The organism is Streptomyces sp. NPDC055749, assembly GCF_053617235.1.
Window position 1 is genome coordinate 1 of the sequence record NZ_JBSHFH010000012.1, and the last position, 57,671, is coordinate 57,671.

A 57,671-nucleotide genomic window follows, 5' to 3' on the forward strand; every position below is an offset into this window, starting at 1 on the left:
GGATCGCATACGCGATCCGGGGCCCACTTATTTTCGCCGTCGAATCATGAATCCCGGGTGCGGCCAGAAAGCTGCACGAGAAAACCGACTGCACGCAGTTTCCCGTTCACTACCTGATCGTTACTCCTTGTGAAAGCGGCAGAAGTCACAGCTAAAGAAGGCTGGTGCGGCGCGGGAACGCGACCGAAACAGATGCCGCTGCAGAAGGGAACCTGAAAGTGAAGTACGCGAAGACCGCTGCGTTCGTTGCCGGTTCCGTGGTTGCTCTCGGAACGGCTGCTCCCGCCTTCGCCGTTACTGAAGCCACGGCCCCCAACTTCAGCCTCGACAGCGGCCTGAACCAGGTCATGGCCGCCGCCCCGCAGGCCGTCGACCCGCTGGTCGACACGGTCGGCGGCGCCGCCGAGTCGGTGCAGGAGGACGGCGCCGTCGGCAAGCTGGCCGGCGAGGCCACCGGTGCGGCCCAGGGCGCAGCCCCGCTGCTCGGCGGCGTGCCCCTCGGCGGCTGATCCGTCGGCGCGACGGCATTTCCCTCACGGCCCCGCAATTTCTCCGGTGTGCCGGTGCCCCGCATTAAGCGGCGGCCCGGAAGTAAATAAGCACCGTTCGAGTGAATGAGCACAACCAATCCCGTCGGAACGAGTTGTTCAGGACGCTCCGGATAGGCGGGCAAGAGAATACCTCGGAAGGGTTATTTCATGATCAAGAAGATTCTGGCCTCGGCGGCTGTCGCTGCTTCGGTCGTCGGTGTCTCCGCGGCTGCGGCCCCCTCGGCCATGGCGATCGGCAACGACGGCGGCACCACGTCGATCAACGGCAACGGCGCCTCGCAGGCTTTCGGTAACTCCGCCACGCACGGCGACTGGAGCCCGCAGTTCGCGCTCATCCAGGGTTCGCTGAACAAGCCCTGCATCGGACTGCCGGCCAAGGCCAACGTCGGTTCGCTCATCGGAGTCGTTCCGATCGCGGTCCAGGACATCAACGTCCTGTCCTCGCCGCAGAACCAGCAGTGCACCGAGAACTCCACCCAGGCCAAGGGTGACGAGGCTCTGTCGCACATCCTGGACGACATCCCGGTGCTCTCCGGCAATGGCGTCGGCAACAACTGAGGTCGCGTAGTTCCGGTCCCTCGCCGCTGAATTCCTCGAGCTCATCGGGGACGGCCCGGATTCTGCCTGTTCGAAGTGCGTGAAACGTGGGGCCAGTTCATCCATGCGGCCACCGGTCATCGGTGGCCCGGACGGACTGGCCCCTTGTCGTGTGTCAGTGCCGACGGGTCAGAGCGGCAGGCCGCCGATGACCGGAACCGCGGGTACGCCCGGAACCTTGGGCATCTCGGGGAGGCCCGCCAGGTCGGCGGCGGGCAGACCGCCGCCGAGCACCACGCTCAGGACGACGTTGAGGCTGCCCGTGATGGTCGCCTGGACCGCTGCGGCCACCTCGGCGGGCTTGCCCGACACCGCGGCCTTGACGAGCGCGTCCACCTTCGCCTGGAGGTCCGCCGCGGCCTCGGCCTTCAGGACGGCACCCGGGTCGGGCTCGGCCCGCGGGCCCGGAGTGGGGACGTCCGGAGTGGAGATGCCCGGAGCCGGGACATCCGGAACCGGGACGTCCGGCGCGGGGACGTCGGGAGCGGGCAGGGTGGTTGCCGCCTTTTCCTTGAACGGCGCCAGGGAGGCGGTCACGGGTTCGGCCAGCTTCGCGGCGTCCGCCTCCGGCAACGTGCCGTCGGGGGCCTTGAGTACGGCGTCGATCAGATCGGTCACCGGGGCGAGAACGCCCGAGGTGTCCTTCAGTAGACCGGCCTGGGCGCCGAGTTGCTCGGCCCCGGGGATGGCGGGTTCGGCGGCGGGGACGCCGGCGGAGTGGGCGGGCGACGCGGTCGCTGCCACCGCCTGCGCGCCGGCCGACCCGAGGGTGAGGGCACAGCAGGCGGCCGTCGAGACGAGGAGACCGGTCTTCCGGGAAATGCGCATGAAGCTTGTCCTTCCAGAAATGCTCGGATTGCATGCCCTCTTCGTGGGAGGGCCACCGCCACCGTGTAAAGGCCAGCTACTCCACGCAATCCGACAGGTACCGGCGGTGACCGGTGTTCGGGTGAGGTTGTGCCTCTGAGCAGGCATTTAGGCGCGCACCAGCCCTGCCGCCATCAGGGGGACCCGCCGGAGTGTCATCCGGCGGGAGGTGCCGTCGGTGTGCATGTGCGGCGCGGGGTCACGGGGTTGGGCCGGATGGCCGAGGCGCAGGCTGCGCGGATTCGCCGCACGGGGTAAGGGCTCTTCATGGACCAGTACGACAGTCAACGCCCCCCGGGCGGCCGGCAGCCCGCGGAGGACAGCACACCGATCTACGACCGCCTGTTCGCGGAGTGGTGCGCGGCCGGCCGCGGCGCCGATCCGGCAACGAACCCTCACCCCGTGGGCCGCCTCGTTCCGGCGGCCCGCACATCCGGCGAGAGCGCCCGCGAGTGAACCCGATGCGTCCACCTTGCGCAGGATCGAACCCATTTGAGTGGTACTGCGGAACTGAATCCTCCGAATGGGGTTGTTCAGTACGTTCCACAACGGGACGCTCCGAAAGGTGAAGCTTGATGAAGAAGATGATGGCCGGCGCGGCAGTGGCCGTGTCCCTGGTCGGTCTGTCCGCCGCTGCGGCCCCCTCGGCCATGGCGATCGGCAACGACGGGGGCACCACGTCGGTCAACGGCAACGGCGCCTCCCAGGCGTTCGGCAACGCCGTCACGCACGGCGACTGGAGCCCGAACACCCACCTGGTCCAGGGCACGCTGAACAAGGCGTGCATCGGCCTGCCGGCCAAGGTCAACGCCGGTTCGCTCATCGGCGTGCTCGTGCCGGTCGCGGTTCAGGACATCAACGTCCTGCACTCGCCGCAGAACCAGCAGTGCACCGAGAACTCCACCCAGGCCAAGGGTGACGAGGCTCTGTCGCACATCCTGGACGACATCCCGGTGCTCTCGGGCAACGGCGTCGGCAACAACTGACGTTCCATGTTGTGCGGGCGGTCCGGGAATCTCCGGGCCGCCCGCACTCCCTTGTGCGGCAGCGCCCATGACGATGCCCACCACTCCACGGGGGGTGGTGGGCATCGTCAATGGCCGACGGGGGAGGGGCGGTCAGCCCAGGCTGCGTACCGGCAGGAGGCAGAGCGCGGACGTCTTGACGACCTCTTCGTCCGCCGCGAACGAACGCAGGAGCTCCTCGCTCACCGGCTGCCCCGGTACGCCCTCCGGCCACGGGCGCGTGGCGAACATCCCGTAGACCTCGCCCTGGGCCTCCGCCGCGGCCAGCCACTCCGGGGGCACCTGGTACTGCGCCTTGAAGTGGGGCATCGTCAGGACGGCCTGGCCCGCCTGGACGAGAAGCTTCACCGGGAGGCCCGGCGTCTCGGACGCCCTGGTGAGGCCGCCGCCGACCGGCAGGCCGCAGCGCTCCAGCGCGATGCGCATGGCGCTCTCGCCGGCCTCCGGGCCGTCCTGCCCGTCGCCGAGCGAGTAGGTGAGCAGGAAGGCGACGTCGTGGTCGCCCTCGGGGTGCCGGCCGCTCCAGCCGATGAGGATCTGAGTGCCCAACTGGGCCTGTGTGAACGTGCCGGTGGCGGTCTGGGGTGTGGTCATGCTCGGCACCATAACGGCCTGAGACCGGTCGATGTGCACGCGTATCACCCGATCGGGGAAGCCTTCGGGATAACTCAGACGAACGCGTCTCGTCCCGGTCCTGCGGCGCTCACCGCAGGAGTGTCCGCGGATATTCCGTTGACGGTGACCGGTGACCCCGGGCTATGGTTGATCTCGTCCGCACACAGGGCCGGGAACAACCGGCCGTGTGCGTGAGCCGTGAGGAACCAGGAGGTGAGGACATTGATGACTGTCGTTGCGGTGGGCGCTGCCCACGACCAGATGAGCATCGTTCTCACCCCCGTGGCCACCGGCTGACCTTCACTTACCTTTTCCGCGCCCGAGTGCGCGGTGCCGGGGCCGCCCTTCGAAGGGTTTCCCTTGTCTTTCTCTTCTCTTCCGGTTCCGACTTCTCCTTCGGTTCCGACCTCTTCGCACGCGCTGTCCCCGTACGGCTGGGACGAGGACTGGGCCGACGCGTTCGCCCCGTACGCCGAACAGGGTCTGCTCCCCGGACGTGTGGTGCGGGTGGACCGCGGTCAGTGCGACCTCGTCACTCCGAACGGCCCGCTGCGCGCGGACACCGCTTTCGTGGTGCCCCGCGACCCGATGCGTGTCGTCTGCACCGGGGACTGGGTGGCCGTCGACCCCGACGGTGACCCACAGTTCGTACGGACGCTGCTGCCGCGGCGTACGGCCTTCGTCCGCTCGACGTCGTCGCAGCGTTCCGAGGGTCAGGTGCTCGCCACCAACATCGACCACATCGTCATCTGTGTCTCGCTCGCGGTCGAACTCGACCTCGGGCGTCTGGAGCGCTTCCTCGCGCTCGCCATGTCCAGCTCCAGCGGTGACGCGCTCCTCGGCGACGGGCACACGGCCGGCCGGCCCGACCCCCGGCCGCTCGTGCTGCTGACCAAGGCCGATCTCGTACCGGACGCCGCCACGCTCTCCTACCTCGTCCAGGACATCGAGGCGATCGCGCCCGGCGTGCAGGTGCTACCCGTCAGCTCCGCCACCGGTGAGGGCATCGACGTGTTCCGCGCCGTCGTCTCGAACGGTACGAGTGTGCTGCTCGGGGTCTCCGGCGCGGGCAAGTCCACCCTCGCCAACACCCTGCTCGGCGAGGACGTGATGGACGTCAAGGCGGCCCGTGACGTCGACGGCAAGGGCCGGCACACCACCACGACCCGTAACCTCCTCGTCCTGCCCGACGGTGGCGTGCTCATCGACACCCCCGGTCTGCGCGGGGTCGGGCTCTGGGACGCGGAGGCCGGTGTCGGCCAGGTCTTCTCCGAGATCGAGCAGCTGGCACAGCAGTGCCGCTTCCACGACTGCGCCCACGAGGCGGAACCTGGCTGCGCGGTCCGGGGCGCGGTCGAGGACGGGACGCTGCCCGAGCGGCGCCTCGACAGCTATCGCAAGCTGCTCCGGGAGAACCACCGGATCGCGGCCAAGACCGACGCCCGGCTGCGCTCGGAGACCATGCGCGAATGGAAGCGCAAGGGCGCCGAGGGGCGGGCCGCGGCGGACTTCAAGCGGGGTCGGATGCGGTAGCGGGAGTGGTACGGGTTCGACGTCCGAAAACCGCGAGTGCGGCACCGGAAGGTGCCGCACACTGGACGGTGTGATGGACGAACAGACCAGGTACGAGGCGGTGAGCAGCCGCGACGCAAGGTTCGACGGACAGTTCTTCTTCGCCGTCGCGACCACCGGCATCTACTGCCGGCCGAGCTGCCCCGCCGTCACCCCCAAACGGAAGAACGTGCGGTTCTACCCCACCGCTGCCGCGGCGCAGGGCAACGGATTCAGGGCGTGCAGACGCTGCCGCCCCGACGCCGTGCCCGGCTCCGCCGAGTGGGACGTGCGCGCCGACGTCGTCGGCCGCGCCATGCGGATGATCGGCGACGGTGTCGTGGACCGGGAGGGCGTCCCCGGTCTCGCCGGACGGCTCGGCTACAGCGCCAGGCAGGTGCAGCGCCAGCTCAACGCCGAGCTGGGCGCCGGTCCCGTCGCGCTCGCCCGGGCCCAGCGCTCCCATACCGCGCGAGTCCTCCTCCAGACCACGGATCTGCCCGTCACCGAGATCGCCTTCGCCGCCGGTTTCGCCAGCCTTCGGCAGTTCAACGACACGATCCGGCAGATCTACGCCCGGACCCCCAGCGCCCTGCGCGCCGAGTCCGGCACCGGTCTGGGCGGCGGCGTACGTGAGGGGAACCGGGCCGGGATCCCGCTCCGGCTCGCCCACCGGGGACCGTACGCGTCCCGGGAGGTCTTCGACCTGCTCGCCGCCGGGACCGTCGACCGGATCGAGGAGATCGGCGGGGTGCCGGGCCGTCGGACGTACCGGCGCACCCTGACCCTGCCGTACGGCGCCGGCATCGTCGCCGTGGACGAGCAGTCGGCGGGGCCGTGGCTGGAGGCCCGGATCCACCTCACCGATCTGCGCGACCTGACGACCGCCGTGCAGCGGCTGCGCCGTCTGCTCGACCTGGACGCCGATCCCTGCGCCGTCGCCGAGACACTCGGAGCCGATCCCCTGCTGGCGCCGCTGGTCGCCGCCCGCCCCGGGCTGCGCTCGCCGGGCGCAGCGGACCCGGACGAGTTCGCCGTACGGACACTGGTGGGCCGTGCGGCGGCCCGTGAGCTGGTCGAGCGGTACGGAAAGGTCCTCGACGTGCCCTGTGGCGGGCTCACCCATCTCTTCCCTGAGCCGGGCGTCCTGGCCGGCGGCGCGCAGGACCCCGCCCTGCGGGCCCTCGCCGCCGCACTGGCGGACGGCGAGGTACGGCTCGACGCGGGCGCGGACCGGGACGAGGCCGAGCGGGCGCTGCTGCGGCTGCCGGGAATCGGCCCCCGGGCGGCGGCGCTGATCAGGATGCGGGCACTGGGCGACCCCGATGTGGACCCGGACGGGACACCGGGCAGCGAGGCGTGGCGGCCGTGGCGCTCGTACGCCGTACGCCATCTGGAACTCGCGCGCTCCTAGGGCCTGCCCGACCCTGATCCGCCGGACAGGCCCCAGCTCTCCCGGGGGCGCGGGCCCCGCTCAGGCGGGCAGCCCCCAGCGTGGCGCTTCCGCGGTCGCGGGGACCGGGCGGATCGTCAGGTCGGGGCGGTCGCCCGCCGCTGTGATCAGGGCGGATTCTCCCTTGGCCAGGGTGATCCGGACCGTAGCGGACGCGGTCTCCTCGTACGGCAAGGGGTGTCCGCTCCGGTCCCGGATCTCGACGGGGCCCTCGATGCCGTGGTGTACGAGACAGGGCGCCCCGGCCTCGCTGGTCAGCCGGACCCACCGGGTCCGGCCCTCTTCCCGTACCGCACTGAGCAGGAACGCGCCCTGGGTGCGGAAGTCGTGCACGGTCATTTCCCGCCAGGCGGCCGGCAGCGCGGGGAAGACCCTGATCGTGTCGCCCCAGGACTGGCAGACCATGTCGTGCAGCGACTGGGCGGCGGCCAGTGGGGTCTCGATGACCGGGCCCGACTCCTTGTACATGGTGTTGGCCTGGATGAACTGCCTCATCAGGGTGGAGAGGTACGTCAGCGCGTCCTCGCCCTTCCCGAGGAGCGCGGAGATCGAGGCGGCGCCGGTGAACGTGTAGCCCTGGAGCGCTCCGGTGAAGCCGACCCAGTGCGCCAGGGACCTCTCGATCAGGGCGCGTTCCTCGGCGGTGCGCCCCGTGACCTCGTAGAGCGGATAGACGGCGAGCAGGTGGGAGAAGTGCCGGTGCGACTTCGCGAAGGGGATGTCCGCGCCGATCATGTAGCCGTTCGCGTCGACCGGGTAAGGGGCGAGCCGGGTGAGGACCTCGCTCCAGCGGCCCGACATTTCGTCGTCCACGCCGAGGATCTTCGCCGATTCGATGAGGGTCGCGCAGCCCCAGCGGAGCAGCATCAGGTCGTAGTTGCAGTCCCGGGTGGTTCCGCCGTACTCGGGGGAGTAGGTGGCGGGCAGATGCAGTTTCCCGTCCGGGCCGGGGGTCAGGAAGTGCAGGTAGTAGGCGACGGCCCTGCGCAGGATCGGGAACAGGGTGTCGCGCAGGACCGACTCGTCCATGGAGTGCCGGTAGGAGAGCCAGACGTTGTGCAGGGCCCAGGTGAGGTTGCCGACCTCCGGGGTCGGCGTCGCCTGCCCGGGGATACCGACCGGGAACGTGGCGTTGAGGGCGACGTCACCGCTGCGCAGCTTCATGTCGGTGGTGCGCGCGATGCCCGCCGAGTCCGGGCGGTAGGGCGCCGGGACCTGCTGGGAGAGGCTGTCGCGGAACTCGCTCAGCGCCCTGCTGACCGCGTCCATCTCCAGGTGGTTGGAGCCGTGGAGCAGCCAGTACTCCAGCTGCACGTTGAGATTCCACCAGGTGGCGGGCCAGGGGGTGGGCTCCAGCCACGGGCCGCAGGTCGCCATGACCGGGGCGTCCTTCCGGGCGGCTGCGGCGAATTTGTACAGCTGGATCCAGTAGAAGCGCTGGAGCCGGGCGTCGGGCAGGGAGAGGAAGCTCTTGCGGTAGTAGCGGAGCCACCAGGAGCGGTGGGCCGAGGCGTGGATGTCGTACGGGACCGGGCTCGCCGCCCGCACGGTCCGCACCGCCCGGTCGCGCGCGGTGGTACCGGGGAAGGAGTGGGCGACGCTCATATACAGCGTGCGACGGTCCCCGCCCTCCCGTACCCGCTCCTGCCACGCGGTGACGTGCTGACCGCCCGCGAGCAGGGGCTGTACGGCGGCGTGGACCCCGTCCAGCTCCTCAAGGGCGGCGGGCGGGTTGGGACCGTACCCGGGCGGGCGCGTCATGAACGCGACGCGCGGGCTGACCGCCTGCGCGGGATGGAAGGTCCAGCGGAAGTCCCGCTCGTCCCCGTCCGGGGTGATCTCGACGGCCATCAGCGCGGAGGAGGTGTGGACGAACGCGCGCAGCGCGAGGGTGCCCCGGTCGGTGGTGATGGTGCCGGTCAGTTCCGCGTTGCGGAGGCTGAGCCGCCAGTCGACCCCGGTGATGGTGCCGACGGGCTCCAGCGTGAAGTGACCGATCGGGAGGCGGGCGAGCCCGAAGAGCGATCCGAACTCCGGGCGGTGGTCCTGCACCTCGGAGTGCTGGACGTTGAACCGGACCGCTTTGCCGCCGGGCTCCGCGTAGATACCGGAGCCGAGGAATCCGTTGCCGAGGAACGGGCCCTCGTACCAGGTCTTCGGCATCCGCTGCCAGACCAGGTCGGCATCGTCGAGGACGGTGCGCCAGCTGTCGGCGGGGGAGTGGACGACGGGTGCGCGGGGCGAGAGCTCGTCGGTGGCGGCCCGGGCGGGGATGGCGGAGCCGGCGAGCACGGCGGTGCCGATGGCGGTGCCGGTGGCGAGAACGGATCTGCGGGACGGGGCGTGGGACGGGCGAGGTTCCGAAGCTGTGGGCAAGGCGTCTCCTCGAAACTCAAAAATGGGCGCAGGCACATGGATTCATCCGAGCTATACCTTCAGGGAAGGTAGGCATGGGGTGTGCGGGCGTCAATAGGGAGGAAGAGATCCGATGTGTACGAGCTATTTGCTCCGGGGGTGCGTCAGCCCCAGATGACAGCGACCAGCCACGCGCCCGCCACCAGCAGGCAGGCGAACAGCTCCACCAGCACCGAGTAGCCGGTCGCCCGCATCACGGAGCGCACCGACGTCCAGCCCGCGCCCCGGCTGCCCAGCCTCAGCCGCTCCGCCCCGTAGATCGCCCCGACGTACCCCACGACCGCGCCCACAACCGGCAGCACGAAGAACCCCGCGATCGCCGCGATCCCCCCGAGCATCAGGGTCTTGCGCGGTGCTCCCGACGCGGCGGGCCGGCGTGGCGGCAGCAGCGGTTTGAGCGCCTGGTTCAGCAGGAGCAGGGCCGTTGCTCCGATCAGTACGACCCAGGCGTCCCGGCCCACGTCCGTCAGGGCCCACCACAGCACAGCGGCCCAGACCATCGCCGGCCCCGGCACGCCCGGCACGAGTACGCCGACCAGCCCGACCAGCATGACCACGCCGACGGCGACGAGCTGCCACACACCCATCCCACCAGCCTGCCGGAATCCGTGCACTCCCGCCCGTCAGCGCAGGTCCGAGGGGGTCTGCGGCAATCCCGTCAGGCCCGTGGCGTACGAGCCACCCAGCCCCGTTCGTACGCGTGCCAGCCCAATTGCAGCCGCGTCGACACCCCGGTCAGCTCCATCAGGCCCTTGACCCGTCGCTGGACGGTCCGCAGCCCCAGATCCAGCTGCTTCGCCACGCTCGCGTCCGTCAGCCCGGCCAGCAGCAGCGACAGGATCTCCAGATCCGTCGGATCGGGCCCCGTCGCCTCCTCCCGCACCCAGCCGTTCTCGCCGAGCCGCAGCGGCATCGCGTCCCGCCACACCGCCTCGAACAGGCCCATGAGCGACTCCAGCAGCCCGCTCGCATGGACGACCAGAGCGGCAGGTTCCGCCCCGCGTCCCGTCAGCGGCACCATGGCCAGACTGCCGTCGGCCACGACCAGCTTGGTCGGCACCCGGTCGACCACCCGGCACTGCTCGTCACGGCTGAGGGCGGCCGACAGCTCCAGGATTCCCGAAGGCAGTGACAGGACCTCGCGCTCGACGACGACCCGGTAGGACACCCCGCGGTTCGCCGCGCGTTCCTCGGACTCGTTCTCCATGCCGCTCACCGCGATCGGCTTCCCCGTGACCAGGGCGCAGACCTCCGACACCGCACCGAGCTGCAACTGATGGAAACGGTGGGTCACCGCGCTCGCGCCGGTCACCACCTCCACCAGATCGTGCACGGCGGGCTCGCTCGCCTCCGCCCGGTACTCCTCGGCGAGCAGCACCGCCGCCAGCTCCGCCTGCTCCAGCTCGTGCCGCTGCTGGATGAGGAGGGCGCCCAGTGCCACGCCTGGCGGGGCGGCGACCCAGCGTCCCGGCCTCGCCGACGACTGGGCCGCGAGGCCCTGGTGCTCAAGGCGGCGCAGCGCCCGCTCGGTGTCCGCCTGTGGGAGCGCAAGCCGGTGCGCGAGATCGGAGACCTCCGCCGCACCTGCCGCGACCAGCGCGCGGTACGTCGCTTCCTGTCTCTCGTCGAGACCTATCGCACCCAGCATCCTCGACCCTCCCCGGGCGTGGTTGTTCGCACAACGTGCGCTCCGGCCGACCGGCCGTGGCGGGAAAAGGCCACGGCGTAAACCCGCCGCAGACATCATCCCCCGTACCGGTGGCCACTCTGCCAATGTGGCGCCACCGCAGCACCAACAACCTCCGGAACGCGGCACCTTGTGCTGCTTCGAAATGAAATGACATGGGGAGAGCGATGCGCCCGATATCGCGCACGGCACTGGGAGTGGCCACCGCCACCGTCCTGGCCGTCACCGCGATCGCACCGTCCGTGGCGGCGCCACAGGACGATGCGACCACCGGCAGACCGCTGACCGGCAGCGCGGCAGCAGCCGCCAAGGACGACAAGCCCGTCACCGTCACCCTCGTCACGGGCGACAAGATCCTGGTGACCACCGACGGTTCGGGCACCACCTCCGCCACCGCTCTGCCCCGCGAGGACGGCACCGTCCCCCTCGTACAGACCCGGCAGTCCGGCAAGGACCTGTACGTCTACCCCGAAGCCGCCACCGGCGCCCTCGCCGCAGGCACGGTCGACGAGGAACTCTTCAACGTCACCGGTCTCATCCGCCAGGGTTACGACGACGCCCACTCCGCGTCCGTCCCGCTCATCGCCACGTACACCCGGAGCGCCGCGCGCAACACTCCCGTCACCCCGCGCGGCGCCGAGCGCGGACTCGACCTCGCGGCCATCGACGGCGTCGCGCTCAAGGCCGACAAGAAGCAGACCGCCGCGTTCTGGGCCGACGTCACCGGCCCCCGGTCGCGCTCGGCCGCCGGGCTCGAGAAGCTCTGGCTGGACCGCCAGGTCGAGGCCAGCCTCGACAAGTCGGCCAAGCAGGTCGGCGCCGACCTCGCCTGGGCCGCCGGTTACGACGGCAAGGGCACCAAGGTCGCCGTCCTGGACACCGGCGCGGACGCCGAGCACCCCGACCTCAAGGGCCGGATCGCCGCGGCCCAGAACTTCACCGACTCCACCACCACGGGCGACCGCCGGGGCCACGGTACCCACGTCGCCTCCACGGTCGGCGGCAGCGGCGCGGCGAGCGACGGCAGGAACAAGGGCGTCGCCCCCGGCGCCGACCTCCTCGTCGGCAAGGTCCTCAACGACTCCGGCTCCGGCGCGTCCTCCTGGATCATCGCCGGTATGCAGTGGGCCGTGGACAACAAGGCCGATGTCGTCTCGATGAGCCTCGGCAGCGCCGTACCCACCGACTGCACCGACCCGATGAGCCTCGCCGCCGAAGAGCTCGGACAGAGCAAGGACACCCTGTTCGTGATCGCGGCCGGCAACGCCGGCCCCACGCTGAACACCGTCTCCTCGCCGGGCTGCGCCCCCAGCGTCCTGACCGTCGGCGCCGTCGACCGTGACGACTCCACCGCGCAGTTCTCCAGCCGCGGACCCGCGATCGTCTCGCACACCCTCAAGCCCGAGATCGCCGCCCCCGGCGTCGCCATCTCGGCCGCCGCGGCAGGCGGCCGTGGCCCTTACGCCTACCGGTCGATGTCCGGTACGTCGATGGCCACCCCGCATGTCTCGGGCGCCGCGGCCATCGTGAAGCAGCGTCACCCCGACTGGACGGCGCAGCAGATCAAGGCCGCGCTCGTCTCCTCGGCGAAGAGCGACATCCCCGGTGACGTACGGGAGACCGGCGGCGGCCGGCTCGACGTCAAGGCCGCCATCGACACCCAGGTCACGGGCGCCCCCGCGGTCCAGGGCGGCACCTTCAACTGGCCGCAGGACGCGAGCGACCGCACCACCGTCGAGGTCCCCTACACCAACGCCGGTTCCGCACCCGTCAAGCTCTCCCTGAGCGTCGCGGGTGTCACCGGCAACGACGGCTCCGCCGTACGCTCCGCCGTCGCCCGGCTCGGTGAGCGCAACGTCACCGTCCCGGCCGGAGCCACCGTCAAGGTCCCCCTGACGATCGACCCGACCGCGCACCTCGCCCGCAGTCAGTACGGCGATGTCACCGGACGCGTCCTGGCCACGGGCCCGGGCGGCGTCAAGGTCTCCACCCCGTTCTCGCTGTACGTCGGCGCCGAGACCGTCACCCTGCGCGTCAAGCTGATCGACCGCAACGGCAAGCCCGCCGACGGTCAGTCCTCGCTCGACGTCATCGGCACCGACACCGCCAGCGGTGAGCGACGCTTCAACGACGGCGCCTCCGACCAGGTGTACCAGCTGCGCCCCGGCGCGTACTTCGTCTCCAGCTTCGTCACCTCGCCCGACCCGGGGGACGCCACCGGACGGATGGTCGGCTCGCTCGGCTACCTGGCCCGCCCTCAGCTGGACCTCACCAAGGACACCACCCTGGTGCTTGACGCCCGCAAGGCGGACCGGCTCCGGATCAGGACCGAGGACCGCGTGACGGAGTCCCGCAGCACCACCCTCGGCTTCGGCCGCACGTGGGACGACGTCTGGCAGCACGCCGGTTCGATGACCGGCGGCCGGATGATCGGGGAGTACGTCGCCGACATCCAGGGCCGGGCCACGGACGGCGACTTCGAGTTCGGCAGCTACTGGCGGGCGTATGCGCCGCAGATCAGCGAGCTGCGTGCGAGTGGGGGTGTGGCTGGGGGTGCGGCTGGGGGTGCAACTGGGGATGTGACATTGCACCCTGTAGTTGCAAGTACCGGCTCCGTCAACCTCGACGGTACGGGCGAGGCGGCGCTCGTCGCCGCGGGCACCGGCACCGCGGCCGACCTCAAGGCCGCCGGCGTCGAAGGCAAGATCGCACTGATCAAGGTCGGCGACACCGAGACCTCCCTCTTCACCAAGGCCCGTGACGCCAAGGCCGCAGGCGCTGTGGCGCTGATCGCCCACCGGCCCTCCGCGGGCCGCTGGCTGCCGAGTGTCGGCTTCGGCGCCGCACCGCTGCCCACGCTCGCCGTCGAGGCGGGCGAGGCGGCGACGCTCGCCGCCGCCCTCGCGCAGGGCCCGGTGAAGCTGAACTGGAAGGCCACCGCCACCAGTCCGTACGTCTACAACCTGGACTTCCAGGAGACCGGCCCCGTCACATCGGACCGGACCTACCGGGTCCGTGACGCGAAGCTCGGCAAGTCCGACGCCACCTACGAGGCGATGGGCGTGGCCGCCGACTACGTGGATGTCCTGCTGGCGAAGCGGCCGTACGGTGCGACGTTCTCCGCAGGTCGCGACACGGTCGCTGTGCCCTCCACCCGTACCGAGTACTACACGGCCGGCGACACCGGCTACCAGCGGTTCCTCTCCTCCAGCTTCCCCTGGGGCGAGTTCATGTTCGACAAGTCACGCACCTTCGAGCCGGGCTCGCAGGGTACGGAGAGCTGGTACCGGGGCATCCTGCGCCCGGCGGCTCCGGTCGATGCGAACGGCAAGCCGGCGCTCGCCGGGGAACGCCAGGACAACCGGATCGGGGTCGCGCCCGCGTTCTGGGCCGATGCCGAACACGTGGGCGAGCAGGGGTCCTTCGGTGACCTGGGCGGCATGACGCTGACCAGCGAGGGACAGGAGATCGGGCGGAGCCCCTACCCGTTCGGAGTCTTCACCGTCCCGTCCGGTGACACCCCGTACGAACTGACCCTGAGGACCACCAAGATCGGTGCGCCCGCACAGGTCTGGAAGCGGTCCACGGCCACGACCACCACCTGGAAGTTCCGCTCGCACCGTGAAGAGAACACCTACTCGCAGGGCATTCCGCTGCTCTTCCCGGACTACGACCTGCCGTCGGACGGCCTGAAGACGCTGCCCGCACAGGACGGCGTACGGATCGGCCTGAGCGCGACCGGTCACGCGGGCTACACCCCCGGCGAGCTGACCACGGCCAAGGTCTCCTACTCGTACGACGGTGGTACGACGTGGACCGAGGCCGCCACGGCACAGAAGGACGGCCGTTGGTCGGCGACCGTCAACCACGCGGGCGCCGCGGGCAAGCCCGTCACTCTGAAGACTGAACTGACGGACGCCAACGGCAACTCCGTCATCCAGACCGTGGTCGCGGCGTACGCAGTGCGCTGACCACGTCCCGAACGGTCCGCCGGGCGTCCCTCCCGTGGGGGGTGGGGTTGCCCGGCGGACCTCTTTTTCCGGATGACCCGTTTTCGTGCGCCTCTCGCGGTGGACAATAAGGGCATGAGTCAGCAGGGGGAGAGGCCCGCCGCCCACGAGGACGACTGGTGGCGCAGGCTGTACGACGAGACCGCGCCGGACGCCGGGCCGAGCAGCGCGGCCGACAGTCTCGACGACCGCTTCGACTCCGCGTCGGATGCGGTGGGTTCGGCGGTGGACCGTACGGACACCGACCCGGAGCCGGGGACGGAGCGGGGGCCGGAGCCAGCCCCGGCCCCGGCCCCGGCCCCGGAGCCGTCGCTGGAGCCCGAGCCGTCGCCGTCGCCGGTGACACCCGACATGTCACCGCCCGTCATGCGTGTTCGGGCACCCTGGGAGCCCCCGTCCGGATTCTCCCCGCCGCGCACCTTCGCCGCGCCTTCTCCGCCCCCGCCACCTCCACCCCCGGCCGCCGAGGCCAGGGCCGAGGCGACGGCCGACACGGGAGACCGGGAGCCCACCACCCGTACCGACACAGGCGCCGACGCAGGCACCGACTCGGGCACCGACACCGTGCCGGACCCCGTCGCCCTTCCCGCTGCCCGTCTCCCTCTCGACTACCTCGGCGACCGGCCGCCCACCTACGACGCCGAACCCACCGCCCTGCCCGCCTCCAGCTCGATGGACCTCCAGGGGCTCGTTCCCGACACCGTGCTCGACGGTGCCCGGTACGGCACGTACACCCTGCGCGCCGCCTCCGTCCGGGGGGACTCCGCCCGCTTCCGGGGCGAACCGCGCCGCGACGCCCTGCTCACCGCGCGCTTCGGCGCCGCCGAAAGCGCGCTCGTCCTCGTCGCGATCGCCGGCGGCGCGCGGGCATCGGAAGGGGCGCACTTCGCGGCGGCCGACGCCGTCCACTGGATCGGCGGCGCCGTCGGCCGCAGCCACGCCCGGCTCTCCGAAGACATAAGGGCGGGCCGCCGCGGCGACCTCAAATCCGGACTGCACCGCCTCACGGACCGGACCTACGGCAAGCTGCGCGCCCGCGCGGCCGAGCTCGGCCTCGAACCCGGCGACTACACCGCGAGTCTGCGCTGCCTCCTCCTGTCGGCCGACCCCCGGTGCCGCACCAGAGTCTTCTTCGGTGTCGGCGCCGGTGGCCTCTTCCGGCTCCGCGACGGCGTGTGGCAGGACCTGGAACCCCTCGTTCCGGACGCCGGGGCACTCATGGGCGAGGCCGTCGTCGGATTCGGCTCCGCGCCGGCCGGAGGAACGGAGGGTGAGGAGGGACCCGACGGGGACCGGCTCACCATGGACCTGCAGATCACGACACCCCCGTCCCCGTACGTCGAGAGTCCTGTCCCAGCGCCGTCCGAACCCTTCCGCTTCCGGGCCTCGATCGCCTGTCCGGGCGACACCCTGCTGCTGTGCAGCAACGGCCTCGCCGACCCGATGCGTGGCGAACCCGCCCTCGCCAAGGAACTCGCCGAGCGCTGGTCGGACGCCGGACCGCCGGGACTGGCGGGCTACCTCTCGGACACCCAGCTCCGTATCAAGGGGTACGCCGACGACCGTACGAGCGCGGCCGTCTGGGAGGCGTGATCGCACCGGCCATGGGTTGATGGACTCCACGAGAGCACGGAGCACAGTGGAGAGGGTCCGCACCCATGGCCAAGCAGAACGTGTCGGAGCAGTTCGTCGACATCCTCGTGCGGGCGGGGGTGAAGCGGATGTACGGCGTCGTGGGCGACAGCCTCAACCCTGTCGTGGACGCCATCCGGCGTAACGCGGCCATCGACTGGATCCAGGTCAGGCACGAGGAGACCGCCGCGTTCGCCGCCGGTGCGGAAGCCCAGATCACCGGCAGTCTGGCTGCCTGCGCCGGCTCCTGCGGCCCAGGGAACCTGCACCTCATCAACGGCCTCTACGACGCCCACCGCTCCATGGCCCCGGTGCTCGCTCTCGCCTCGCACATCCCGTCGAGCGAGATCGGCCTCGGCTACTTCCAGGAGACCCATCCGGAGCTGCTCTTCCAGGAGTGCAGCCATTACAACGAGATGATCTCCCACCCGCAGCAGATGCCGAGACTGCTCCAGACGGCCATTCAGCATGCGATCGGCCAGGGCGGCGTCAGCGTCGTGTCGATGCCAGGTGACATTGCATCGCAGCCGGCCCCGGAGAAGTCGATCGAGCACGCCCTCGTCACCTCCCGGCCGACGGTCCGGCCCGGCGACGGGGAGATCGAGAAGCTCTGCCGGATGGTCGACGAGGCGAAACGGGTGACTCTGTTCTGCGGCAGCGGAACGGCGGGCGCGCACGCCGAGGTCATGGAGTTCGCGGTACGGGTCAAGTCCCCGGTCGGGCACGCGCTGCGGGGCAAGGAGTGGATTCAGTACGACAACCCGTACGACGTCGGCATGAGCGGGCTGCTCGGGTACGGGGCCGCCTACGAGGCGACCAACGAATGCGATCTCCTCATCCTGCTCGGCACCGACTTCCCGTACAACGCGTTCCTCCCGGACGACGTGAAGATCGTCCAGGTCGATGTGCGCCCCGAGCGCCTGGGCCGGCGGTCCAAGCTCGATCTGGCGGTCTGGGGCGATGTCCGCGAGACGCTGCGCTGTCTGATCCCGCGGGTGAAGGCCAAGAGCGACCGCAAGTTCCTGGACCGGATGCTGAAGAAGCACGCCGACGCTCTGGAGGGGGTGGTCAAGGCATACACCCGCAAGGTCGAGAAGCATGTGCCGATCCACCCGGAGTACGTCGCCTCGGTCCTCGACGAACTTGCCGACGAAGACGCCGTGTTCACCGTCGATACCGGTATGTGCAATGTGTGGGCCGCGCGCTATCTGACGCCCAACGGCAAGCGCAGGGTGATCGGTTCGTTCAGTCACGGTTCGATGGCCAACGCACTGCCGCAGGCGATCGGCGCGCAGTTCGTCGACCGCAACCGGCAGGTCGTCTCGATGTCGGGCGATGGCGGATTCAGCATGCTCATGGGCGACTTCCTCACCCTGGTCCAGTACAACCTGCCGGTGAAGGTGGTCCTCTTCAACAACTCGTCGCTCGGAATGGTCGAGTTGGAGATGCTGGTGGCGGGGCTGCCCTCGTTCGGTACGACGAACAAGAACCCGGACTTCGCGGCCGTCGCTCGGGCCTGCGGGGCCTATGGGGTCCGGGTGGAGAAGCCCAAGCAGCTCGAGGGCGCGCTCAAGGATGCCTTCAAGCACAAGGGACCCGCCCTCATCGACGTGGTCACTGACCCGAACGCGCTGTCCATCCCGCCGAAGATCAGCGCCGAAATGGTGTCCGGCTTCGCGCTGTCCGCCAGCAAGATCGTGCTGGACGGGGGAGTGGGCCGAATGCTCCAGATGGCCCGCTCCAACCTCCGGAACGTGCCGCGTCCCTAGCCTTCGTAGCGGTTCTGAAGAGGTGACGGACAGTCAATAGTAGCTGTTGTGCGCACCCTTGGCGGTCACAGAGCAATGTGACATATTACTGCCGTGCTCACGAGACAGCCATTGGATGTCGTCATCGTCGGTGCCGGAGTGGTCGGTGCCGCATGCGCCTACTACGCCACCCGGGCCGGGCTTCGCGTCGCTGTGATCGACCGAGGGCCGGTCGCGGGCGGCACCACGGGAGCCGGCGAGGGAAACCTCCTGGTCTCCGACAAAGTGCCCGGCCCGGAGCTGGATCTCGCTCTGCTCTCCCTCGGCCTCTGGCAGGAGCTGGCCGACGAACTGCCTGCGGACATCGAGTTCGAGCGCAAGGGCGGGCTGGTCGTTGCGGCGAGCGAGGAGTCCCTCGCCACGCTCACGGCCACGGCGCGAGGACAGGGCGCCGCAGGAATTACGGCGTACCCGGTGACATCACACGGTCTCAACGACCTCGAACCGCACCTGGCCCCTGGACTGGCGGGCGGCTTCCACTACCCGCAGGACGCCCAGGTGCAGCCCGCCGTGGCCGCCGCGCACCTGCTGCGCGCGGCACGCGACGAGGGGGCGCGACTGTACGTGGGTGAGGAGGTCACCGCGGTGCTCACCGGCCCTGCGGGCGAGGTTCGCGGAGTCCGCACCGGCCGGAGGGACCTGCACGCCCCCGCCGTGGTCAACGCCGCCGGTACCTGGGGCGGCGAACTGGCGGCCCTGGCCGGGGTGGAACTGCCGGTGCTGCCGCGCAGGGGATTCGTCCTCGTCACGGAACCGCTGCCCCGGCTGATCCGGCACAAGGTGTACGCCGCGGAGTACGTGGCCGACGTGTCCAGCGGCTCGGCCGCACTCCAGACCTCACCCGTGGTGGAAGGGACGCCGTCCGGCCCCGTACTGATCGGCGCGAGTCGCGAACGGGTGGGCTACGACCGCTCGTTGTCCGTACCCGTCATCAGCAGGCTGGCCGCGCAGGCTGCCGCGCTCTTCCCGGTGCTGGCCGATGTCCGGCTGCTGCGCGCCTACCACGGGTTCCGCCCGTACCTGCCCGACCACCTTCCCGCGATCGGGCCCGACCCTCGGGTCCCGGGGCTGTTCCATGCCTGCGGACACGAAGGTGCGGGGATCGGGCTGGCCCCCGGGACGGGAAGGCTGATCGCCGACGCGCTCAGGGGCGAGGCCCCCGTACTTGATCCGGCGCCGTTCAGGCCCGAACGTTTCGACCGTTCCCAGGAGGCGGCTTGAACTCCGCCCGTGGAAATCCGTACCGCGACTTGATGGATCTGGAGCGCCTGTGACACTCACGCCCCGCCCGCCCGGCCGCGTACCCGGCCGGATATCCCGCCGCAGGCCCGCACGCGATGCTGCCGAACTGGTCGGGTCGGCGCCCGGGCCGGAGTTCGAGCTCTTCTTCGACGGGCGCCCGATCCGAGCCCTCCCCGGTCAGAGCATCGCCGCAGCGCTCTGGGCGGCCGGCCATCTGGCCTGGCGCACGACCAGGGTGAACGGTAATCCGCGAGGCGCCTTCTGCGGCATCGGGTCCTGCTTCGACTGCCTGGCCACCGTCAACGGCCGCCCCAACCAGCGGGCGTGCCTGCTGCCCGCCCGCCCAGGCGACACGATCACGACACAGGAGGGCGACGGGCATGGCGAACTCCTCCGGTGAATCAGGTGTCGAGCGAGCGATGGACGATGAACTCCACCCCGGCGGACGGGGGTTCGCCGATCTGGCCGTCGTGGGTGCCGGACCCGCCGGTATGACAGCCGCGGTCACCGCGGCCGATCACGGGCTCGATGTGACCGTGCTGGATGCTGCGGCGGCGACGGGCGGCCAGTACTACCGCTCGCCGGCACCCGAACTCGGTGCCACCCGGCCGGAGGCCCTGCACCACGACTGGGCCGTGTACCGGAAGCTCGCGGGGCGGTTCGAGCGGCATTGTCGGGCCGGGCGGATCCGCCATTTCACATGGCACCAGGTGTGGGCCGTCGAACGTACGGAAGGCGACGCCTGGATGCTCCACGCGGTCACCGGGCCCGAGGAGACCGGTCGAGCGGCCATCGGGGCGCGGAATCTGCTGGTGGCGACGGGATCCCATGAGCGTCAACTTCCCTTCCCCGGCTGGACCCTGCCTGGTGTCGTGGGTGCGGCCGGGGCGCAGGCCATGCTCAAGTCCGGCCTGGTCATGCCGGGCCGGCGCATGGTCGTCGCGGGCAGCGGACCGCTCCTCCAGGTGGTCGCAGCCTCCTTGGTGAAGGCGGGTGCCGACGTTCCGCTGCTGGTCGAGGCGGCCGGATACGGGGCGTACGCGAAGGCGCCTCGCGCGCTGGCATCCAACCCCGGCAAGCTGGCGGAGGGCGCACGCCACGGGGCTGCCCTCCTCCGTCACGGCGTGCGCGTCCTGACCCACAGCGCGGTGACGGCCGTTCATGGAAGGGGCCGGGTTCAGGGTGTCACCGTCAGCCGCCTGGACGGTGACTGGCGACCGGTCCCGGGTTCCGGCCGGTATTACGACTGTGATGCCCTCGCCGTCGGACACGGCCTCGTACCCCAGCTGGAACTCGCCACGGCCCTGGGCTGTGCAACTCGCGACGGCACCGACGGCACGCATGCCCTGCTCCTGGACGAACAGCTGCGGACCACGGTGCCCGGTGTGTGGGCCGCCGGGGAGGTCGGTGGCATCGGTGGCGTACAACTCGCACTTTTGGAGGGTGAGTTGGCCGCACTCTCGGTGGTTCGGCACGCGAGGGGTGGCGGGGCCTCGGCAGGCCGGGGCCGGTACGGCAGGGAACATGCGCTGCGCCGGGCCCGGGGCAGAATGCGGGCCTTCGCCGATGTGATGGGCGCCGTGCACCGGCCGCGATCCGGCTGGCGCGGATGGCTGGCCGACGAGACCGAGGTCTGCCGGTGCGAGGAGGTCACCGCGGGGCAGATTCGCCGGGCGGTGGACGAACTCGGCGCAGGAGACGCCCGTACCGTCAAGCTCCTCACCAGGTCCGGAATGGGCTGGTGCCAGGGGCGCACCTGTGGCTTCGCAGTACGTGAACTCGTCTGCCCCGAAGGTGATTCCGCCGCCGGCGCGACCGCCGACCGTCGCCCCTTCGCCTGCCCTGTGCCGCTGTCCGCACTCGCTGAGGCGGATCGGGTGGCCGAGGGCGGGGGCGGAGGTAGCCGCCCGTAGGGACGGGCAATTCTGCTGTCACACCTACTACTACACAGTGACATGTCACACCTCACAAGGAGTCTCCATGCAGACAGACACCGTCCACGCCCCCCGCACCCGCCCCTGGCACGGCGTCATGGTGGCCACGCCCCTTACGCTGCGCGCCGACCATTCCGTCGACTTCGATGCCTACGGTGAGCATGTCCGCGATCTCGTCGAAGCCGGCTGCGACGGCGTGGTGCCCAACGGCTCACTGGGGGAGTATCAGACCCTCACCGACGAGGAGCGTGACCAGGTCGTCCGCGTCGCCGTCGAAGCGGCGGGCAACGGAGCCAGGGTCATGCCCGGCGTATCCGCCTACGGCAGCGACGAGTCACGGCGCTGGGCCGAGCGGGCCGCGGAGGCGGGCGCGGAATCGGTGCTCCTGCTGCCCCCCAACGGCTACAAGTGCGACGAGACCGACGTCCGTGCGCACTACGCCGCGGTCGCGGAAGTAGGGGTACCTGTCGTCGCGTACAACAATCCGTACGACACCAAGGTCGATCTGACCCCCGGTCTGCTGGCGCGGCTCCATCAGGAGAACAGCATCGTCGCGGTCAAGGAGTTCAGCGGCGATGTCCGCAGGGGCTACGAGATCGCCGAACAGGCCCCGGGTCTGGACGTACTGATCGGCGCCGATGACGTGCTGCTGGAACTGGCACTCGCCGGTGCCGTCGGCTGGATCGCCGGGTGCCCCAATATGCTGCCCGCCAGCTGCGTCGAGCTGTACCGGTCCGCCGTGACAGGTGACATTGCAACGGCCCTGCCCCTCTACCGACAGCTCCACCCGCTGTTGCGCTGGGACTCCAAGCCGGAGTTCGTGCAGGCGATCAAGGCGTCCATGGACGTCGTCGGGCGCCACGGCGGACCCACACGGCCGCCGCGTTTCCCGCTGCCGCCGGAGTCCGCTGCCGCTGTGCGCGCAGCGACCGAGAAGGCGCTCGCCGAGGGCATGAACTGACCAACGGGCCTGCGGCGCAGGCGATGCGCAGTATCCAGGTCCAACGGAACACCAAGGGGGAACCTTGCGGACACGTCACATTTTCCATGCGGTCGACTCACATACCGAAGGCATGCCCACCCGCGTCATCACCGGTGGCATCGGAACGATTCCGGGCGCCACCATGGCGGAGCGGCGCCGTCACTTCCAGAACAACCGGGACGCGGTACGCACCCTGCTGATGTACGAGCCGCGCGGGCACGCCGCCATGAGCGGTGCGATCCTTCAGCCGCCCACCCGCCCCGACGCCGACTTCGGCGTCCTCTATATAGAGGTCTCCGGTTTCCTGCCGATGTGCGGCCACGGCACCATCGGCGTCGCCACCGTCCTGGTGGAGACCGGCATGGTCGAAGTCACCGAGCCCGTCACCACGGTCCGGCTCGACACCCCGGCCGGGCTCGTCACGGCAGACGTGCGCGTACAGGAGGGCGCGGCCACATCCGTCACCCTCACCAATGTGCCCGCCTTCTGCGCCGGGCTCGACCGGAAGGCGGACGTACCCGGCTACGGCACTCTGCACTACGACCTCGCCTACGGCGGCAACTTCTACGCGATGCTGCCGCTCTCCGACTTCGGGCTCCCCTTCGAGCGCGGGCGCAAGGACGACATCCTGGCGGCCGGACTCGCCCTGATGGACGCGGTGAACGCCACCGACCGCCCCGTGCACCCGGAGGACTCCGACATCAACGGGCTGAAGCACGTCCAGTTGATCGCACCCGGATCGGACGCCGCGCACTCCCGGCACGCCATGGCCATCCACCCCGGATGGTTCGACCGGTCGCCCTGCGGCACGGGTACGTCGGCGCGGATGGCACAACTCCATGCCCGGGGCGAACTCCCCCTGAACACCGACTTCGTCAACGAATCGTTCATCGGCACCTCGTTCACGGGGCGGCTTGTCGAGGAGACCACTGTCGCGGGTCTTCCCGCAGTCGTACCGACCGTGACGGGCCGCGCCTGGATCACCGGGACCGCGCAATTCTTCCTGGACCCGACCGATCCCTTCCCCGAAGGATTCCTGCTGTGACTGCGCCCCTGGAGCACGATATCCACAGGCCGGAAGGGGCAGACCCGTTAGGCAACGCCAGCTTGTATTCTGCGACTCCGCACTGCGCTGGAGGAACACATGGCCCGCCTGACGTCGCTCAACGTGATCTCCGCGCAGGAGCACCTGCGTGACCGTGTGGCGCATGCGCTGAGAGCGGCGCTCATCGCCGGTGAGCTTCGTCCGGGTTCGATCTATTCCGCTCCCGCGCTCGCCTCCCAGTTCGGGGTGTCGGCCACCCCTGTACGTGAGGCCATGCTCGACCTGGCCCGGGAGGGCCTGGTCGAGGCGGTACGCAACAAGGGTTTCCGTGTCACCGAGCTGACCGAGCAGGATCTCGACGACTTCACCGAGCTCCGCGCCATGATCGAGGCTCCGACGGTCGGCCGCATCGCCCGGATGGACAAGGCGTGGCAGCTGGAGGAACTGCGGCCACTCGCCGTGGAGATCGTAGAAGCCGCCCGGGCGAACGACATCCTGGCCTACCTGGAGGCCGACCGGCGCTTCCATCTCGAACTGCTCGGTCTGGCGGGGAACCGCCGGCTCGTGGAAGAGGTCGGAAACCTGCGCAAGCGTTCGCGGCTCTTCGGTCTCAACAGGCTGGCCGAGACCGGGCAGTTGACGATTTCGGCGGAGGAGCATCTTCAGCTGCTCGACCTGATGGTCGCCGGAGACGGGGTGCGCGCCGAGGCATTCATGCTCACTCATATGTCACATGTCCGAAAGCTCTGGGCAGCCCCCGGAACGGAAGCGTCAGAGGGCGGCGCGATCAAGCAGGTATGGCTCGACCTCGACGGGGTCTGAGCCTGTTCGCCGCCGGCGCCACGCCGGCTGATCCACGCAACGCGCCCCAGGGGTAGAGCCCTTCCGTGATGTCCCGGATTGCGGCCCGATGGGAGTCGCGGGTTCATTCACCCTGTCGCGGTGCGCTCTCTCAATGTGCGTGCATGTCTTCCATGGCCATGTGACATGTGCAATTGTACAGCCCGCAGGAGATGAGGTCGTGCTCATGTCATGACGTGGGCGTAGTCGGGCGGCCCTGTCCGTCTTGACCTCCCGCTCCACCCCCCTCGGCCGCGCAACCGCCGTGCGGCCAACACACCGCTGGGAGGCGGCACGTGAAGAACCGAATGGTTCGACAGAGATTCACCGGCTTATCCACCGTGGCTCTGGCAGCTTGCCTGGGCGTCGGGTTGCTCTCCGCACCGAGCCGGGCCGCAGAGCCGCGCCCCCTCGTGGCATCGGCGGCCGAGACCAGGACCGAGGCCCGTGCGGAGGAGCCGGGTGGCCCCGTCGCCGAGGCACTCACCGCACCTTCCGGCGAGGCCGACCATACCGACCGCGCACCCCTGACGCCCGCCGACCGCGCCCCCCTGTCCGCGTCGAAGGACGCGCTGAAGCGGGACTACGACCAGCCCGGAAGCGCCGACCCGAGCCACCCGGCCCCCTCCATGAAGGCCGCGGCGCGGGCCAAGGCCAGGTCGGCCGGAATCGGTGACATTGCTGCGTGCAATGTCACCGACTTCACCAGCCGTACCGGCAGCGCGCTCGTCCAGCAGGTCAGGTCGTCGACCACCGACTGTGTCAACACGCTGTTCGGTGTGAAGGGCAACGACGGCTATCTCGCCTTCCGCGAGGCACAGATGGTCACCATCGCCGACGCGCTTTGCGACGGCTCAGCGGCCTACCCCGGCGACAGCAGCACCGGCATGCCGCAGCTCGTTCTCTTCCTCAGGGCGGGCTACTACGTCCAGTACTACGACCCGTCGACGGTGGGCAGTTACGGCCCCGCGCTGCGCACCGCAATTCGCGCCGGGCTGGACGCCTTCTTCGCCTCCTCGCGCTCCTCCGACGTCACCGACGCCAACGGGGAGACGCTGGCCGAAGCCGTCACGCTGATCGACAGCTCCGAGCAGAACGCCCGCTATCTGTACGTCGTCAAGCGCCTGCTCGCGGGCTACAACTCCTCGTACAACAGCTCCTGGTACATGCTGAACGCGGTCAACAACGTGTACACGGTGACATTCCGCGGCCATCAGCTGCCCGAGTTCGTCCAGGCGGTGGATGCCGACCCCAGTCTGCTGGGCGCACTCCACGACTTCGCCTCGGTTCATCTGGACCTGCTGGGCACGGACCAGTCGTACCTGGTCTCCAACGCGGGCCGGGAACTCGGCCGCTTCCTCCAGGAGGCGTCGCTGCGGGACAGGACCGCGCCGCTGGCCTCGGCACTGCTCAAGAAGAGCTCCATCACCGGCCGCACAGCACCGCTCTGGGTCGGCGTCGCCGAGATGACGGACTACTACGACAGGGCCAACTGCGCCTACTACGACACCTGCAACCTGGCCGCACGCCTCAAGGCTGCCGTCCTGCCCGTCGATTACACGTGCAGCGACAGCATCCGGATGCGGGCCCAGGAAGTGTCCACGACCGACCTCGCCGCCAGTTGTACGAGTCTGCGCAACCAGGACGCGTACTTCCATGACATCTCCAGGGACGCCGGCCCGGTCGCGGACGACCTCAACAGCACCATCGAGGTGATCGTCTTCGACTCGAGTACCGACTACCAGACCTACGCCGGAGCGATCTTCGGGATCGACACCAACAACGGCGGGATGTACCTGGAGGGAGATCCCGCCGCGGCGGGCAACCAGCCCCGCTTCATCGCCTACGAGGCCGAGTGGGTCCGGCCCGCGTTCCAGATCTGGAACCTCAACCACGAGTACACGCACTACCTCGACGGTCGGTTCAACATGTACGGGGACTTCGGGGCCGGCCTGACCACACCGACCATCTGGTGGGTCGAGGGTTTCGCGGAGTACGTCTCGTACTCATACCGCAATGTCACCTATGACGCCGCAATCGCACAGGCCGCCAAGCGCACCCACACCCTGCGCACCCTCTTCGACACCACCTACGAGAACGCCGACCAGACCCGGATCTACAACTGGGGGTACCTGGCAGTCCGGTACATGCTCCAGTCGCACCGCGCGGATGTCGACAGACTGCTCGGGTTCTACCGCAGCGGCGACTGGAACGTCGCCCGCACCCTGCTCACCTCCACCATAGGCAACCGGTACGACGCCGACTGGAACTCCTGGCTGACGGCCTGCGGGGCAGGGGACTGCGGCAGCATCGGTACCCCGCCCGTCGATCAGGGGCCGGAGTGCACGGCAGGCGATACCCGGCAGCTGGACAAGGACTGCAAGCGGAGCGGTCTGACGGCGACCACGGGCAACTACGCCTATCTGTACATCTACGTTCCGGTGGGCACGACGCAGCTGAAGATCACCAGTGCGGGCGGAACCGGCGACGCCGACCTCTACTACAACTCCAATAGCTGGGCGACAGTGACCGGTCACACCTCACGGGCGACCGGCGCGGGGAACGAACACACTCTGACCGTGTCGAACCCGAAGGCAGGCATCCACTACATCAGCCTGCACGCCGCCCAGGGGTTCGGTGGCGTGAGCGTTTCCACCCGGTACTGATTCCCGTACCGGCCGGCCAGCCGGTACGCGGCGGTCTCCTCGCCGCGTACCGGTCCGGTCAGGTCAGCCGCAGTGAATCCGGCCTCGTCCGTTCCCTGATGATCTCCACCAGGCGGTCGAAGAGCGTCGCTCCCCGGCCCTCCAGCGCCTCGGCGAGTTCCGCTTCGATGAGAACCCGCGAGGTGGGGTGGGCGCGTTGAGCTGCGCGGCGCAGGTAGCGCGCCGTCTCCGGGTGGCCCAGGGACTCCGCGGACCGTGCGTGGTCGCGCCACTCGATGACGAAATCGTCGTCGTCCGGCGTACCCATGCCGCCACTCAGACAGTCCGCGAACGCGTCGAGGTTGCGACCGAAGTAGCCACCTGGGCCGTTCACGGCTTCGCCGATCACCTCCCAGAACCGGTCCAGGCCGGTGACCTCGGAGCCTTCGATCACGTAGGTCACAGTCATGCGGGGAGCGTACAAGGTCAGCAGTCGTGGTCGACCAGGTCGAACGACTCGTAGTGGTCGGCGGTGTAGTAGTCCTCCTGGACCTCTTCACCGGTGACGATGCGGCGGGCGCCGCGGGTCGGGGAGCCCGGGGTGATGACGGTGTACTCGTGGTAGTAACCGGTGCCCTGACTCGGCAGGATGCCTTCGCGGTTCTGGAAGACCGTGCCGTCCTGGTCGTACGGGAAGGGCCCGCCCGCGTCGATCAGATCGAGGGTGTCGTGAGCCTGCGCGGGTAGGTCGGAGTAGCAGATGCTGCCGACCGCCGCGGTGGCCTGGGGCGCCGCGGCCGAGGCGGTGACCGGACCGCCGACGAAGAGGGCGGACAGGATGGCGGCGCAAGCGCCGAGCGTGGTGATTCGTGGGGGGAATCGCATGCCCACCATGATGACGCGCGTAGATCGGGTCCCGTCAACGCCAACTTCTGTGAATTTTCTGGAAGTTAACGGGAGGTAGGGAAACGTCACGCGACTGTCCCCCGGGTGGGCTTGCGGATGAGCACTGTTCACTTATTGATGAGTCGACAAGCGTGACTGCCCGCGAGCGGGGCATGCATCCCCGTGAAGGTGTTCGAGGGGTTATGGGCCGAAGGAGGTCGATTCACTGTGCGGGCGGGGGAAGCGATGAAGCGTCAAGGGGGTCAGTCGGTTCGGCTGCGCCGCAGACTGGGGCACGCCGATCTGTCCGTGGTGGGTGAAGTGCGCCGGGACGTGCGGGAGTTCCTGCGGTACCGGGCGGAGACCGAGACGGCCGAGGTGGCGGAGCTGCTGCTGAGCGAGGTCGTGACGAACGCGCTGATCCACACGCGTCACGGCGCGGTCGTCACCGTGACCGCGGGCCCGGAACAGGTGCGGGTGGAGGTCCGGGACTTCATGTCGGGTGCGCCCAAGCCGTACGTACCGAACGCCGACGACGGTACGCACGGCAGGGGGCTCGTCCTGGTACGCGGCCTGGCGGACGCCTGGGGAGTCACGGCGCAGGCGCTGGGCAAGGTGGTCTGGTTCGAGCTGAACGGGGCGAGCTGAACGGGGCGGGCTGAGGGGCCCGGCGCAACCGGGGCCGAACGCAAGAGTGGGTGGGAGGTCCCGACCGGGGCCTCCCACCCACACCGTGCTTAGCCGAACTGCTGCTCCAGGTCCTTGAGTTTCTGCTCCAGCGAGTCGAGCCGGGGCAGGGTCTGTGTGTCGTCCTCGGCGGTGAGGTCGACGGTCCTGGGGTCACCGTTCGCGGGCTGGCCCGGGGAACCCTGGGAGTTCTTGGCTCCCTTGGAGCTCGGGCCGTTCACGGCTTGCAGGGATGGCCGGGGTCGCAGGGGCAGCTGTCCCGGCTCTGCTATGGCGGGCTCCGCGACGCTCTGCGCGGCGCCCTGGGACGGTGCGATGGCCGGGACGTCCACCTGGTGTCCACCGCGGCCGCCTCTGCCCCAGGCCCGGTTCTGCCGGTTGAGGGCCTTGATGTGGGCCCGGTCCAGTTTCTCCTGACCCCTTCTGCGGAGCCGGTCCTGCTCCTTCTCCCGCCGGTCCTCGCGGACCTCGTCGACCGCCTCGTCCAGGGTGCGTACGCCTTCGAGGAGCATCAGCGACCAGGCGCCGAAGGTCTCCCGGGGCGCGCGCAGCCACCGTACGATCCGGATCTGCGGCAACGGGCGTGGCACCAGGCCCTGTTCGCGGAGTGCGGCCCTGCGGGTCTGCTTCAGCGCGCGGTCGAAGAGCACCGCGGCCGAGAGCGACATGCCCGCGAAGAAGTGCGGGGCACCCGCGTGGTCCATGCCGCGCGGCGCGTGCACCCAGTTGAACCAGGCGGCGGCGCCGGCGAACGTCCACACCAGCAGCCGGGAGCCGAGTGCCGCGTCGCCGTGGCTGGCCTCCCGCACCGCCAGCACCGAGCAGAACATCGCGGCCCCGTCGAGGCCGAACGGGACCAGGTACTCCCAGCCCCCGGAGAGGCTGAGGTTTTGCCGGCCGAAGCCGACGAGCCCGTGGAAGGAGAGTGCGGCGGCGACCGCGGCGCAGCAGAACAGCAGGACGTACGAGGCGGTGGCGTAGAGCGCCTCCTTGCGCCGGCGGCGGTCCTCGCTGCGTTCCCAGTTGTCGTCGGCCGATGCCTTGCCGGCGGCGCGCCTGCCACGTGCGACCACCGTCACCGCCGCCATGACCCCCACGAGCAGTACGGCGCCCGGAAGCAGCCAGTCAAGCGATATGTCGGTCAGTCTCATGCGCGGTCCCTTGCGTCGCGTAGGGCGTATCGGGCGCCATCGTGACGGAAACGCCGCCCGGCTCAGGCGGTTTCGGGGCAAGAGAACGCCATTGGGGTGGCGAGGCATGCGGATGAGCGGAATGTTCTCGAATGACCGTACGGTGAAACGTAGTCACGTTCGAGTGCGAGTCACCGGTACGGGGGGTGTGGATCAGGAGGCGGGCGTCAGCTTCCGCACTCGGTCGGCATCGCACGTACGAGGACAGGTGACGCAGGTGTCCTCGGGGCGCAATGTGTAGAAGAGGCAGCAGCTCGCCCGGTCGCGGGTCGGCAGCGATTCGCCGTCGGGGCCGGTCAGTTCACGGAAGCCGGCGGTGCCCACGTACGGCTTGGTGGTGCCCGGCAGCAGCAGTTCCAGCTCGGCCATCGCCCGGCGCTCCTCGCCGAGCAGATGGGCGATGTACCAGAGCCCTTCGACGACCTCGTCCGTCGCCATGCCCCACAGGGCGCGCTTGCCGCGCCGCATGCGCGGTCCGAACCCGTCCAGCACCGGGCCGATGTGTTCCGCGACGGCGTCCAGCACCTCGGCGCGCAGCGCCGCCTCGTCGGGGACGACCCGGGCGCCCGGCAGCGAGGCCGCCGGATCGTCCGGCAGACAGGCGAACTCCCGTACGCGGAGGGTGAGGTGGCCCAGTGCGCGCTGGAAGGCGACGTCCTGGACGGGGACGCGCGGCACCCGGCGGTGCAGGAACCACGGCACGGTCACCAGCAGACAGGCCGGCCAGGAGTAGCGGTGCAGTCCGAAGCTGGCCACCACGTCGGGGCGGGCCTGCTGCCCGTAGTCCCGCAGCACCTGCGCGTTGTCCCAGGCCAGGAAGGCGTCCAGGGCCGCGCCGCCCTCGGCGAGCTCGGCGGCGCCCACCCAGCCGGAGCCGGAGGGAGCCGCGGTGTTCTCGGCGAGCACCTCGGCGCGCAGTCCGGGGAAGACCTCGGCCAGACGTGCGTACGCGGCGGTCACGGAGGACGCCGCGGTACCGGTGAGCAGAGCGGAGACGGTCATGCAGGGACCACCGAATCGGGATCGTTAGCAGGTTAGCCTTACCTTACCCGACCTGATCGATGTTTGAACTGGAGCCTCCTCCGCCTATCGTGCACACGGGGGCAGGGCGCACGCGAGCCGTGCCCGCGGCCGGCCGAGGAGGTCCAGTGGAGCAGGGCAGTGCGCGTGAGGACACCTGGCTGTCGTACGCAGCCCCGGCCGTCCCGCCGTCGGTGCGGGTGCCCGAGCAGGCGCGTGGTGAGCACACCCACAGCGAGCCACCCGCTCCCCGTACGGTGCAGCGGCACTCGGTGCGCGGCCAGATCCTGGACGCCCTGCGCGCCGCCCTCGTCGACGGGGAGCTGACCCCCGGGCAGGTCTACTCCGCCCCCGCGCTCGGCGCCCGGTTCGGCGTCTCCGCGACGCCGGTGCGCGAGGCGATGCAGCAGCTGGCCATCGAGGGCGCCGTAGAGGTCGTACCGAACCGGGGCTTCCGGGTCAGCGAGCGCGGGCCGCGCGAACTGGCCGAGCTCGCCGAGGTACGGGCCCTGATCGAGGTCCCCGTCATGCTGAAGCTGGCCCGTACCGTCCCCGCGAGCCGCTGGACGGCCCTGCGCCCGCTCGCCGACGCCACCGTCGCGGCAGCCGCTGTCGGCGACCGCGCGAGCTACGCCGAGTGCGACCGGGCCTTCCACCGGGCCGTCCTCGCGCTCGCCGGCAACGAACAGCTGGTGCAGGTCGCCGACGACCTGCACCGCCGGTCCCAGTGGCCACTGGTCAGCAACCCCGCCACCCGCCGGGCGGACCTTCTCGCGGACGCCGTGGAGCACACCGCGCTGCTCGACGCGCTGATCGGCCAGAACCTCGGCGTCGTGCAGTCGCTGGTACGGGAACACTTCACGGGTGCGGAGGGCTGACCGGCCCTGGCCCCGCGAGACCGGGCTGATCCGGACACGACCCAGGTCACCGGACGCGCCAGCTCGCCGTCGCGTCGTCGAGTGCGGGCCTGCCCTGGCTCGGCAGGGACGGTTCCAGTTGCGGGGCCAGCCAGGTCGGTACGCCGCCCAGCAGGCGGAAGAGCCGGCCCGCCTCGGCGCGCAGCCTGCCCGCCTCCGGCTCCGGTTCGGCATCGGCGAGGGACATGAGGGCCGGGGCCGTACCGACCAGGTAGCCCAGTTCCTCCCTGATCCGCAGCGACTCCGTGAAGCCGTGCCGCGCCTCGGCCAGCTCGCCCTCGCGCAGGGCCAGCGAGGCGAGATGCCGCCAGGTGAAGGAGAGCAGTAACTGGTCCCCCCGCGCCGTGGCGCCCGCGTGGGCCCTGCGGTAGGCGGCCCGTGCGGACTGCGGCGAATCGGCGATGTTCTGCGCGATCAGGCCCCGGCGGAAGTCCAGGAGCGGCCGGCCGGCCGCCGCGGGGGCGAGCAGGGCCGCGGCCCTGCTCAGGGCCACGCTTGCCTCGTCGGCCCGGTCCCGTACGCCCAGGAGGGTCGACGCGTAGGCGAGATGGCCGCGCTCGCACGCGGCGGCGCCGCGTTCCGCGTCGCTCCGGGCCAGGGCCTCCGCGTTGCGCAGCGCGTCGTCCGCGTCCGTCCAGCCGTCGGCGGTGTAGAGACACCGCTCGGTCAGCAGCGCGGTCCGCTGGAGCGCGGCTGCCGGGTCGGTGGCCGCGTGCGGTTCGAGCAGAGCAGCCGCGTCCGTCCAGCAGGCGCGTGATCGCAGTCGCCATACCGCTGTCTGGAGCGGCGGATCGTCATCTGCTGTCGTTCCGGAACCAGACATGGCGGTATGCGCCACATTGCCCTCCCCGAGCACGCCATCGAGCTGTTGAGTCTGGCCGCATCTCAGCACGGAATGGCACGCCGGGCCAAGGGTTCCGGTCAATGTCAGGTGAAAGATTTCACAATCGACCGGATCTTGGCGGCGCCGCTCGGTCCCCGGGGCGTCAGCTCATACGCAGGGCGAGGAAGAAGTCGAGCTTGTCCTCCAGGCGCGAAAGATCACGTCCCGTCAACTGCTCGATTCGTCCGACGCGGTAGCGCAGTGTGTTGACGTGCAGATGCAGCCGGGCCGCGCAGCGCGTCCATGAACCGTCGCAGTCCAGGAACGCTTCCAGGGTCGGAATCAGTTCCGCGCGGTGGCGGGTGTCGTAGTCGCGCAGCGGGTCCAGCAGCCGGGCCGTGAACGCCCGGCGCACGTCGTCCGGGACGAACGGCAGCAGCAGGACGTGCGAGGCCAGCTCGTGGTGCCCGGCAGCGCAGACCCGGCCCGGCCGGGCGGCGGCGACCCGGCGGGCGTGCCGGGCCTCCTCCAGGGCGCCGCGCAGCCCTTCGGCGGAGTGCACGGCCGCGCTGACACCCAGTGTCAGCCTGCCGTCGTCGGCGAGGCCCGCGGAGAGCGGCTCGCGGACCGCGGCGAGCAGGACGTCCGCGTGGAGCGCCGGGTCCTGTCGCTCGGCCGCGTCGGCCCCGGGGGCGGCGGCGGTCTCGTCGGCGCGGGCGCCGGGCGCCGGCAGGGCGGGCAGCGGTACGAGCGCGATGGCCTCGTCGCCGGTGTGCGCGACCGCGATCCGGTCCGCGGAGTCGGGTCCCGTCACCGCGGGATCGACGAGGATCTCCTCCAGCAGCGCCTGGGCGACCGGTCCGCCCGCGATGTCCGCCGCCGGACCGGTGCCGCTGGCCGGTGCGCCGTCGGCGGCCCATTCGACCTTGGCCACGACGACCTGCCAGTGCGGCGCCGAGCCCGCGCCGGGCAGCAGCACCGGGGCAGCGACCCGCAGCCGGGCCGCGATCTCGGTGGGGGCGGCGCCCGCCTGGACCAGTTCCAGGACCTCCTGGGCGAGCCTGCGGCGTACCGTACGGGCCGCGTCGCGCCGGTCCCGTTCGACCGAGATCAGCTGGGTGACGCCCTGGAGCAGGTCGAGCCGGGCGGCGGGCCAGTCGCCCGCGTCGGCCTCGACCGCGAGCAGCCAGTCGGAGAGCACCGACTCGCGGACATCGCGGGAGGCCGGTGCGGCGCCCCGCCCGGTGTTCCGGATCGGGAACAGCGAATACGTCGTTCCGTCCACGGCCGTCCGGTGCGGGCCCCGCCGTCCTGTGCGGGTCGCGGCCAGATGTCTCCCGGCCAGCGCGGAGCCGATCGGACCGGGCAGCGGCTCACCGGCCCCCGCGATCTGGCGGCCGGTGGGGGAGAGCACCCAGGCGCGGAGATCGAGGTCGGAGGTGAGCAGATCGAGGACGACCTCGGGGCCGCCGCCCGCCGGGCCCGACGTCATCAGCCTGCGGTGCCGGTCGACGACCGCCGCGAGGTCGCCGGCCCGCTCGCCGGAGACCTGGCGCACCACGTGCTCGGTAATCGTTGCAAATGCCACGGTCTCGTTCACGGCGAAGAGTGGGAGACGGTGGTGCCGGCACGCGTCGACCAGATCGGTGGGGATGGCACCGAGTTCCGCCTCGCCCGCCGCGAGTCCGGCGACCCCGGCGCCCGCCAGGATCCGGACGAACGGCTCGGAGTCCGTCGCGTCATGGCGCCAGGCCAGCCCGGTGAGCACCAGCTCGCCACCGGAGAGATAGCGGCTGGGGTCGCGGAGGTCGGTCGTCATGACGCCCCGGACCGTGCGGTCCAGCTCGTCGTCGCCGCCGAGCAGCCGCAGGCCCAGCGCGTCGGTTTCCAGCAGTGCGCGCAGCCGCATCTCGTTGCCGCCGATCTTTTCGTTGGTGCGGGGGATACCGGTGAATCTCGGTGAGGTTACTGATCCCCGCCATTCGTTCGAATCTACAAGACCAGGAAGGAGACCAGCCAACTCCTTCATGGTTTCGGTGACTGCACTGGCCGGATCCTGGCTTGTGTACTGGGTCACACACCGCGTTAACAGCAGATGAACGGACCAGTCCCGGGCCGGCTGTCCCCAGCCCCCGGCGCACGACCCGACCGATGAGAAGAAGAGGGCCACTCATGGACTTCCTTCGCCCCGCCAGCTGGGAGGAGGCGCTCGCCGTCAAGGCCGAGCACCCGACAGCTGTGCCCATCGCGGGTGGCACCGATGTGATGGTCGAGATCAACTTCGACCACAGGCGGCCCGAGTACCTCCTCGACCTGAACCGCATCGGTGAGCTGTCCGAGTGGCAGGTGGGCGAGGAAGACGTGCGGCTCGGCGCCTCGGTCCCGTACAGCGCGATCATGGAGCACCTCCGGGCCGAGCTGCCCGGCCTCGCGCTCGCCTCGCACACCGTCGCCTCGCCGCAGATCCGTAACCGCGGCGGCGTCGGCGGCAACCTGGGCACCGCGTCGCCCGCCGGTGACGCCCACCCGGCGCTGCTCGCCGCGGGCGCCGAGGTCGAGGCGGAGTCCGTACGGGGGACCCGGATGATCCCCATCGACGACTTCTACACCGGGGTCAAGCGCAACGCACTCGCCCCGGACGAGCTGATCCGGGCCGTGCACATCAGGAAGGCCGACGGGCCCCAGCAGTTCTCCAAGGTCGGTACGCGCAACGCGATGGTCATCGCCGTCTGTGCCTTCGGCCTGGCCCTGCACCCCGGGACCCGCACGGTCCGTACCGGCATCGGATCGGCCGCCCCGACACCCGTACGGGCGAAGGCGGCCGAGGAATTCCTGATCGCCGCGCTCGACGAGGGCGGGTTCTGGGAGAGCGGCAAGATCATCACGCCGTCGGTCGCCAAGCAGTTCGCGCAGCTCGCGTCCGGCGCCTGCAACCCCATCGACGACGTGCGCGGCACCGCGAAGTACCGCAGGCACGCGGTCGGCATCATGGCCCGGCGCACGCTGAGCTGGACCTGGGAGCAGTACCGCGGCGCCGGCCGCACCCTCGAAGGAGCTGCATAGCCATGCGAGTGAATTTCACGGTCAACGGCCGGCAGCAGGAAGCCGACGACGTCTGGGAGGGCGAGTCCCTCCTGTACGTCCTGCGTGAGCGCATGGGCCTGCCCGGCTCCAAGAACGCCTGCGAGCAGGGCGAATGCGGTTCCTGCACGGTCCGTCTCGACGGCGTACCGGTGTGTTCCTGTCTCGTCGCCGCCGGTCAGGTGGAGGGCCGCGAGGTCGTCACCGTCGAGGGCCTCGCCGACTACGCCAGGCACCGCGAGGACGCGCACCCCGGCGCAGGCTGCGAATCCGGCGCCTGCGGTACGACGCTCGACGCCGCACAGCGCCGGCAGGCCAGGCCCGCCGACGGGCAGAGCGGCGAGGGCACCGAGCTCTCGCCGGTCCAGCAGGCGTTCATCGACGCCGGCGCCGTGCAGTGCGGTTTCTGCACCCCGGGCCTCCTGGTCGCAGCCGACGAACTGCTGGAGACCCACCCCTCGCCGTCCGACCAGGACATCCGCGAGGCGCTCTCCGGCAATCTCTGCCGCTGCACCGGCTACGAGAAGATCCTCGACGCGGTCCGCCTCGCGGCGGCGCGTCAGGAAGAGACGGTGTGAGAATCATGGCGCTTGCACCACGAGTCGCCTCGGCTCCGGCCGGCACTCCCACGAACATCTCCCAGGGGTCGAAGACCAGGGGCGGCATCGGCGAGTCCACGCTGCGGCCCGACGGCACCCTGAAGGTCACCGGCGAATTCGCGTACTCCTCGGACATGTGGCACGAGGACATGCTGTGGGGCCACACGCTGCGCTCCACCGTCGCCCACGCCGAGATCAGGTCGATCGACATCGGCGAGGCCGTCGCGATGCCCGGCGTCTACGCCGTGCTGACCTACGACGACCTGCCCACCGGCATCAAGAACTACGGCCTGGAGATCCAGGACACCCCGGTTCTCGCCCACGGCAAGGTCCGGCACCACGGCGAGCCGGTGGCGATCGTCGCCGCCGACCACCCGGAGACGGCCCGCCGCGCCGCCGCCAAGATCAGGATCGAGTACGCCGAGCTGCCGGTCATCACGGACGAGGCGTCCGCGACCGCACCCGACGCGATCCTGGTCCACGAGGGCCGCGACGACCACCACATCGGTCACGTCCCGCACCCCAACATCGTCCACCGCCAGCCGATCATCCGCGGCGACGCCGCAGCCGCCGCGAAGCGCGCCGACGTGATCGTCAGGGGCGAGTACACCTTCGGCATGCAGGACCAGGCCTTCCTCGGCCCGGAGTCCGGTCTCGCCGTGCCCTCCGAGGACGGCGGCGTCGAGCTGTACGTCGCCACCCAGTGGCTGCACTCGGACCTCAAACAGATCGCCCCCGTCCTCGGCCTGCCCGAGGAGAAGGTGCGCATGACGCTCTCCGGCGTCGGCGGTGCCTTCGGCGGCCGTGAGGACATCTCGATGCAGATCCACGCCTGCCTCCTGGCTCTCCGCACGGGCAAGCCGGTCAAGATGGTCTACAACCGGTTCGAGTCCTTCTTCGGACACGTCCACCGGCACCCGGCGAAGCTCTCCTACGAGCACGGCGCCACCAAGGACGGCAAGCTCACGCACATGAAGTGCCGGATCGTCCTGGACGGCGGCGCCTACGCGTCGGCCTCCCCGGCGGTCGTCGGTAACGCGTCCTCGCTCTCGGTCGGTCCGTACGCCATCGAGGACGTCGACATCGAGGCGATCGCGCTCTACTCCAACAACCCGCCCTGCGGCGCCATGCGCGGCTTCGGCGCGGTCCAGGCGTGCTTCGCCTACGAGGCGCAGATGGACAAGCTCGCGGCGAAGCTCGACATGGACCCCGTCGAATTCCGGCAGCTCAACGCCATGGAACAGGGCACCCTCCTGCCGACCGGGCAGCCCTGCGACTCGCCGGCCCCGGTCGCCGAGCTGCTGCGCCGGGTCAAGTCCCGGCCGCTGCCGCCCGAGCAGCAGTGGCTGACGGTGGACGCCGAAGGCAGCAGCGTCGACGTGCGCGCCCTGCCCGGCGGTCTTTCGAACACCACGCACGGCGAAGGCGTCGTACGCGGTGTCGGCTACGCGGTCGGCATCAAGAACGTCGGCTTCTCCGAGGGCTTCGACGACTACTCCACCGCCCGGGTGCGGATGGAGGTCATCAACGGCGAGCCGGTCGCGACCGTGCACACCGCGATGGCCGAGGTCGGACAGGGCGGCGTCACGGTGCACGCCCAGATCGCCCGTACCGAACTAGGTGTACGCCAGGTCACCATCCACCCGGCCGACACCAAGGTCGGCTCCGCCGGATCGACCTCCGCCTCCCGCCAGACGTACGTCACCGGCGGCGCCGTGAAGAACTCCTGCGAGGCCGTCCGGGAGAAGGTGCTGGAACTCGGCCGCCGCAAGTTCGGTACGTACCACCCGGCCTGGGCCACCGCCGAACTCCTCCTGGAGGGCGGCAAGGTCGTCACCGACGGCGGCGAAGTGCTCGCCGACGTGGTCGACGTACTGGAGGAGGAGGCGATCGACATCGAGCTTGAGTGGCGCCACCGGCCCACCGAGGCGTTCGATCTGCGTACGGGACAGGGCAACGGCCACGTCCAGTACTCCTTCGCGGCGCACCGCGCGGTCGTCGAGGTCGACACCGAGCTCGGCCTGGTCAAGGTCATCGAACTGGCCTGCGCCCAGGACGTCGGCAAGGCGCTCAACCCGCTCTCCGTCGTCGGCCAGATCCAGGGCGGCACCCTCCAGGGCATGGGTATCGCCGTCATGGAGGAGATCATCGTCGACCCGAAGACCGCGAAGGTACGCAACCCGTCCTTCACGGACTATCTGCTTCCCACCATCCTCGACACCCCGACCATCCCCGTCGATGTGCTCGAACTCGCCGACGAGAACGCCCCGTACGGGCTCCGTGGCGTCGGCGAGGCCCCCACCCTGTCGTCCACCCCGGCCGTCCTCGCGGCGATCCGGAACGCGACGGGACTCGAGCTCAACAGGACGCCGGTACGACCCGAGCACCTCACCGGCACCTGACCAGCTCCCACGAACTCTCCGGACGGTGCGTGCTGCCGTGAACGTCACACTTCCCCGCGTGCCGCACCGTCCGGAGACACCGAATACCGCACCGCTCGCGGTCCTCGGTACCGCCTCAGTACGTCTGAACCTGCACGAACAGTTCGCCTCGGGCCGTCCCCCGGGTCGTGCCGCCAACGCAGTGATCCCCAAATCCCGCAGTCACGGTTTCGTCGCGGGTGCCCCTGTGAACCTTGGGAGTCAGGCATGACCCAGCAGTCAGTTGAGCCGAAGACGAGTTCGGAGGATGCGGGCTCCGGCTCGCGCAACCCCGCCGGAAGGTCTTGGCTCGACCGGTATTTTCATATATCCGACAGAGGATCCTCGGTCGCGCGTGAGATGCGCGGTGGCGTCACCACCTTCATGGCGATGGCGTACATCCTCCTGCTCAACCCGCTGATCCTCGGCGGCAAGGACGTGGACGGCAACCTCCTCAGCCAGCCCGGCCTAATCACCGCGACGGCACTCGCGGCAGCCGCGACGACCCTGCTGATGGGCTTCGTCGGCAAGGTCCCGCTGGCCCTCGCCGCCGGGCTCAGCGTCTCCGGCGTACTGGCCGGACAGGTCGCCCCCGCCATGACATGGCCGCAGGCCATGGGTATGTGCGTGATCTACGGTGTGGTGATCTGCCTCCTGGTGGTCACCGGTCTCCGCGAGCTGATCATGAACGCGATCCCGCTCGCGCTGAAGCACGGCATCACCATGGGCATCGGCCTGTTCATCGCCCTGATCGGGCTCTACAAGGCCGGCTTCGTCCACAAGGGCGCGGCGACACCCGTATCGCTCGGCCCCGCCGGTGAGCTCGCCGGCTGGCCCGTCCTCATCTTCTGCGTGACCCTGCTCCTCATCTTCATGCTCCAGGCCCGCAACATCCCCGGCGCGATCCTGATCGGCATCGTGGCCGGCACCGTCATCGCCATCGTCATCAACGCGATCGGCGACATCCCCGCCAAGTCCTGGAGCAGCGGCCCGCCGGAGCTCAACGGGAGCGCGGTCTCCGCACCTGACTTCTCGCTCTTCGGGGACGTGGAGTTCGGCGGCTGGGGCGACGTCGGTGTGATGACGGTCGGCATGATCGTCTTCACCCTCGTACTGGCCGGCTTCTTCGACGCCATGGCCACCATCATCGGCGTCGGTACGGAGGCCAAGCTGGCCGACGACAAGGGCCGGATGCCCGGCCTCTCCAAGGCGCTGTTCATCGACGGCGCGGGCGGTGCCATCGGCGGTGTCGCCGGAGGCTCCGGCCAGACCGTCTTCGTCGAGTCGGCGACCGGCGTCGGCGAAGGTGCCAGGACCGGGCTCGCCTCGGTCGTCACCGGTCTCTTCTTCGCGGCCTGTCTGTTCTTCACCCCGCTCACCGCGATCGTGCCGACCGAGGTGGCTTCCGCCGCCCTCGTCGTCATCGGCGCCATGATGATGCAGAACGCCCGCCACGTGGACTGGGGCGACCGGTCCGTCGCCATCCCGGTCTTCCTGACCGTCGTCCTGATGCCCTTCACGTACACCATCACCACCGGTGTGGCCGCGGGTGTCATCTCCTGGGTCGCCATCAAAGCGGCTCAGGGCAGGGCCCGCGAGGTCGGGGCCTTCATGTGGGGTCTGACGGTGATCTTCATCGTCTACTTCGCGCTCAACCCCATCGAGAGCTGGCTGGGCGTCCACTGACGCCCGCCCCCTCCGCACTCTGCTTAGGAGCACGCCATGCTGGACATCGCCGAAGAGCTTCACCGGTGGGTCGGGCAGGGACGCGAGTTCGCCGTCGCCACCGTGGTGGCGGTCGGCGGCAGCGCGCCCCGGCAGCAAGGAGCCGCGCTCGCCGTCGACCGCGACGGCACGGCGATCGGCTCGGTCTCCGGTGGATGTGTGGAGGGCGCGGTCTACGAACTGTGCCAACAGGCCCTCGAAGACGGCCGGACCGTCCGGGAGCAGTTCGGATACAGCGACGAGGACGCCTTCGCGGTCGGTCTGACCTGCGGAGGCGTCATCGACATCCTGGTCACACCGGTGCGTGCGGACGATCCCGCGCGCCCGGTGTTCGCCACCGCGCTCGCCGCCGCCGCGGAGGGGACGGCGGCGGCGGTCGCGCGGATCACCGACGGGCCCGCCGAACTGCTCGGCCGCCCGCTCCTCGTACACCCCGACGGTTCGTACGAGGGCGGGCTCGGCGGACATGCCGACCTCGACCGCACCGCGGCGGCCGAGGCCCGCGCGATGCTCGACGCGGGCCGCAGCGGCTCCCTGGTCATCGGAGCCGAGGGCTCGCGGTGCGGGGAGCCCGTGACCCTGCTCGTCGAGTCGAGCATTCCGCCGCCCCGCATGATCGTCTTCGGGGCCATCGACTTCGCCGCCGCACTGGTCCGGGCCGGCAAGTTCCTCGGCTACCGGGTCACCCTCTGCGACGCACGGCCGGTCTTCGCCACCCGGGACCGCTTCCCGGAGGCCGACGAGATCGTCGTCGAATGGCCGCACCGCTATCTCGCGGCGACCGATGTCGACGCGCGTACCGTCCTGTGCGTCCTCACGCACGACGCCAAGTTCGATGTGCCCCTGCTCGAAGCGGCGTTGAGGCTTCCGGTCGCCTACGTCGGTGCGATGGGCTCGCGCCGTACGCACCTCGACCGCAACGAACGGCTGCGCGAGGCCGGGGTCACCGAGCGCGAACTGGCCCGGCTGCACTCGCCGATCGGCCTCGACCTCGGAGCCCGTACGCCCGAGGAGACCGCGCTGTCGATCGTCGCCGAGATCGTCGCCGAGCGGCGCGGCGGCAGCGGACACCCACTGCGTGGGGCCCACACCCCGATCCACCACGAGGGCGGGCCTCCGCTGGCCTCGGTCGCCTGAATCGCCCTCTCTTGCTCCTGATCGTTCCCGGGCGGGTTACCGCCACGGCGGCTTCACGCCAGCGACGAACCCGGCCGCAGCCGTGCTTTTACCGGTAGATCAGCTGCATGACACTTTCACCCTCCTCCGTTTCCGGCCGGGCGAGATCCGCTCGCGCGGGACGCAGAGCCCTGCTCATAGCGACCTCGGTCGCGCTTGTGAGCGGTGTGATGCTTCCCGCAGCGGGTTCCGCTTCCGCGGTCCCGACGCCGCCGCGCACCACCGACGGCCGTTCGCAGGCCCCGGCCCAGGCCCAGAGCCACGACCTCACGCTGGTCACCGGCGACGTCGTGCACTACGTGGACGGCGCGGGGAACCAGGACACCGTCACGGTGGACCGTCCCGACGGGGCGGCCGGCGGCGTGCATGTGCAGCAGGCGGGCGGCGACATCTACGTCCTGCCCGACGAGGCGACCGCCCTCATCGCCGCGGGGAAGCTGGACCGCCGTCTCTTCAACGTCTCCGCCCTGGTGGAGATGGGGTACGACGACAAGAAGTCCGGTGACATTGCACTGATCGCCACGTACCCGGCGAGCAAGGGGCGGGCGCTGCCCGCCGCCCCGCGCGGCAGTGAGACCGTCCGCCCGCTCGGCTCCATCCACGGCGCCGCGCTCAAGGCCGACAAGGACGAGGCGCGCGCCTTCTGGAACGACATCGCCCGCACGCCGGCCGCCCGTTCGCTGGACAACGGCATCGCCAAGCTGTGGCTGGACGGCCGCGCCGAAGCCGTGCTCAAGGAGTCGGTACCGCAGGTCAACGCCCCGCAGGCGTGGGCAGCCGGCTACGACGGCAAGGGTGCCAAGGTCGCCGTGCTCGACACGGGCATCGACGCGACGCACCCGGACGTCAAGGACCGCCTCGTCGGGACCAAGAGCTTCGTGCCGGGCGAAGAGGTCGATGACAAGAACGGCCACGGTACGCACGTCGCCTCCACCATCGCGGGCTCGGGCGCCGCGTCGGAGGGTGCCAACAAGGGCGTGGCCCCGGGAGCGGACCTGCTCGTGGGCAAGGTCCTCAGCGACTCGGGCTCCGGCGCCGACTCCGGGATCATCGCCGCCATGGAGTGGGCGAAGGCCGAAGGCGCCGACGTCGTCTCCATGAGCCTCGGCTCGCCGGTGCCGGACAACGGCACCGACCCGATGTCGCAGGCCGTGAACGCGCTGTCGGCGGACGGCGGTCCGCTGTTCGTGATCGCCGCCGGAAACGCGTACGGCGCGGGCACCATCGGTTCGCCCGGCTCGGCGGAGAAGGCGCTCACCATCGCCGCCGTCGACAAGCAGGACCGCCGCGCGGCCTTCTCCTCCATGGGCCCGCTCGTCGATTCCTACGGTCTGAAGCCCGACCTGTCGGCCCCGGGCGTCGGCATCAACGCCGCGGCCTCGCAGTCGATCCCCGACATCGAGGGCATGTACCAGTCGATGTCCGGTACGTCGATGGCGACCCCGCACGTCGCGGGCGCCGCCGCCATCCTGAAGCAGCGTCACCCCGACTGGCCGGGCCAGCGCATCAAGGACGCGCTGATGAGCTCGTCCAAGAAGCTCGACGCGTACACCCCGTACCAGCAGGGCACCGGCCGGCTGGACGTGAAGGCGGCGATCGACACGACGGTCGAGGCCACCGGTTCCGTCGAGGTCGCCTCCTACGACTGGCCGCACGCCACGACCGACCCGGTCGCCGAGCGGAAGATCACCTACACCAACACCGGCGCCGAGGACATCACGCTGGACCTGGCGACCGACACGGACGCCGCGGCGTACACGCTCTCCACGTCGAAGCTCACCGTCCCCGCCGGCTCCACCGCGGACGCGGTGCTCTCGCTCGACCCGTCGAAGGTCCCGAACAACACCCAGTTCTCGGGCCAGGTCATCGCCAGGGACGCGGCCGGGACCACCGTCGCGCACACCGGCTTCGCCCTCAACAAGGAGCAGGAGCTCTACGACCTCACGCTCCAGCTCCGTGACCGCGCGGGCGATCCGATGGACGGATACGTCGTCATCGCCGAGCTCGGCGACCCGAACCTCGGCGTGGTGGCGGTCTCCGGCGACAACACGCTGCGGCTGCCCCCGGGCAACTACACCGCCTGGTCCGCCGCCGACATCGACGGTGACCGCGCCGACTCGAAGGCCGTCGCCTTCCTGGCAGCCCCCGAGACGATCCTGGACAAGCCCACCACCGTCACCCTCGACGCCTCCAAGGCCCGCAAGGTCAGTGCGAGGACGCCGAAGGAGACCGAGACGCGTCAGCTGCGATATGACATGGCACGCACCGCACCGGACGGCACCGTCCAGCGTGACGCGTTCCAGATCCCGCTGACGTACGACCAGCTGTGGGCGAGCCCGACCCAGAAGGTCACCCAGGGCAGCTTCAGCTTCCTGACCCGCTGGCGCCAGGGCGAGGAGCTGATCGACGTGTCGGCCGACGGCCGTGACGTCCCGGTCACCGTCCAGGGCGGCTCCCTCGTCGCCGAGAACAGCGAGCGCGAGCTCACCGGTGTCTTCGCCGGCAACGGTGCTTCCGCCGACTATCAGGGGCTGAACGTCAAGGGCAAGGCCGTCGTGGTCAACCGCAGCGACGCGGTCGCCCCCGCCGACCGGCTGGCCAACGCGGTCGCCGCCGGTGCCAAGGCGCTCTTCGTCGTCAACGACGGCCGTGGGCGCGCGATGGAGAGCTACCTCCCCTGGGGCGAGGAGGGCACCATCCCGGTCGCCTCGGTGCAGCGCATCGCCGGTCAGACGCTGATCGACGCCGCGAAGCGCGGCAAGGACATCGATGTCGACCAGCGGAAGTTCGCGAGCTACGTCTACGACCTGGTCGACCGTCACGACGGCACCATCCCCGACCGTTCGCTGGCCTTCGCCCCGGAGACCGACGAGCTCGCGAAGGTGGAGAACACCTTCTACGGTCACAAGGCCACGCTCGGCGCGGGCTTCCGATACGACATCCCGGACTACGGTCCCGGCCTCGGCTTCGAGGAGTACGAGAAGTTCCCGGGCGTCCGCACCGAGTGGGTCAACCCGCTGCCGGGCGACTCCTTCTGGTACGAGAACCACTCCGTCCGCAACGCCGACGACTCGGGCGACGCCGCGGAGATGCGCAGCACCGAACTGGACTACCGTGCGGGCCGCGACTACCAGGCCGAGTGGTTCGCTCCGGTCACCCGTCCGCGGCTCGGCACCGGTTACTGGGGTCCGTTCCGCACGATGTACAACGACATGCAGTTCAACATCACACCGTGGACGGACTCCGGCGCGGGCCACTCCGGTTCGATGCCCGAGGACGAGTACGACACCACGTCGTACGCCGTGTACCAGGGCGACACGCTGCTCAGGAAGGGCGCGGGCCGCGCCGGATTCGCCTGGGACCTGTCGCCCGAGAAGCTGCCGTACCGGCTCGTCCTCGACTCGGTCCGTGACGGCGACGTGTGGAAGACGTCGACGCGGACCCACAGCGAGTGGAACTTCGTCTCCGGCGCCCTGGACGAGAACGGCCCGCACCAGGCGGACATCCCGATGCTCCAGCTGGACTTCGACGTCGACACCGACCTGGCCGGTGATGTCAGGGCCGGCCGGTGGACCGAGCTCGGTCTCGCCTCCGGTACGCAGGAGTGGCTGGACGGTGCGGTGAAGGCCGAGAAGGCCACGCTGTCGGTCAGCTACGACGACGGCAAGAACTGGGAGCCCGTGCAGCTGCGCAAGGGTGCGACGGGTGAGTGGACCGCAGGGTTCAGGACCCCGGCGAAGGCGGGCGGCTTCGTGTCGCTGAAGGCGCACGCCGAGGGCCCCGGCGGCCTCGCCGTGGACCAGGAGATCATCAGGGCCTTCGGCCTGAAGTGACCTGCTGAGGGACCCTCTTGAGGTGGCTCCGCATCCCTGCCAGGGGTGCGGAGCCACCGCTCTTCACGTTTCCTTGAAGGATAAAATTCGTCCGGTTTGCCCGAATGCGGTGCTCCCGCACACCGTCGCGATCCACGTACGAGGGCCGGGAACACCTGGTGGAGGACCTGGACCTGGGCGACCCGGAGATCCGCGAATTCCCCGGCGGTGGAGGCGGAGCTGTCGGCGGTCTGGGAATCCTGGCGGGAGGCACTCTCCGGCTGGCTGCGGCTGTGCGGTTGGATGGTGGCATGAGCGTTCACGACGTTGCCCGGCACCTGCCCGGGATATCAGCCCTCAGCGACCTCTGCCGCGCCATGGCGATGCTGGACGCGATCCTGTGCCCCGAGTGGTCGGACCGGTGGCACAGCTACGACGCCCGGTGGTCGGTGTCGGGCGAACCGCCGCTGGAGATGGCCTCGATGCGCAACGGTTCGGGTGACGAGTACTCGATCGTCTTCTCGCCCGCCGGGGCCTACGCCCGCGGATTCGATCACGAGTCGCCGATGAGCCCGTACGTCGACGACGCGCTCTGGCCCGGAGTCCTCGACGACGTCCCGCCCGTCTTCCGGCGCTTCGTGGAGGAGCCGGCCTTCGGCGACGAGTCCGGGGTGCCGCGGGTGACGGCATGCCTGTGGCGGGAGACCGCGGACAGCGCGTGGCGTACGGGAGACATCGACTTCCCGGAGGACGGGGACGGCGCGGACGGCGCGGACTACGTCTTCCAGCTCCTCGTGGCGGGCACCCCCGACGCCTACCTGGAGTGGGCCGAGGACTACTACGAAGTCACCCTCGACCCGGCGGCGGTGCGCCATGTGTACGGCCTGCGGCCACTGACCGCCGAGGTGGTGACGGCACTGAACCCGGAGGCCGATCTCGACGGCCTGGCCGAGGACATCAAGGAGATCGGTTACCCGGCGACCCCGTGACGGCCCGGACGGCGCCCCTGCGGACACGGGCGCCGTCGCCGTCTCAGCGCCCCGCCTGCAGGGCGCCCCACGTCGCGCCGCCCACGCTGCCGTCGACCGACAGCCCCCGGCTGCTCTGATAGCTGCGCACCGCTGTGTCCGTCGCAGGACCGAAGCTCCCGTCGATGCCGACGGTGGTGCCGAGCGCCGCCGTCAGCGCTCGCTGGAGGCGCTTCACCGCGTCCCCGGAGCTGCCCTGCGTGAGCGTCGGTGTGGTGCCGGCCGACAGCAGAGCGGTCCACGTCTTCGGGCCCACGACGCCGTCGGCGGTCAGGCCCCGGGCCCGCTGGAACGCCTGCGCGGCGCTCTTCGTGCCGGGCCCGAACACCCCGTCCTCGGCTCCGGCGCCGTACCCCTGGGTGTTGAGCAGCTTCTGGACCGCTGTGACCTGCGGCCCCGTCGAGCCGGACTGCTGCGTGCTGTACGAGGGGAAGCTCAGCCCGTCGCTGCCCGGGCCGCCGGTGTCGCCGCCGACCAGCTGCATGTAGTAGGTCCAGTTCCAGTGCACACCCGGATCGGTGTGGTCGTTCCCGGGCGCCTCGCTGTGCCCGATGATGTGCGCCCGGTCCTTCGGGATCCCGTACCTGTCGCAGAGGTGCTTGGTCAGCGCGGCGGACGAGCGGTACATCGTGTCGGTGAACCACGAGGGGTTGTCCACCCATCCCTCGTGCTCGATCCCGAGCGACGAGGCGTTGGCGCTTCTCGCGTGCCACGCCGTGTCGCTGTCACGCACCGTCTGGGTGATCTGACCGTCGGACGACCGGATCACATAGTGCGCGCTGACCTGGGACGCCGGGTTCTGGAACCAGCTGATGCTGCCCGCGTACGAGCCCTGCGTGACATGGACGACCACCTTGTCGACGGTCGCCGAGCGGCCCTTGGCGTAGTTCGCGGAGCTGGCCGGCACCCACAGCGCCGGGGGGTAGTCGGGGCTCACCGCGGTGGCGCCCGCCGCCGCCAGGGCGCCCTTCTCGGGGGAGACGGGCCGGGAGGTGACGGTGATCTGTTCGCCGCCGGGGAGCGTCGTGGCCAGCCCCTCGGCGAGGAAGGTGTAGACGGTGTCCGCGTAGAGGGCGGCGGTGGCGTCCCGCGCACCGCTGTAGCGGGCGACGGCCGGGTACCAGGCGTCGATGTCGCGGCGCTCTGCGCGGTCGAGCCCCAGCGCGTCGGCGTGGGCGCGCAGCAGGGCGGCGCCGCCGAGGATGTTGGCAGCGGTGTCCCGGCGCAGCTTCGCGGCGGACTCGCCCGTCAGCGCCGCGGCCTGTTCCAGCGAGCGGTTGGCGGGGTTGCTCACGAGGTGCATGACGCCGTAGCCGCCCGCCTGGCTGGGGAGTCCGGCGTGGCCGTCGAGGTGGGTCTCGCCGTAGCCGACGGCGGTGAGCAGATCACGCGGCACGCCGTACGCGTCGGCGGCCTGCGCGAAGGCCCGGTTCACGGGGTCCGGGGCGGGCGCGGCGGTGGCCGGGGAGCCCGTGGCGAGCAGCGCGGTCACGGTGACAGCGGCCAGGGCGGCTGCCCGGCTTCCCGGGCGGACGGCGGGGCGTCTGGGCATGTCTGCTCCTGCTCTGTGGGGGAGAGGAATGGCCCTCGCACCCGAGTGGGTACCGAGGGCCGTTCAGAGAGCTCAGGCTATCCATGCGATCAGGGCGTGACAATGACGCGTTGATGCCGGTGTGTCATTAACTCCCTTGATATATAAGGTAATTGACAGTCCATCAGTAGACCTGACAGTCAGGAGTCCTACCAGCGGTCCCGGTGGATCACGTCCGCCACCGGGCGGCGCCGCACGGGGCCGAAGTTGCCCTGCGGCCACCCCACCGGAACGGCCGCGAAGGTCTGCATGTCCTCGGGAATCCCCAGCACCTGCTTCCACTCCTGTTCCAGCATCAGATGCCAGATGGTGATGTTCGCGGCGAGGCCCAGGGCCCGCGCGGCGAGCAGGAGGTTCTGTACGCCGGGATAGACGCACGAGCCTTCCGCCAGCGCCATGAACCGGGTCTGCGTGTTCATCATGTGCTCGGTGCCGGCCGGGCCGAGTGCCTGCGCGGAGGCCAGCAGCCCTTCCTCGTCGAGGCGCGGCTCCGGGAAGCGGTAGCACGGGATGATCAGCGCGGGGGTATCGGCGAAATGGTCGCGCTGGTACTCGATGGCGGCCACCATCCGCCCGTACGCCGCGTCGTCCATGCCCTTCGGCGCGTACTTGCCGGTCGTCGCCAGATAGGAGTCCACGCACCGCTTCCACAGCGGGGCGAGGCGCGCCATCATCGCGCGGTCGGTGACGACCACGTACTCGTAACACTGCATATTGCCGCCGCTGGGACCCCAGACGGCGGCCTGTATCAGCTGCTCCAGCGTCTCGTCCGGCACGGGGTCCGGCTTGAGGCGGCGCATGGCGCGCATGGTGGACATCGTCGCGAAGAGGGCGGGTCCGTCGAGGGTGGGTCCGTCAGCGGCGGACGCGTCGGATCGAACCGATTCGGTGGTCATGATCGCGGAGTTTACGGGCCAAGCCCCGGCGCGGGGAGCCCCGTTGATCAGCTCCGTCGGAGCCTGACGACCGGGATGTCACGCGTGGTGGCACGCCGGTACTCCGCGTACCGGGGGAAGAGCTCCACCAGATGCGGCCACACCCGTTCCTTCTCCTCGGCCGTGAGTGTCTCGGCGACGGCCGCGAAACGCTCCGTCCCGACCCGGAGTACGACCTTCGGGTCGTCCTGGAGGTTCAGATACCAGAGCGGGTGGCTGTCCGAGCCGCCGTTCGAGCCCACGATCAGATAGTCGTCGCCGTCCCGTCCGTACATCAGCACAGTGCGCCGTGACATACCACTGCGCCGGCCCACATAGTCCATCAGCAGACAGGGGACGCCGAGCTGGGTGGTGCCCTTCGTGCCGCCCGAGGACTCGTACAGTTCCGCCTGCTGGGCGACCCACTTCGTCGGGTTGACCTGAACGTCCGCGCCGTCCTGCCGTTGCGCCGTCATCGTCGTACGTCCCTTCTCGTTGGCCCCCGTCCTTGCCCATCGTGCCACCCGTCCGGACGCGCGAACGGAATCGCACACCTGGTCGTCCCCCCACCTCACGGGGGAACGCGAGGCGGAGAGCGGCCCGTGAAGGCGTATAAAGGGTCCCTCCGGAGCAGCCGGCGCCCCCGATGGCAATTGTCCCCACCCCCACGCGGCCGGCGTCACCGCGTACCACAGCGGAGGAGCGCCCCATGAGCACCTCGGAAGAGATCACCGCCTTGCTGGTGACGAATTTCGGTACCGACCCCCTCGCCATCCGACCCGACGTGCCGCTCCGTCAACTGCGTCTGGACTCACTGGCGCTGGAGGAGCTGCGGCTGCTGATCGAGGACCGGATGGACATCGATCTTGAGGACGTCGCGCTCACCTCGCGGGACACCGTGGGGCAGCTCGTGGCCGCCGTGCACGGCAAGGCCACCGCGTGACGGGCCGCGAGTCCGCCGAGCCCAGGGGCCGTTCGCCCCTGGAGCCGTTCAGCGCAGCGGTCACCGGCATCGGACTCGTCACCGCCGCGGGCGTCGGTGCGGACGCCGCCTGGCACGGGGTCCGCGACCCCGCGGCCGTGCCGTCCGTCCGTCATCTGCCCGAACTCGACGGCCTGCCCTGCGACTTCATGTATACCGTCGACGGCCTCGACACGAGGGCCGTGCTGGGCGTGGCCGCCCAGCGGCTGATGGACCGCTTCGCGCAGCTCGCGGTGATCGCCGCACGCGAGGCCGTCGCCGACGCGGGACTCGACCCCTCGGTCTGGGACAGCGGCCGGGTCGCCGTCGTCATCGGCTCCGCGCACGGCGGACTTCCCTTCTACGACGAGCAGCACACCGCCCTCACCGAACGAGGCGCGCGGCGGGTCTCCCCGAAGCTCGCCCCGCTCACCGTCGTCAACAGCGCCGCCAGCAGCGTCGCCATGGATCTCGGTGTGCACGGACCGAGCCAGGCGGTCTCCACCGCCTGTTCGTCCGGCACCGTCGCCATCGGCACCGCCCACCAGATGCTCCGCACCGGGGCCTGCGACATCGTCGTCGCGGGCGGCGCCGAATCGGTACGTTCCCGGCTGCTGATCGCCAGCGCCTGCCAGATGAAGGCCGTCTCCACCCGCCGTGACGACCCGGGCGCGGCCTGCCGCCCCTTCGACACGCACCGCGACGGCTTCGTCGTCGGCGAGGGCGCCGGGCTCCTCGTCATGGAGCGCCCCGAGCACGCCCGCGCCCGCGGTGCCACCGTCCGTGCCCACATCGCCGGTTACGGGGCCTCCAGCGACGCCCACTCCGCCGTCGCCCCCGACCCCGACGGCCTCGGCATCGAACGGGCGCTGCGCACCGCGCTGGCGGACGCGGGACTGGGCGCCCGGGACATCGGCCACGTCAACGCCCACGGCACCTCGACCGTCGCCAACGACCTCATCGAGGCGACCATGCTCCACCGGGTACTCGGCGAAGGCCCCCTCGTCACCTCCACCAAGGCCATGACCGGGCACACACTCGGCGCGGCGGGCGGCATCGAGACCGTGCTGACCGTCCTCGCCCTCCAGCACCAACTGGTGCCGCCCACCGCCAACCTCGACGCCCCCGACCCCGGGATCCCCGTCGACGTGGTGAGCAAGGAGGCAAGGCGGGGCACCTTCGACTGCGCGGCCAAGACCTCGCTCGGCTTCGGCGGCCACAACGCGGCGCTCGTGCTCACCAAGTGACCGGAGGAACACCCACCATGTCCCAGGAGATCATCCGGTCCCTGTCGGTGAACGGGCTCCGCTACGGCTACCGCGTCCTGCCGCGCACCACCCGCGGCGGCGGACCTGGCACCGAGCCCGTCGTCGTGCTGGGCGGGGCGCTCCAGGGCATGTTCGGCTGGCCGCAGATGGACGACCACCTGGGCCCGTTCGCCGATGTCGTCACCGCCGACCTGCCCGGCATGGGCACGGCGGACCCGCTGCCACCGGGTCCCGCGGTGGCCACCCTGGTCGACGCGGTGACCGGGATCATCGACAGCCTGGACGCGCCGAGGGTCAACCTCTTCGGGTTCTCGTACGGCGCCGCGATCGCCTTCGGCTGCGCGCAGCGCGACCCGGGCCGCATCGCCCGGCTGGTCCTGGGCGGTGTCCCGGCCCATATCGGTGAGGCCCAGCGCGGTTACTGGCGCCGGGCGTCGGCCCGGCTGGCCGAGGGCGACAAGGAAGGGTTCGCGAGGCTCGCGGCCGACGGCCTGATGTGCCTCGACCCGGAGCGCCCGGTGCACCGCAGGGAGCTCGCCAGGCGCTATGTCCGGCGTTCCTTCCTGCACGCGCTCACCCACTCGCCGCACGCGGCGGAGACCCTGCGCCGGGCGCTGGGGGACCGGCCGGACTTCTCCGGCGGGCTGTCCGGTGTGCCCGCGCTGGTCTTCGCCGGGGAGCACGACACGGTGACCTCGCCCGAACGTCAGCGGGCGTTCGCCTCGACCATCGAGGGCAGCCGTTTCCTCACGATCGACCGGTCGGACCACTGGGTGGTCCTGGAACGGTCCGACGACGTCGCCGAGCTCGTCACCCGCTTCTTCACCGACCAGCCGCTCGAACAGGACCGTCCGGCAGTCCTTCCGCACCAGGACCGGGCCGCGCGCGACGTGGCGGTGTCGCGCGCGGCGGGGTGACATGTCATGTGCCGTCAGCGCTTGTTGACCTGCATACGGACGATCTGCGGGTCGTGGTCGCTCGCCTGATCGGCGAACTCGGCGTTGATGTGCACCACGTCGTAGTCGAAGCGGGTCACGGCAGGGCTGGTCAGAATGTGGTCCAGCGTCTGCGAGTTGCCGTCGAACACATAGCTGTACTGCTCGTTCGCGGGCAGCGTCGTGATCAGCGGCTTGAGCACCTCACCGCTGGTCAGCGCGTCCATCGTCGGTGAGAAGGCGAAGTCGTTGAGGTCCCCGAGCGTCACCACACGGGCCGACTTGTCCGCCGCCAGCAGCGACTTGACGAAGGTGTTGACCTCGGCGGCCTGCTGCACCCGCTTGGTCTCGGAGCTGCGCACCGGCTCCTGGTAGCGGCCGTGCAGGGGCTGGTCGCCGCCCTTGGACGTGAAGTGGTTGGCGATGACGAAGACCGGCTTCCCATGGAAGCGGAACTCACCCACCAGCGGCTTGCGGCTGTCGGCCCACGCGCTGCTAGCCGGGTTGATCCGGCCGGGCGACACCGAGAGCTTGGGGCCCTTCTTCGTGTCCACCACCGTCACGGGAGTGGTCGCGTCGCCGCCCGCACGGTCCACGAATTCGACCCGCTCGGGGTTGAAGAGGAAGACGTTACGGATGTTGCCACCCGGCTCGCCGCCGTCCTGGCCGTCCTCGGGAGCGATGTAACGCCACGCGTACTGGGGGCCGCCCGCCGCGACGATCGCGTCGGTGAACCGCTTCAGCGTCGCGTCGGAGCCGACCGTGCCGTCCTTGACGGCGCCGTTGTCGTCCTGGATCTCCTCCAGCGACAGCACGTCGGGCGAGGAGAGGTTGACGGCGACACCCGCGGCGAGCGTGTCGAACTTCGCCTGGTCGTCGAGCGCGTCCAGGTTCTCCACGTTGTACGTCGCCACGGCGAGCTCGTTGCCCCGCTGCGGGCGGGTCACCTCGCGCTCCAGACCGTTGTCGGTGAGCGTGCCGAGCTCGGTGGCCTGGAGGTTGTAGCCGCCGAAGGACGCGTAGTCCATGACACCCGTGGTGGCGCCGGACAGCACATCGCCCACGTCCGCGACCGGAACGGGCTGCGAGGCGTTGAGCGACATGACCTTGATACGGCCGGTGTTCTGGTCGGCGTACGAGGCGTAGAGCGTTCCGCCGCGTTCGGTCGGCTGCTCCTCGGGCTTGACCGTCACCCAGATCTCGTCGTACGCGGTCGTCGCCCCGGTGACCCGGGTGTCGGCGACGCGGACGCGGGTGCCTTCCAGCGACTCGTACAGATCGAGGGCGTACGTCGCCGGGGCGAGGGGCAGCGCGTCGATCGGACCGCCGTTCGCCGAGGGGGCGTAGCCGGCGGGAACGGAGGTGGCGTCGAGGACGACCGGCGTGGGCAGGGCGTTGCCCGAGGACAGCACGGTGGTCCTCGGGGCGGTGAGCTGCGTGAGCGACTGGGCGGTGGCGGACGGGTAGTACTCGGCCACCTTTCCGCTGACCAGCACCGAGTCGCCCACGGCCACGGCCGGTGCGGAGCCCCCGGTGTAGACGAACAGCCCCTCGCCGGTACGGGCGTCGGCGTCGGGGGCGGTGTCCTGGATCCAGAACCCGCGCGAACCGGCGGTCCGTACGCCGGTGACGACGCCCGGGACGCCGGACACCGTCTGTCCGGCGAGTGGCGACAGCCGGGTCGTGCCCTGGATGTCGTGCACCCGGACGGTGCCGGGCTCGGTCGGGTTGCCGGGGTCGCCGGGGCCGCTGCCGCCGGACGTCTCGCCCGCCGCGTTGACCGGGGACGGGGTGCCGGCCGCGAGGTCCGCGGCGTTGTCGTCGGTGTCGGCGAGGGCCGTGCCGCGCGCCACGGAGGCGGTGGCGGAGGCGCCGGTCACCGGGCTGCCCTCGCGCACGACGGCGGAGCCGTAACCCACCAGGTCCACGATCCGGGTGTCGACGGCGCAGTCGGCGGCCGTCTTGCACGTCAGGGGGGCGGTGCCGGAGACGAGGGCGACGGAGCCGCCGGTCGCGGACATCGCGACCGTACCCGTTGCGTCCGCCGTGGGAAGCGCGACGGTGCCGCCCGTGCCGGCGGCCTGGGCGACGAGGTAGCGGCCACCGGGCGCGATGGAGCCGGTGAGCGCGGAGACCTGCCACAGCGAACCGGCGGACGGGGCGGCCGGAAGGTACTGGACGCTGAAGCCCGAAAGGCCGTACGGCGCGGACCCGGCGTTGGCCAGTTCGATGAAGTCGCGGGTGAGCGTCGCACCCGAGTTGCCCCCGCCGCCGTAGACCTCGGAGATCACGGCGGTCGGGGACGGGGCCGCGAAGGCGGCGGGCAGGGCGGTCACCGAGAGGGTTACGGCGACGGCACCCGCGAGCAGAGCGGAACCGTGTCTTGATATGTGCACGTGAGGTGCCCCCAACTGTGTAGTGAGGGCAAAAGCTATGCGCGTAGAACGTGCGTGACAAGGCATCAGAGGTTAATTCCACGCATCGCAGCGGTGTTCGACTCCGCTGCGAAGGGCAGGACTTAAGGTGCGAAATATGGCAGAGACCACGGCGCACCTCCCCGATCCCCGGCGCTGGCAGGCACTGGCCGTCTGTCTGGTGGCCGGTTTCATGACCCTGCTGGACGTGTCCATCGTCAATGTGGCGCTGCCGTCCATCCAGGAGGGTCTGGACACCCCGGAGTCCGATCTCCAGTGGGTGCTGTCCGGCTACGCGCTCGCGTTCGGGCTCTTCCTCATCCCCGCCGGGCGCCTCGGCGACGCCCGGGGGCGCCGGGCGGTGTTCATGGCGGGTCTCGCCCTGTTCACGCTGGCGTCCGCCGCCTGCGGCGCCGCCCAGTCCAGCCTCTGGCTGGTGATCGCCCGGCTGGTCCAGGGCGTCGCGGGCGGGCTGATCTCCCCGCAGATCTCCGCCCTCATCCAGCAGATGTTCCACGGACGTGAGCGCGGCCGGGCCTTCGGCATGTTCGGCACCGTCGTCGGCATCTCCACGGCCGTCGGGCCGCTGCTGGGCGGTCTGCTCATCCAGGGGGCCGGGACGGCCCAGGGCTGGCGCTGGGTCTTCTACGTCAATCTGCCGCTCGGCGTCGTCTGCCTCCTGCTCGCCCGGCGCCTGCTCCCCGACACCCCGACCGCGACCCGGGTACGGGCACGGGACCTCGACCCGGTCGGCGTACTGCTCCTCGGCGCGGCTGTACTGGCCCTGCTGCTGCCCTTCGTACAGGCCCAGCAGTGGCCGGGCGACGGCAAGTGGCTCCTGCTCGTCCTGGCCGCGGTACTCCTCGCCGCGTTCGTCGTATGGGAGTCCCGGTGCGGTACGCGGTCCACGCAACCGGTCCTGGACCTCTCGCTGTTCCGGCTGCGGTCCTACTGGCTGGGCTGTCTGCTGATCCTGCTGTACTTCGCGGGGTTCACCTCGATCTTCTTCGTCACCACGCTCTACCTCCAGTCGGGCCAGCACTACACGGCCCTTCAGGCGGGGCTCGCCATCACCCCGTTCGCGCTGGGCTCGGGCGTCGCCGCGGCCATCGGCGGCAGGCTGGTCGGCCGTTTCGGGCGGCCCCTCGTCGTGGTCGGCCTCGCCATGGTGACGGCCGGGCTCGCCCTCACCGCGCTCGCCGTGCACCTGGTGCCGGGGGTGGACGCGGGATGGGCGATGGCGGGCCCCCTGCTGCTGGCCGGTCTGGGCAGCGGCCTGGTCATCGCCCCCAACCAGACCCTCACTCTCGCCGAAGTGCCGGTGGCCGGCGCGGGCAGCGCCGGGGGCACGCTCCAGACCGGCCAGCGCGTCGGCTCCGCGGTCGGTATCGCCGCGGTGGGCGCGGTGTTCTTCGCCCAGGTGGGCCCCGACGGCTGGGCCACCGCGTACGACCACGGGCTCCTCGTCTCGGTCGCGTTCGTCCTGGCGGCCCTGATCGTCGCCCTCGCCGATGTGGGGACCGCCCGGCGGACGAAAAGGCAGATGCGGACAGAAGGTGTCCGCGACGCGGCGTAGCGTGCCGTACATGGCCGCGAAGACGAACGCCCCCGTGCTCTCCAGCCGCGCACTCAACCGCGCCACCCTGGAACGCCAGTTGCTCCTGCGCCGCAGCGCGATGCCGGCGAAGGAGGCGGTGGCGCACCTCCTCGGGCTCCAGGCGCAGAACACCAAGCCCCCGTACTACCAGCTCCACGCCCGGCTCGAAGGCTTCCGGCCCGCGGATCTCTCGACGCTGATGGAGTCCCGTGAGGTCGTCCGTATCGTCACCCTCCGCTCCACCATCCACACCCACACCGCGGACGACGCGCTCACCCTGCGCCCCCTGGTCCAGGCCGCGCGCGAACGGGAACTGAAGCAGTTCAGGTCCGGGCTCCTCGGTGTGGACCTCGACCGGCTCGCGGAGATCAGCAAGGAGCTCGTCGAGGAGCGGCCCCGCACGATGAAGGAGCTGCGCGACGCCCTCCTCGGCCACTGGCCGGACGCCGACCCGCTGTCCCTCTCGGTCGCCGCGCGCTGCCGGCTGCCCCTCGTCCAGGTCACCCCGCGCGGGCTGTGGGGGCACAGCGGGCAGGTCGCGCTGACGACGGCCGAGCACTGGCTCGGCCGGCCGTCGGAGCCGGTGCCCGCACCCGACGGAACCGTCCTGCGCTATCTGGCGGCCTTCGGCCCGGCCTCGGTGATGGACATGCAGAGCTGGGCCGGACTGACCCGGCTCCGTGAGGCGTTCGAGCGGCTCAGGCCACAGCTCCTCACCTTCCGAGACGAGAACGGCGTCGAGCTCTTCGACCTCCCCGACGCCCCGCGCCCCGACCCGGACACCCCCGCCCCGCCGCGCTTCCTGCCGGAGTTCGACAACGTGCTGCTCGGCCACGCCGACCGCACACGCGTCATCCCGCCCGCGTTCAAGGGGCGCAACGGCAAGGGGAACCAGGCGTACGGGACCCTCCTCGTCGACGGCTTCCTCGCCGCGATCTGGCGTACGGAGAAGACCGCGGACCCGGCGGCGGACCCGGCCACGGTCACGGTGCAGCCACTCGGCCGGCTCAGCCCGGCGCAGCGCGAGGACATCACGCGGGAGGCGGCCGGGATGCTGTCGGCGATGACGGAAGCGAGCGCGTACGACGTCCGCTTCGGCACATTCATCGACTTCGGCGACTAACAGGCTTACGGCAGCAGGCCGGCCCGGCGCGCGGCCACCACCGCCTCCAGGCGTGTGTGCGCGCCCAGTTTGCGCATCGCCGAGCGCAGATAGCCCTTCACCGTCTCGGGCCGCAGCCCGAGCCGGTCCGCCGCCACCGCGTTCGTCGCGCCGGTCGCCACGCAGGTGATGACGTCCACCTCACGGGGCGCCAGCCGAACCCGGCGGTCCGCCGGAGCGCGCGCACCGGTCGCCGAGGCCAAGCGTCCGCAGACCGCGAGCAACTCCTCGCGCAGTGCCGGGTCGAGGATCTTCGGGGCCAGCGCCCGCAGCTCCTCGTGCGCCTCGCGGACGTGCTCCCAGGCACCCGGGGGCGTGCCCGGGTCGGTCATCCGCTCCCGGGTGGCCGTGAGGAGCTGCTGCACCTCGTCCCGTACGACCAGCGCCTGTTCCACATCGCGGGCCGCGGAAACCGCCGCCGTGAACGTGCGGTCCCCGAGCGTGACCGGCTCGCGCAGCGCCCCGTACAGCACGCCGCGCACCTTCCGGCGTACGACGACGGGCACCGCGACGACCGAGCGCAGCCCCTCCGCGGCGACGGCCATGTCGTACTCGTGGCTGATGTGA

46 protein-coding genes (1 of these 46 running past the window's edge) are annotated in these 57,671 nt (G+C 70.5%); 30 read left to right on the plus strand and 16 right to left on the minus strand.

Annotation, left to right across the window (positions count from 1 at the left end; all coding sequences use genetic code 11):
• Window positions 1-218: 218 nt before the first annotated feature.
• A complete protein-coding gene (locus tag ACWGO0_RS11475) occupies window positions 219-509 on the plus strand; it encodes a hypothetical protein (RefSeq protein WP_453531630.1) in 291 nt (96 codons plus the stop codon).
• Window positions 510-698: 189 nt separating this feature from the next.
• Entirely contained in the window at window positions 699-1,109 is a 411-nt protein-coding gene (locus ACWGO0_RS11480) for a rodlin (protein ID WP_453531633.1), read from the plus strand.
• Window positions 1,110-1,277: 168 nt separating this feature from the next.
• Here ACWGO0_RS11480 and ACWGO0_RS11485 read toward each other — a convergent pair whose 3' ends face one another.
• Window positions 1,278-1,976 carry a hypothetical protein gene (locus ACWGO0_RS11485; RefSeq protein WP_453531635.1) on the minus strand — a complete coding sequence of 233 codons (699 nt, stop codon included), beginning with the start codon at window positions 1,974-1,976 and terminating at the stop codon, window positions 1,278-1,280.
• Between the two features lie 306 nt (window positions 1,977-2,282).
• Here ACWGO0_RS11485 and ACWGO0_RS11490 point away from each other — a divergent pair, with 306 nt between their 5' ends.
• Window positions 2,283-2,471, plus strand: a complete 189-nt coding sequence (locus ACWGO0_RS11490) for a hypothetical protein (protein ID WP_453531638.1) — start codon at window positions 2,283-2,285, stop codon at window positions 2,469-2,471.
• 119 nt (window positions 2,472-2,590) lie between these two features.
• A complete protein-coding gene (locus tag ACWGO0_RS11495) occupies window positions 2,591-3,001 on the plus strand; it encodes a rodlin (RefSeq protein WP_453531641.1) in 411 nt (136 codons plus the stop codon).
• 132 nt (window positions 3,002-3,133) lie between these two features.
• Here ACWGO0_RS11495 and ACWGO0_RS11500 read toward each other — a convergent pair whose 3' ends face one another.
• Window positions 3,134-3,634 (minus strand): DUF5949 family protein, encoded by a 501-nt coding sequence (locus ACWGO0_RS11500; RefSeq protein ID WP_453531643.1) that lies wholly within the window; start codon window positions 3,632-3,634, stop codon window positions 3,134-3,136.
• Between the two features lie 381 nt (window positions 3,635-4,015).
• Between ACWGO0_RS11500 and rsgA the strand changes: the two genes are divergently transcribed.
• On the plus strand, window positions 4,016-5,188 hold the full coding sequence (gene rsgA / locus ACWGO0_RS11505; RefSeq protein ID WP_453531646.1) for a ribosome small subunit-dependent GTPase A: 1,173 nt from the start codon (window positions 4,016-4,018) through the stop codon (window positions 5,186-5,188).
• 73 nt (window positions 5,189-5,261) lie between these two features.
• Window positions 5,262-6,620 carry a DNA-3-methyladenine glycosylase 2 family protein gene (locus ACWGO0_RS11510; protein WP_453532032.1) on the plus strand — a complete coding sequence of 453 codons (1,359 nt, stop codon included), beginning with the start codon at window positions 5,262-5,264 and terminating at the stop codon, window positions 6,618-6,620.
• Window positions 6,621-6,680: 60 nt separating this feature from the next.
• On the opposite strand, the gene ACWGO0_RS11515 is transcribed toward ACWGO0_RS11510, so the two are convergent.
• The 3 genes from ACWGO0_RS11515 to ACWGO0_RS11525 form a co-directional block, all read right to left on the minus strand.
• Complete coding sequence (locus tag ACWGO0_RS11515) at window positions 6,681-9,035, minus strand: glycosyl hydrolase family 95 catalytic domain-containing protein (RefSeq protein ID WP_453531649.1); 2,355 nt, start codon at window positions 9,033-9,035, stop codon at window positions 6,681-6,683.
• A 143-nt stretch (window positions 9,036-9,178) separates the two neighbouring features.
• Window positions 9,179-9,661, minus strand: a complete 483-nt coding sequence (locus tag ACWGO0_RS11520) for a DUF456 domain-containing protein (protein WP_453531652.1) — start codon at window positions 9,659-9,661, stop codon at window positions 9,179-9,181.
• Between the two features lie 71 nt (window positions 9,662-9,732).
• Window positions 9,733-10,722 carry a helix-turn-helix domain-containing protein gene (locus ACWGO0_RS11525; RefSeq protein ID WP_453531655.1) on the minus strand — a complete coding sequence of 330 codons (990 nt, stop codon included), beginning with the start codon at window positions 10,720-10,722 and terminating at the stop codon, window positions 9,733-9,735.
• A gap of 206 nt (window positions 10,723-10,928) precedes the next feature.
• Here ACWGO0_RS11525 and ACWGO0_RS11530 point away from each other — a divergent pair, with 206 nt between their 5' ends.
• From ACWGO0_RS11530 to ACWGO0_RS11575, 10 genes are all read left to right on the plus strand, one after another.
• On the plus strand, window positions 10,929-14,732 hold the full coding sequence (locus ACWGO0_RS11530) for a S8 family serine peptidase (protein ID WP_453531658.1): 3,804 nt from the start codon (window positions 10,929-10,931) through the stop codon (window positions 14,730-14,732).
• 114 nt (window positions 14,733-14,846) lie between these two features.
• Entirely contained in the window at window positions 14,847-16,364 is a 1,518-nt protein-coding gene (locus tag ACWGO0_RS11535; protein ID WP_453531661.1) for a protein phosphatase 2C domain-containing protein, read from the plus strand.
• A gap of 65 nt (window positions 16,365-16,429) precedes the next feature.
• Window positions 16,430-18,172: a pyruvate dehydrogenase gene (locus ACWGO0_RS11540; RefSeq protein ID WP_453531664.1), complete on the plus strand. Its 1,743-nt coding sequence runs from the start codon at window positions 16,430-16,432 to the stop codon at window positions 18,170-18,172.
• A gap of 93 nt (window positions 18,173-18,265) precedes the next feature.
• Entirely contained in the window at window positions 18,266-19,432 is a 1,167-nt protein-coding gene (locus tag ACWGO0_RS11545; RefSeq protein WP_453531667.1) for an NAD(P)/FAD-dependent oxidoreductase, read from the plus strand.
• Window positions 19,433-19,481: 49 nt separating this feature from the next.
• Window positions 19,482-19,853: a (2Fe-2S)-binding protein gene (locus ACWGO0_RS11550; protein WP_453531670.1), complete on the plus strand. Its 372-nt coding sequence runs from the start codon at window positions 19,482-19,484 to the stop codon at window positions 19,851-19,853.
• A 19-nt stretch (window positions 19,854-19,872) separates the two neighbouring features.
• Window positions 19,873-21,366 (plus strand): FAD-dependent oxidoreductase, encoded by a 1,494-nt coding sequence (locus ACWGO0_RS11555; protein WP_453532035.1) that lies wholly within the window; start codon window positions 19,873-19,875, stop codon window positions 21,364-21,366.
• Between the two features lie 67 nt (window positions 21,367-21,433).
• Window positions 21,434-22,348 (plus strand): dihydrodipicolinate synthase family protein, encoded by a 915-nt coding sequence (locus ACWGO0_RS11560; RefSeq protein ID WP_453531672.1) that lies wholly within the window; start codon window positions 21,434-21,436, stop codon window positions 22,346-22,348.
• Window positions 22,349-22,412: 64 nt separating this feature from the next.
• Entirely contained in the window at window positions 22,413-23,414 is a 1,002-nt protein-coding gene (locus ACWGO0_RS11565) for a proline racemase family protein (protein WP_453531674.1), read from the plus strand.
• A 99-nt stretch (window positions 23,415-23,513) separates the two neighbouring features.
• Window positions 23,514-24,236 carry a GntR family transcriptional regulator gene (locus ACWGO0_RS11570; protein ID WP_453531677.1) on the plus strand — a complete coding sequence of 241 codons (723 nt, stop codon included), beginning with the start codon at window positions 23,514-23,516 and terminating at the stop codon, window positions 24,234-24,236.
• A 314-nt stretch (window positions 24,237-24,550) separates the two neighbouring features.
• On the plus strand, window positions 24,551-26,920 hold the full coding sequence (locus ACWGO0_RS11575; protein WP_453531680.1) for a M9 family metallopeptidase: 2,370 nt from the start codon (window positions 24,551-24,553) through the stop codon (window positions 26,918-26,920).
• Between the two features lie 58 nt (window positions 26,921-26,978).
• Here ACWGO0_RS11575 and ACWGO0_RS11580 read toward each other — a convergent pair whose 3' ends face one another.
• The gene (locus tag ACWGO0_RS11580) at window positions 26,979-27,368 is read right to left on the minus strand and encodes a barstar family protein (RefSeq protein ID WP_453531683.1); all 390 of its coding nucleotides are present in this window, start codon (window positions 27,366-27,368) and stop codon (window positions 26,979-26,981) included.
• A gap of 17 nt (window positions 27,369-27,385) precedes the next feature.
• Window positions 27,386-27,784 (minus strand): ribonuclease domain-containing protein, encoded by a 399-nt coding sequence (locus ACWGO0_RS11585; protein ID WP_453531686.1) that lies wholly within the window; start codon window positions 27,782-27,784, stop codon window positions 27,386-27,388.
• A gap of 246 nt (window positions 27,785-28,030) precedes the next feature.
• Here ACWGO0_RS11585 and ACWGO0_RS11590 point away from each other — a divergent pair, with 246 nt between their 5' ends.
• Window positions 28,031-28,432 (plus strand): ATP-binding protein, encoded by a 402-nt coding sequence (locus ACWGO0_RS11590; protein ID WP_453531689.1) that lies wholly within the window; start codon window positions 28,031-28,033, stop codon window positions 28,430-28,432.
• An 89-nt stretch (window positions 28,433-28,521) separates the two neighbouring features.
• On the opposite strand, the gene ACWGO0_RS11595 is transcribed toward ACWGO0_RS11590, so the two are convergent.
• Together ACWGO0_RS11595 and ACWGO0_RS11600 are read right to left on the minus strand one after the other, a co-directional pair.
• Window positions 28,522-29,622, minus strand: a complete 1,101-nt coding sequence (locus ACWGO0_RS11595; RefSeq protein ID WP_453531692.1) for a DUF2637 domain-containing protein — start codon at window positions 29,620-29,622, stop codon at window positions 28,522-28,524.
• Window positions 29,623-29,814: 192 nt separating this feature from the next.
• Window positions 29,815-30,663, minus strand: coding sequence for a (2Fe-2S)-binding protein (locus ACWGO0_RS11600; protein ID WP_453531695.1), 849 nt, complete (start codon window positions 30,661-30,663; stop codon window positions 29,815-29,817).
• A 146-nt stretch (window positions 30,664-30,809) separates the two neighbouring features.
• Here ACWGO0_RS11600 and ACWGO0_RS11605 point away from each other — a divergent pair, with 146 nt between their 5' ends.
• Complete coding sequence (locus ACWGO0_RS11605; protein WP_453531698.1) at window positions 30,810-31,559, plus strand: GntR family transcriptional regulator; 750 nt, start codon at window positions 30,810-30,812, stop codon at window positions 31,557-31,559.
• 46 nt (window positions 31,560-31,605) lie between these two features.
• Here ACWGO0_RS11605 and ACWGO0_RS11610 read toward each other — a convergent pair whose 3' ends face one another.
• Complete coding sequence (locus tag ACWGO0_RS11610; RefSeq protein ID WP_453531701.1) at window positions 31,606-32,421, minus strand: hypothetical protein; 816 nt, start codon at window positions 32,419-32,421, stop codon at window positions 31,606-31,608.
• Window positions 32,422-32,584: 163 nt separating this feature from the next.
• Window positions 32,585-34,330, minus strand: a complete 1,746-nt coding sequence (locus ACWGO0_RS11615; protein ID WP_453531703.1) for a PucR family transcriptional regulator — start codon at window positions 34,328-34,330, stop codon at window positions 32,585-32,587.
• Window positions 34,331-34,593: 263 nt separating this feature from the next.
• Between ACWGO0_RS11615 and ACWGO0_RS11620 the strand changes: the two genes are divergently transcribed.
• The 7 genes from ACWGO0_RS11620 to ACWGO0_RS11650 all read left to right on the plus strand — a co-directional run bounded on the left by ACWGO0_RS11620 (window position 34,594) and on the right by ACWGO0_RS11650 (window position 46,223).
• Window positions 34,594-35,484, plus strand: coding sequence for an FAD binding domain-containing protein (locus ACWGO0_RS11620; protein ID WP_453531706.1), 891 nt, complete (start codon window positions 34,594-34,596; stop codon window positions 35,482-35,484).
• Between the two features lie 2 nt (window positions 35,485-35,486).
• Window positions 35,487-36,080 (plus strand): (2Fe-2S)-binding protein, encoded by a 594-nt coding sequence (locus tag ACWGO0_RS11625; protein WP_453531708.1) that lies wholly within the window; start codon window positions 35,487-35,489, stop codon window positions 36,078-36,080.
• A 5-nt stretch (window positions 36,081-36,085) separates the two neighbouring features.
• Complete coding sequence (locus ACWGO0_RS11630; RefSeq protein ID WP_453531712.1) at window positions 36,086-38,503, plus strand: xanthine dehydrogenase family protein molybdopterin-binding subunit; 2,418 nt, start codon at window positions 36,086-36,088, stop codon at window positions 38,501-38,503.
• A 246-nt stretch (window positions 38,504-38,749) separates the two neighbouring features.
• A complete protein-coding gene (locus tag ACWGO0_RS11635; RefSeq protein ID WP_453531715.1) occupies window positions 38,750-40,207 on the plus strand; it encodes an NCS2 family permease in 1,458 nt (485 codons plus the stop codon).
• A gap of 36 nt (window positions 40,208-40,243) precedes the next feature.
• Complete coding sequence (locus tag ACWGO0_RS11640) at window positions 40,244-41,383, plus strand: XdhC family protein (RefSeq protein WP_453531718.1); 1,140 nt, start codon at window positions 40,244-40,246, stop codon at window positions 41,381-41,383.
• Between the two features lie 209 nt (window positions 41,384-41,592).
• Window positions 41,593-45,255, plus strand: a complete 3,663-nt coding sequence (locus tag ACWGO0_RS11645) for a S8 family serine peptidase (RefSeq protein ID WP_453531721.1) — start codon at window positions 41,593-41,595, stop codon at window positions 45,253-45,255.
• Between the two features lie 290 nt (window positions 45,256-45,545).
• Window positions 45,546-46,223 (plus strand): hypothetical protein, encoded by a 678-nt coding sequence (locus tag ACWGO0_RS11650; RefSeq protein WP_453531724.1) that lies wholly within the window; start codon window positions 45,546-45,548, stop codon window positions 46,221-46,223.
• 43 nt (window positions 46,224-46,266) lie between these two features.
• Here the strand turns inward: ACWGO0_RS11650 and ACWGO0_RS11655 are convergent, their stop codons facing one another.
• The 3 genes from ACWGO0_RS11655 to ACWGO0_RS11665 all read right to left on the minus strand — a co-directional run bounded on the left by ACWGO0_RS11655 (window position 46,267) and on the right by ACWGO0_RS11665 (window position 49,243).
• Window positions 46,267-47,814 carry a peptidoglycan-binding protein gene (locus ACWGO0_RS11655; protein WP_453531727.1) on the minus strand — a complete coding sequence of 516 codons (1,548 nt, stop codon included), beginning with the start codon at window positions 47,812-47,814 and terminating at the stop codon, window positions 46,267-46,269.
• A 188-nt stretch (window positions 47,815-48,002) separates the two neighbouring features.
• Entirely contained in the window at window positions 48,003-48,749 is a 747-nt protein-coding gene (locus ACWGO0_RS11660; protein WP_453531730.1) for a nitroreductase family protein, read from the minus strand.
• A gap of 47 nt (window positions 48,750-48,796) precedes the next feature.
• Window positions 48,797-49,243, minus strand: a complete 447-nt coding sequence (locus tag ACWGO0_RS11665; protein WP_453531733.1) for a nitroreductase family deazaflavin-dependent oxidoreductase — start codon at window positions 49,241-49,243, stop codon at window positions 48,797-48,799.
• Window positions 49,244-49,476: 233 nt separating this feature from the next.
• On the opposite strand from ACWGO0_RS11665, the gene ACWGO0_RS11670 reads away from it, so the two are divergent.
• Genes ACWGO0_RS11670 through ACWGO0_RS11680 form a run of 3 tightly spaced genes read left to right on the plus strand, consistent with a single transcriptional unit; the run spans window position 49,477 to window position 51,913 of the window.
• Entirely contained in the window at window positions 49,477-49,710 is a 234-nt protein-coding gene (locus ACWGO0_RS11670; protein WP_453531736.1) for an acyl carrier protein, read from the plus strand.
• The gene (locus ACWGO0_RS11675; RefSeq protein WP_453531739.1) at window positions 49,707-50,975 is read left to right on the plus strand and encodes a beta-ketoacyl-[acyl-carrier-protein] synthase family protein; all 1,269 of its coding nucleotides are present in this window, start codon (window positions 49,707-49,709) and stop codon (window positions 50,973-50,975) included. The genes ACWGO0_RS11670 and ACWGO0_RS11675 overlap by 4 nt, the downstream gene beginning before the upstream one ends.
• 17 nt (window positions 50,976-50,992) lie before the next feature.
• Window positions 50,993-51,913, plus strand: coding sequence for an alpha/beta fold hydrolase (locus tag ACWGO0_RS11680; protein WP_453531742.1), 921 nt, complete (start codon window positions 50,993-50,995; stop codon window positions 51,911-51,913).
• Window positions 51,914-51,927: 14 nt separating this feature from the next.
• On the opposite strand, the gene ACWGO0_RS11685 is transcribed toward ACWGO0_RS11680, so the two are convergent.
• The gene (locus ACWGO0_RS11685) at window positions 51,928-54,327 is read right to left on the minus strand and encodes an endonuclease/exonuclease/phosphatase family protein (protein WP_453531745.1); all 2,400 of its coding nucleotides are present in this window, start codon (window positions 54,325-54,327) and stop codon (window positions 51,928-51,930) included.
• 136 nt (window positions 54,328-54,463) lie between these two features.
• On the opposite strand from ACWGO0_RS11685, the gene ACWGO0_RS11690 reads away from it, so the two are divergent.
• On the plus strand, window positions 54,464-55,921 hold the full coding sequence (locus tag ACWGO0_RS11690) for an MFS transporter (protein WP_453531748.1): 1,458 nt from the start codon (window positions 54,464-54,466) through the stop codon (window positions 55,919-55,921).
• A 10-nt stretch (window positions 55,922-55,931) separates the two neighbouring features.
• On the plus strand, window positions 55,932-57,065 hold the full coding sequence (locus ACWGO0_RS11695; RefSeq protein WP_453531751.1) for a winged helix DNA-binding domain-containing protein: 1,134 nt from the start codon (window positions 55,932-55,934) through the stop codon (window positions 57,063-57,065).
• 5 nt (window positions 57,066-57,070) lie between these two features.
• Here the strand turns inward: ACWGO0_RS11695 and ACWGO0_RS11700 are convergent, their stop codons facing one another.
• Window positions 57,071-57,671, minus strand: the 3' portion of a protein-coding gene (locus tag ACWGO0_RS11700; RefSeq protein WP_453531754.1) for a response regulator transcription factor. 242 nt of this gene lie beyond the right edge of the window; only the last 601 of its 843 coding nucleotides appear in the window; the start codon falls outside the window, past its right edge; its stop codon occupies window positions 57,071-57,073.

What these genes read in the sequence shown, in the direction of transcription:
- ACWGO0_RS11480 (WP_453531633.1), top strand. Translation starts at nt 699, where the DNA reads ATGATCAAGAAGATTCTGGCCTCGGCGGCTGTCGCTGCTTCGGTCGTC.
- ACWGO0_RS11485 (WP_453531635.1), bottom strand. Translation starts at nt 1,976, where the DNA reads ATGCGCATTTCCCGGAAGACCGGTCTCCTCGTCTCGACGGCCGCCTGC.
- ACWGO0_RS11490 (WP_453531638.1), top strand. Translation starts at nt 2,283, where the DNA reads ATGGACCAGTACGACAGTCAACGCCCCCCGGGCGGCCGGCAGCCCGCG.
- ACWGO0_RS11495 (WP_453531641.1), top strand. Translation starts at nt 2,591, where the DNA reads ATGAAGAAGATGATGGCCGGCGCGGCAGTGGCCGTGTCCCTGGTCGGT.
- ACWGO0_RS11500 (WP_453531643.1), bottom strand. Translation starts at nt 3,634, where the DNA reads ATGACCACACCCCAGACCGCCACCGGCACGTTCACACAGGCCCAGTTG.
- ACWGO0_RS11510 (WP_453532032.1), top strand. Translation starts at nt 5,262, where the DNA reads ATGGACGAACAGACCAGGTACGAGGCGGTGAGCAGCCGCGACGCAAGG.
- ACWGO0_RS11520 (WP_453531652.1), bottom strand. Translation starts at nt 9,661, where the DNA reads ATGGGTGTGTGGCAGCTCGTCGCCGTCGGCGTGGTCATGCTGGTCGGG.
- ACWGO0_RS11525 (WP_453531655.1), bottom strand. Translation starts at nt 10,722, where the DNA reads ATGCTGGGTGCGATAGGTCTCGACGAGAGACAGGAAGCGACGTACCGC.
- ACWGO0_RS11530 (WP_453531658.1), top strand. Translation starts at nt 10,929, where the DNA reads ATGCGCCCGATATCGCGCACGGCACTGGGAGTGGCCACCGCCACCGTC.
- ACWGO0_RS11535 (WP_453531661.1), top strand. Translation starts at nt 14,847, where the DNA reads ATGAGTCAGCAGGGGGAGAGGCCCGCCGCCCACGAGGACGACTGGTGG.
- ACWGO0_RS11540 (WP_453531664.1), top strand. Translation starts at nt 16,430, where the DNA reads ATGGCCAAGCAGAACGTGTCGGAGCAGTTCGTCGACATCCTCGTGCGG.
- ACWGO0_RS11555 (WP_453532035.1), top strand. Translation starts at nt 19,873, where the DNA reads ATGGACGATGAACTCCACCCCGGCGGACGGGGGTTCGCCGATCTGGCC.
- ACWGO0_RS11560 (WP_453531672.1), top strand. Translation starts at nt 21,434, where the DNA reads ATGCAGACAGACACCGTCCACGCCCCCCGCACCCGCCCCTGGCACGGC.
- ACWGO0_RS11570 (WP_453531677.1), top strand. Translation starts at nt 23,514, where the DNA reads ATGGCCCGCCTGACGTCGCTCAACGTGATCTCCGCGCAGGAGCACCTG.
- ACWGO0_RS11580 (WP_453531683.1), bottom strand. Translation starts at nt 27,368, where the DNA reads ATGACTGTGACCTACGTGATCGAAGGCTCCGAGGTCACCGGCCTGGAC.
- ACWGO0_RS11585 (WP_453531686.1), bottom strand. Translation starts at nt 27,784, where the DNA reads ATGCGATTCCCCCCACGAATCACCACGCTCGGCGCTTGCGCCGCCATC.
- ACWGO0_RS11590 (WP_453531689.1), top strand. Translation starts at nt 28,031, where the DNA reads ATGAAGCGTCAAGGGGGTCAGTCGGTTCGGCTGCGCCGCAGACTGGGG.
- ACWGO0_RS11595 (WP_453531692.1), bottom strand. Translation starts at nt 29,622, where the DNA reads ATGAGACTGACCGACATATCGCTTGACTGGCTGCTTCCGGGCGCCGTA.
- ACWGO0_RS11600 (WP_453531695.1), bottom strand. Translation starts at nt 30,663, where the DNA reads ATGACCGTCTCCGCTCTGCTCACCGGTACCGCGGCGTCCTCCGTGACC.
- ACWGO0_RS11610 (WP_453531701.1), bottom strand. Translation starts at nt 32,421, where the DNA reads ATGTCTGGTTCCGGAACGACAGCAGATGACGATCCGCCGCTCCAGACA.
- ACWGO0_RS11615 (WP_453531703.1), bottom strand. Translation starts at nt 34,330, where the DNA reads ATGCGGCTGCGCGCACTGCTGGAAACCGACGCGCTGGGCCTGCGGCTG.
- ACWGO0_RS11620 (WP_453531706.1), top strand. Translation starts at nt 34,594, where the DNA reads ATGGACTTCCTTCGCCCCGCCAGCTGGGAGGAGGCGCTCGCCGTCAAG.
- ACWGO0_RS11625 (WP_453531708.1), top strand. Translation starts at nt 35,487, where the DNA reads ATGCGAGTGAATTTCACGGTCAACGGCCGGCAGCAGGAAGCCGACGAC.
- ACWGO0_RS11630 (WP_453531712.1), top strand. Translation starts at nt 36,086, where the DNA reads ATGGCGCTTGCACCACGAGTCGCCTCGGCTCCGGCCGGCACTCCCACG.
- ACWGO0_RS11635 (WP_453531715.1), top strand. Translation starts at nt 38,750, where the DNA reads ATGACCCAGCAGTCAGTTGAGCCGAAGACGAGTTCGGAGGATGCGGGC.
- ACWGO0_RS11640 (WP_453531718.1), top strand. Translation starts at nt 40,244, where the DNA reads ATGCTGGACATCGCCGAAGAGCTTCACCGGTGGGTCGGGCAGGGACGC.
- ACWGO0_RS11645 (WP_453531721.1), top strand. Translation starts at nt 41,593, where the DNA reads ATGCTTCCCGCAGCGGGTTCCGCTTCCGCGGTCCCGACGCCGCCGCGC.
- ACWGO0_RS11650 (WP_453531724.1), top strand. Translation starts at nt 45,546, where the DNA reads ATGAGCGTTCACGACGTTGCCCGGCACCTGCCCGGGATATCAGCCCTC.
- ACWGO0_RS11655 (WP_453531727.1), bottom strand. Translation starts at nt 47,814, where the DNA reads ATGCCCAGACGCCCCGCCGTCCGCCCGGGAAGCCGGGCAGCCGCCCTG.
- ACWGO0_RS11660 (WP_453531730.1), bottom strand. Translation starts at nt 48,749, where the DNA reads ATGACCACCGAATCGGTTCGATCCGACGCGTCCGCCGCTGACGGACCC.
- ACWGO0_RS11665 (WP_453531733.1), bottom strand. Translation starts at nt 49,243, where the DNA reads ATGACGGCGCAACGGCAGGACGGCGCGGACGTTCAGGTCAACCCGACG.
- ACWGO0_RS11670 (WP_453531736.1), top strand. Translation starts at nt 49,477, where the DNA reads ATGAGCACCTCGGAAGAGATCACCGCCTTGCTGGTGACGAATTTCGGT.
- ACWGO0_RS11680 (WP_453531742.1), top strand. Translation starts at nt 50,993, where the DNA reads ATGTCCCAGGAGATCATCCGGTCCCTGTCGGTGAACGGGCTCCGCTAC.
- ACWGO0_RS11690 (WP_453531748.1), top strand. Translation starts at nt 54,464, where the DNA reads ATGGCAGAGACCACGGCGCACCTCCCCGATCCCCGGCGCTGGCAGGCA.
- ACWGO0_RS11695 (WP_453531751.1), top strand. Translation starts at nt 55,932, where the DNA reads ATGGCCGCGAAGACGAACGCCCCCGTGCTCTCCAGCCGCGCACTCAAC.